This is a genomic window from Phaeodactylibacter sp., from assembly GCF_040219495.1.
Classification (GTDB): domain Bacteria; phylum Bacteroidota; class Bacteroidia; order Chitinophagales; family Saprospiraceae; genus Phaeodactylibacter.
On the sequence record NZ_JAVJSK010000127.1, the window covers coordinates 1 to 42,919 of the forward strand.

Below are 42,919 nucleotides of genomic sequence, written 5' to 3' on the forward strand. Positions count from 1 at the left end.
CCTATTGCAAATCAACGCTTTATGAACCCCGCAGAAATGCGGGGCAAGCTCTGGCTTCCTCACTAAATTTTCATTTAGCCCGCTAAACTCAAATTTAGTGACTTCGCCAGAACCATAAATCCTTGATTTTCATGACGAAACTGCTCCAAATAAGCTCTAAACACGCGGGGTGGAAGGGGCTGCCTTTTCTTCTTCCTCGTCTTCCTCCTTTTTATCATTTTCGCCCATCTGAATGAAGTAGTTGATCAGGTCGGAAATCTCGGAGTATTTGATCCGCGACTTCATGTCCATAAACACAAAGCCATCTTCGTCCCGGATCAGCAGCAACAGGTTTTTGATTTTGTCCTTGTGGTCTCTGGTCATAATGCGCACAGAGGACCCGGGGCTGTCGATCTGAATCAAATCTTCGTACCCATTACTTTTAATTTGGTCTACAAAAGCGTTGACTTCAGATTGTGGTAACGAGGCTCCTTTCTCGGAAGCCAGCAAGCGGAGTTTGCCGATTTTGCGGGCGTAGCGCAGGGCCACCTTTGTCTCTTTATCTTTGAGACTGTTGTAGGCTATGCCGCCGCCCAGCCACATCACCCAACCGGGCAGTTTGAAATTAACAACACCGGGTTGTTTTTTATGGGTCTGATAAAACTGAGCTGTGGTCTTCGGGCTACTGCATGAGGTAAATACAAATGCAGCAGCACAAAAAAGGAGGATGGACATTCTCATGGCAGTCGGATTTTTGTGTTAAGAGCGGGTGTTGGCTGGGAGAGTCCCAGCCAACACCCCTCATTTTTTACTGCTTCTGTTCTGCGGGTTCTTCGTTGTCATCAAACTCGTTGATGAGCTTGGAGATTTTCTCCATGTCGATTTTGCCTACAAAGCTCATCAGCACGAACTCTTCTCCTCCGCCAACGAGCAGCAGGAGTTCTTCCATAGTTCCGGCGGCGTCTTCCTTGACCAGGAACTCCACGTTTTGCTCATCGGCATTGCGGACGGTCATGAGGATTTCGTATTCGGTCGTATTGATTTTCTGTTTGGCTTCTTTGTAAAAGCCGGCACCATTTTCCTCTGCTACAAGAATGCGGATGCCTTTGAGGTCAGAGGCCAGGTCGATGATCGCTGCGGTTTCGTTGTCGTCCATTTCCATGGATTCCACGTCCAGCTTACCGAACATGCTCATCAGTTTGGAACTGATGTACACCACGGTAAAGCGGTCATCATCAAGGTACTGCTGAAAGTACTTATCAATGGCATTTGCGTTGGAGGTCTGCGCTGAGGCGATGCTGACGATGCCCAGCATCAAGGCGGTAAAAATCCACTTTGAGGTCTTCATGATTTAAGATTTAGGATAAACAATCGGATGAAATTATTCGAAAAACCGGCTGATTTCTTTGAGGTTGCGTTCAAAGCCCTGAGCAGCCACGTCAGTTCCTTCGTTGAGTTCAAGAGAAGCCCGCTTCAGTGCACCGCTGGTAATAGCGAATGCTTGCTGGGGGTCTTGTACTTCATATTTTGACCAGTCTACGCTGGCAACTTCCTGCTGCTGAGCAGGCTGATAGTCTTCGTACAGCCAAAAAACGCCGAGGGCCAGTATGACTGCTGCCGCTACACGGAGTACCCATGTTCTGGGTGACAGGTGCTGTACCTTAGCTTCCTGCGGTTGGATTTGCCCGAGGACTTTGGCGTCGAAATCGTCGCCCAGTACGGTAGGGGCAGACTGTTTCAGGTACCCAAAGAGCGGGCGGTAGCCCTGCAAGTCTTCAGGCAGGTCATCGCGTTGGAAAGCCCGCTTAAGCAGTGCTTCCTCTTCGAGACTGGTTTGGCCTTCGAAGTAATCGTCGAGTAGTTGCCGGGTCAATTGGTGGTCCATAAGGCGGTCAGTTTATTTCTTACGCTCTTGCGAGCGCGGAAAATGTTCGTTTTTACCTGGGCCAGGGGCATTTCGAGTGTGTCGGCGATTTCCTGGTAGGAAAAGCCATCCACATCCCGGAGTTGCATAGCCATTCTTTGATTATCAGGCAGCTCCTGCATCATTTTTTGGATTTGCAGGAAGCTATCTGAGAGTTCCGCTTGCTGATCGGGTGTATGTGCTGAACTGCTCAGTCCGTAGGCACCTTCCAGCCCTTCGTTTTGGTTGAACCGAAGGCGGCGTTTGTCAATAGACCGGTTTTTGGTCAGCTGCATGCACCAGGCTTCGATATTGCGGACGTTACCCAGTTCGTGGCGTTGTTCCCAGACTTTGATCAGGGTCTCCTGCACTACATCTTCTGCCTCCTGAGGGTTGCCCGTTATGCGCAGGGCTACCCGGAAGAGTTTATTTTTGATGGGCAGGATGTCTGATTTGAAAGTTTCTAGGTTCATTGCGCTTTTCAAGCTGCGTTCATAGGGGTGACGAAGAGGAGCAAAGAAAGTTACAACCTCTTCAGAAAAAAATTAAAGTTAATATAAAGTCAACCTTAGGTACACCTTATTGAGTTGTAAGGAGACGTTGTACCTTTGTGGAAGGCGAAACGGCTACCGTTCGGAAAACTGAGATCCGCCCGGGCTGTTTCACAATCAGGCATTCATTAGCATATATCTATGAAGATAGTTGACCGCTTACTGGTTAAGAGTTTTATCCCGCCTTTTATCGTTACGTTCATGATCGCCATGTTTGTATTGGTCATGCAGGTCCTTTGGCTGTATATCGATGATATTGCGGGCAAAGGGCTGGGGCTGTTCCTGATCCTGGAGCTGATGGGCTACAAGAGCCTTTCGCTGGTACCTATGGCACTGCCCCTCGCCGTGCTTATTTCTTCGGTCATGGTAATGGGCAACATGGCAGAGAAGTACGAGTTGTCGAGCTTCAAGTCGGCAGGGGTCTCCCTGGCGCGGATCATGCGGCCCATCATCGGGTTTGGGATGATTACCGTGCTGGCATCCTTTTTCTGCTCGAACAACCTCATTCCCGTAGCCAATCTGAAGTTTGGTTCCCGGATGTACGATATTCAAAAACAGAAACCGGCGCTGCGCCTGGAGGCTGGTATTTTCAACGATGACTTCGACGGTTTCGCTATTCATATTGGCAACAAGCCCGGAGATGGAAAGCGGATTGAAGATGTCCTGATTTATGATCATACCGATGCCAATAAGGGCAAGCTGTCGCAAATTATAGCCAGCGATGGGGAAATGTACGCCACGGAAGACGGTAACTACTTCATGATGAACCTCTATGACGGGCATCAATACATGGAGGGCGACCCCTCAGGATCGGGCAATAGCCGGTCTTACCCCTTTGTGCGTACGAATTTCAAAAGCTGGTACAAAGTTTTTGACCTTAGTGAGTTCAACCTCAACCGGACCAACGAGGAACTCTTCAAGTCTAACCGCAGTATGCTGACGAGCGGGCAGCTGGCGGATGCCATTGATTCGCTGGAGCTGAAAATCAAGCGCCGGGAGGTGGGTATTTCCAATCAGTTTAGTTCTTACTTTGACTTACTGGAGTTAGACAGTACGTTCCTGGATATTCCAGATGATGAGGACAATCTGGTTGCCGCTGAGGCGGAGCGCATCCGTGCGGAAGCGGAGAAAGAAGATAGTGCAAGTGCTGCAATTGAACCGCAGGGAGCCCCCCCCGTTTCGGCAAAACAGGAAGAAGAAAGAATAGAAGAGCGCCCCCGGGTAACAGAAGATAAAAAAACCGACCGGAAGCCTATCCAATCCTTTGAAGGGCGGCCCCTCAAGCAAGTCATTGAGGAGCCATTGGAATCCTACGAAAGTATTGTACTGCTTTTCCCCGAATCGGAACGGCTGCGGTTGATCAACAAGTCGAAGTCTTTTATCCGCAGTATTCAGGCACATGCAGAGTCTGCCACGCGGTCGATCGACCGGCTGCGGGAGAGCCGGGTGAAGCACATTTATGAGCTCCATACCAAGTACAGCATGGCACTGGTCTGCTTCATCTTTGTATTTATCGGTGCTCCCATGGGCGCGATTGTGCGCAAAGGCGGCTTTGGTTATCCCATCCTGATTTCCATCATTTTCTTCATGGTTTTTATTGTGTTGACCATCTTCTGCCGGAAAATTGCGGAGTCCTTTGTGCTGCCGGCTGCCGTAGCGGCCTGGGTGCCCTGCACGGTTTTATTTCCGGTTGGTATAATACTGACCCGCAAAGCGATGAACGATAGTAAGCTGGTTGATATCGATCAGTACGTCAATTTCTTCAAAGCTATCTTCAAACTCTTCAAAAAACGAAAAACTGCGCATGACCCCGCTGTCTGAATTTTTGCGGTCCAACCGCTCATTCTTCTCAGGTATGGTTCAATTTTTATTTTTCGGGGCCATACTGTTACTGTTAATGGAAACAGGAGCCTTTGTATGGTTCTTCAGCCGGCATCGCAGTACTTTTCTTGATTACCTGTTTATTTATGGTACGAAGCTTGGAGAACCTGTGGGCTTCATAGGGGCACTGCTCTTGCTGCTGTTTGTTAAATTCAGGTATGCAATCGCGGTCCCTTTTCTGGGCTTTAGCGTAACGGTCACCGCTTATTTCAGTAAGTCATTTTTTGCCCACGCCCGTCCGTTTGCGTACTTTGAGCAAATGGGCATCGCTACTCAGCTCAATCTGGTGGAAGGCGTAAAGGTGCATACCGGATCAACGAGTTTCCCGAGTGGGCATACAATGGCGGGGTTTGCATTATTTGCTTTTCTGGCTTTCTGCTGGCCGAACAAGAAACTCAGCGGCACCTTGTTTTTTCTTTTGGCACTGATTGTTGGGCTATCCCGGATTTACCTGGTGCAGCACTTCTTCAAGGATGTTTACCTGGGGGCCATCCTGGGCGTGCTGATTGCTATGGGGTGGTATTATCTGCAGCAGCTGCCCAGGGCGGCCTGGCTGGATGGGCGCATTAAAAGATAGACCAGGAACTTTACAGGCTGTGCAGTAGTTATCCTGAGAAATTATCCCCGGTATGTTACACCTTGACTTACCCATTCAGGAGACAGAGCGTTTGATGCTGCTTAATCTCAATCCGGCTTCTTTTAAACGGCTGGTTGCCCAGTTTGATGACGAAGACTTGTCCTGTGCCCTGCGCTGCCCAACTGCGGAAATGTACGCGGGCATCAAAGAACGCTTTCTGACCTTTGGGCTGGACAACGAGCGCCTGAGTATGCACAACTGGCTGCTGTACCGTAAGGATTCAGGCAAGCTAATCGGCGATTTTTCTTACCATATTATTTTCCGGCGGCACCGGCGTGCCGAAATTGGCTACAGTTTATACGATATCGCAGACCGCGGGCAGGGCTTCATGCAGGAGCTATTGCCGGTTACCCTAAAGTTTGGTTTTGAAACCCTGGGGCTGGAACGTATTGAGGCGCTTACGGCGACCGACAACTGGGCTTCGATGTCTTTGCTGCGGCGGTTTGGCTTCAGAAGGGAAGGGTACGCCCGGCGGCACTACCGGTATGAAGGCGTAAATACCGATTCTTTTAGCTTCTCCCTTTTGGCAGAGGACTTTCAGGCAGAGCCGCCTTTGCCGGCAATTGAGAAGCTGGTCCGGAGTTTTGAACGGCAGGCGCTGCCGGCTGAGGGATGGACCCACGAAGCGCACTTGAAAGTGGCTCTCTGGTATCTTTTTCAGGAGGGAGAGGATGCCGCACTTTCCAGGATGCGTACGGGCATCATCGCCTTCAATCAGGGGCAGGGCAACCGCAATACCCCTGATGAGGGCTACCATGAAACGCTGACGCTTTTTTGGATCAGGGTGCTGAGCCGGTTTATGAACGCTCAGCCTCAATTGAATTACGAGGATGCCTTGAGCTTACTCCTGAGCTCGCCGGAAGGGGACTCAAAGTATCCCGGGGCGTTTTACAGTAAAGGCCTACTGCAGTCCGTCCGGGCCCGGGCACGCTGGGTGGAGCCAGACTTGAAACCGTTGTAAAATCCCAGCAAGTCAAATAAAAAAGCGCTTCAGTTTTGAGACTGAAGCGCTTTTGGCTGTTACTTGGTAGTAGCGATTTCTCCGGATTTAATCCGCCTCATATAATCTCTGTAAGCCCGCATCACGTTGGGCATTAATACGTAAAGGCCGGCAACGTTAGGGAAGCACATGGCAAAGATCATCGCATCGCCAAAGTCGAATACGCTTTTGGCAGAGATGGCAGAGCCAATGACCACGAAGACGCAGAAGATCGCTTTGTAAATCAGCTCATTGGTTTTGTTCTCACCGAAGAGGTAAGTCCAGGCTTTCAGGCCGTAGTAAGACCAGCTGATCATAGTAGAAAGGGCAAAGAGAATAACTGCTACTGAGAGGATTGGCGGGAACCAGGACATCACCGCTTCAAAAGCAGAAGAGGTCAGCGTAATGCCGTCGAGGTCACCATTTTGGTCGCTCAAAAACGCTTGTTCTGCTCCGATGCCACCGTAGTTGGTGATGACAATAACGAGCGCGGTCATTGTACAAATGACTACCGTATCGATGAACGGCTCTAACAAGGCAACGATGCCCTCCGAAATAGGTTCGTCAGTACGTACTGCAGAGTGGGCGATAGAGGCAGAACCTACCCCCGCTTCGTTGGAGAACGCAGCCCGCCGGAAACCCTGTATGAGCACACCGATAAATCCACCGTACAGTGCGTCAGAATTGAATGCACCACCGATGATCTCTCCGAATGCTGCCGGAATATCGGCATAGTGATAACCGAGGACAATCAGTGCACCGAGCACATAAATGCCTACCATGAAAGGAACGATCTTGTCTGTTACCCTTGCAATAGATTTGATACCCCCGATGATGATGATCCCAACGACGACGGCCATTACAGCACCAAACATCCAGGAACTGTCAGCAATAAAGCTATCCTTGCCGCCTGTAACATCGATAAACTGTTGGGCGGCTTGGTTTACCTGCACCATATTCCCGCCTCCGAAAGAACCGCCGATACAGGCAATCGCAAACAGTACGGCCAGTACCTTGCCGATCGTGCCCATGACAGGCCCTTTTTCTTTAAAACCTTTATCGAGGTAGTACATTGGGCCACCGGATACGGAGCCATCTACATTATAGTTGCGGTACATTACCCCCAGGGAGCACTCCACGAATTTGGAGGTCATCCCGAACAGGCCCGCGACAATCATCCAGAACGTGGCGCCCGGCCCGCCAACGGAAACGGCAATAGCAACACCAGCGATATTGCCGATGCCCACGGTGCCGGAAAGGGCTGCTGTAAGCGCCTGAAAGTGAGATACTTCCCCCGCATCGTTCGGGTCGTCATATTTACCGCGAACCACGTTGATAGCGTGACCAAAAGCCCTGATATTCACAAAGCCAGTATAAAGCGTGAAAATAAGCGCGCCGGCAATCAGCCAGACCAACACAAAGGGGATGGTGAAGCCGGCCACTGTAATCGGTACAAAGACTACGCTTTCCACCGCCTGTGTCAGGGGCTCCATGACGGAGTTGATGGCGTCATCAATAGTAGATCCGCCTTCTTGTGCCCAGATTGCTAAAGGGGCAAAAAGGCTAAGCGTAAAAAAGAGAAGTTTTTTCATGGTTGTGAGTGATTCGCCCTAGCCGGAACCCCGTAACATATGCGGTAATCAGGCTGTGCTCAGGCATCTTGCTTGCAGGTTTTGAGTTTTGGTTTAAAGTCGTTATCGGTAGCTACAAGAAGGCTGCTGAATAGCTTAGTTTAGTGATGCGGACTAAGGTATTTGATTATTTTTACTTATTCAAAAGTTCAAGCTTAATATTTGGCGCGGCCCAAACGGGTAGTCGGTATATTCCGCGGAAGTATTATATTGTGGATGGAACCAGGCAGGTGCCTTTACTGCCTGCTTAGGCCATACGCTCTTAATACGATTAAAGCAACATCAAATTGCAACCGCAACGAACAGATCAGGAGTTACTGGATTTGCTTAACCAGGGGGACGAAAGAGGCATTGAGCTGATTTTCAGGCAGTACTACGCCTATATTTGCAAAGCAGTCTACAAGATTATCCCGGACAGCAACCTGGTGGAAGACCTGGCTCAGGAGGTGTTTTACGAGCTTTGGCGTAAGCGGGAACGCATCAGGGTCTCTTCATCGCTAAAGGGTTACCTTCGCCGGGCTGCTGTCAACAAAGCACTCAATTTTGTCCGTGATCAGCGCATTAAATTTACGGATGAGGAGCAGGCGCCGGTGCAAAAGAGTACCGAGGCTACAGCCCCTGAGCTGATGGCGGCAGACCAGTTGCAATCCAGCATTGACAAGGCAATTGACGCTTTGCCGGAGCGCTGCCGCATCGTGTTTGTCCTAAGCCGCTTTGAGGACATGAGCTACCGCGAAATCGCCGAGCAGCTGGAGATTTCGCCCAAGACAGTTGAGAACCAAATGGCGAAAGCCCTGAAAATACTCAGAGAAATGCTGAAGGTCAACCGCAATGATTAGCTGGTAGTGCTTTTTAATGCCTGTTTGGACGGGCAGATGACATTTTTATGATTATTCGAAAAAAGGAAAATAACAGATAGGGGAGGGTAGTTATGCCTGTGTCCTATTGACGAATGAAGCCAAAGCGAATGAAATTAACAGAATATATAACACTTTTTCACCGACAGCAGACCGGGCAATTGGGCGCTGAAGAGGCTCAGGCATTTCAGCAAGAGCATGACCCGGAGCTCCATCAGGAGTTGGACGAGCTATGGTCAGATAGCCGGTCTTACAAAGCTGGCTACGAACCGGATGTCGACAAGGGCTTCTCCCGGCTAAAGTTCCGTATGGAAGCTGATCAGCCCCGGGAAGCCAAAACGGTGCAGCTGAAAACGAAGTCCGGAAAGTGGATGAGGGCGGCAGCTGCTATTGCCCTGCTGATCGCTTTCGGCTCATACTGGTTTGCCACAGCTGATGATGCTGCGCAAGGCCTTGTCTACACTACCGCTTCGGATGAAAAAATCCAGATTACACTGCCCGATGCATCGGTGGTTTACCTCAACGAGCACTCTTATCTTAGCTATGAAGCAGGAGAAGGGAAAAGAAAAGTCTCCCTTACCGGCGAAGCTTACTTTGAAGTGGCTTCTAATCCTGAGCAGCCCTTTGTGATCTATTCCAATGATGTCCGTACGACCGTTTTGGGCACCGCTTTCAACTTGCGTGCCTATCCGGATGAGCCTACCGTGGAGGTGGAAGTCACCGAGGGCCATGTGCGCATGGAAAAAGACCAGGCTGCCCAAAAAATTGAGCTTCAGCCAAAGGAAAGAGGGATATTCAGCATGGATAAACAGCGGCTGTATAAAGAACCCTCGCCGGAGTTGAACGCACAAGGCTGGCGCAGCCAGCGGATGGTTTTCCGGGATGCCCAGCTATCAAGCGCCCTCAAAGAGATCGGGCGGTACTACAAAGTGGAATTCAAATTGAAGAATCCAGGGCTTCAGGATTGTGCACTTTCTACAGAAATAAAAGCGGACCCGTTGTCGAATTTCCTGCAAGTGCTGGAAGCCGTCTACGGGCTTGAAGTCCAAAAGTCAGGTCCTGCGACCTACGCACTATCAGGGGGGCGTTGTAACTAAAAGCTTGTTGGGATTTTACCCTTCGGGCTGTTCTTGCCAAATTTCATCCTGGCTCTTCATCGATCTTTGGTCACATAGCATCTCTAGGCAATCGGTTCAATCAACCGCAGCTGAACCCTTCGGTTGCGCATGCGTCCGGATCGCGTATCATTGGAGCTGCGCGGGTATTTTTCCCCCAGGCCTCTGGGGTTCATGCGCTTCGGTGAGATGCCTTTTCTTTTCAAGTATTCTGCTACTGCTCTTGACCGTTTTTCTGACAGCGATAAGTTGGTCGTTGCTGATCCCTCATTGTCGGTATGGCCAATAATGTCTAAGTCCATATTGGGATGTTCGTGCATAATCTTTGCCAGCTCATCCAGCTCCTGACGGGAAGCCGGCGTTAGGTTTGACCCACCGGACTCAAACTGTATATGGTCCAGCGTGATAAACTCCCCCCGCATCAGTTCACGTACTTTCTGCCCTTGCAATTCCAGTACAGGCAGTTCTTCCACCAGCTCGAAATCCAGTTTTTCGAAGCAAACGGCCTGCCGGTTGTTGTAGTTGCCCGTAGCAGAAGTGACACCCCAGTACACCTTATCCCTTCCTCTGAAAATCGTCTTGACCAAATCGCGCTGAAGGGTAATGACCAGCTTGCCGTCAATCCGTACACTTAGCGTTTTTGAATCAGCAGACCATTGAATGTTGAGGTCGTGCTCCCGGCAATCTTCGATGTTGGCAATGCGGTTGGGGCCTGCCAGATTAAACCCGTGGAAGACACTGCCGTCTCTTAGGATAGCGATGTGGTCCTGCCAGGGATCGCCCAGGTGCTCGTTTTGCCAGGTGTCAATTTCGATGCCAATTGCCGGGTCAAGTCCGGCAAAGCCCATGCCTTCACCTCTATAGCCTGTCCGCTCAGCGTAGGGGTGGAATACGAATACCATACCATCAGCTCCTTCCTGATCTTTACAACCCAGCATGACCCGCAGTTCCATCTCGAAGGAAGCATTCAGGCTGATGGCTTTTTTGTACCATATTGACCCGGAAGCCCACTGATAGTCTGGAGTAAGCGTGATACAATCTGCTCCCGATTGGCGGGCATCTCCATCCAGCCGGAAATCGGTAATGGCAGGAGGGGCCTGGGCTTGCAGAAAGGGAAGCGTAAAGAGGAAGGAGACAAGCAGGGCAAGGTGTTTCATAGCTACCGGGTTTTGTGGAATCAAGTATGCTGTCAGAACGCAAGATTGCCCTTTTTGGTTTCTTGGGACCTTGGTTTGCCCATTGATGGTTTCAGGGCAGCAAAACCCTTATTGCTACGTTGCAACGTGCCATAATAAAAAAGAAGCCTGTCTGAAGTCGATGCTTCAGACAGGCTTGGGAACGTAGTTTTTCGCAGTGGGTTAAATAATCATACCCGCGCCTACGGTTTCATTGGTGCCTTCATCCACAAAAAGGACGCTACCGGTAATACGGTTCTTGCGGTAGGCATCAAAGTGCAGCGGCTTGGTGGTACGGATTACGACCCGCGCAATATCATTCATGCCGATCTGGGTTTCTCCTTCCTGACGGTGCAGGGTTTTGATGTCCAGCTTATACCGGATATCCTTGATGATACACCGCACTTCCTGGGTGGTGTGCAGAATGGCGTATTTTCCACGGAGCTGCAGGGGGCGGTCAGAGAACCAGCAGACCATGACCTCCATATCCTGTTCAGTCTCCGGGTGGTTATTCTCCCGGACAATCATATCTCCCCGGCTCAGGTCGAGATCATCTTCCAGCAGTAGGGTTACAGACATAGGCGGGTAGGCTTCCTCCAGCTCTCCGTCAAAGGTGTCAATCTTTTTGATCTTGGTGGTAAAACCAGAAGGCAGGAGCATGACTTCATCACCTTTTTTGAAAATGCCACCAGCTATACGCCCGGCGTAGCCCCGGTAGTCGTGGTAGTCGTCGGTATTCGGGCGCACCACATACTGTACCGGGAAGCGGCAGTCGATGAAGTTGTGGTCGCTACCAATATGAACATTTTCCAGGTAGTAGAGCAGGGTCGGCCCATCGTACCACTTCGTCTTTTCAGATTTGGTGACGATATTGTCGCCCTTCAGCGCTGAGATAGGGATAAAGTGTACATCGTTAACGTCGAGCTTGTAAGAGAATTCTTCAAAATCACGCTTGATCTGCTCATAAATCTCCTCCGAATAGTCTACCAGGTCCATTTTATTGATACAGACCACCAGGTGAGGGATTTGTAGCAAAGAGGCAATAAAAGCATGACGGCGGGTTTGCTCCAGTACGCCCCGGCGGGCATCGATAAGCACCAGTGCAACATTCGCGGTGGAAGCTCCCGTCACCATATTGCGGGTATACTGAATATGGCCCGGCGTATCAGCAATGATGAATTTGCGCTTGGGTGTCGAGAAGTAGCGGTAGGCCACATCAATAGTAATGCCCTGTTCGCGCTCCGCCTTCAGGCCATCAGTCAGCAGGGCCAGGTTGACGCCTTCTTCGCCCCGCCTCTCGCTGCTTTCCCTTACCGCATCGTACTGATCTTCAAAAATTGATTTACTATCGTACAGCAATCGCCCGATAAGGGTGGATTTGCCGTCATCTACACTGCCTGCCGTTGTAAACCGGAGCAGTTCCATATTATCATAATTCTCCATTATATCTTTTGTCTTTGATAGGTCTATAAAGTTTGGAAATTCGAAGCCCTTCCTTCCCGCTTAGAAGTACCCCTGCTTTTTCCGGTCTTCCATAGCTGTTTCAGAACGCTTATCATCGGTCCGGCCACCACGCTCGGTTTTACGGGCGATAGAAACCTCCTTGATGATATCTTCAATGTTGGTTGCTTCAGATTCCCAAACGCCGGTGCAGGTCATATCGCCGATGGTACGGCAGCGGACCATGCGCGTTTCCACCGCTGCTGCTTCTTCCGGTCTTTTCTGGATGTACTCACAGTCGGCCAGCAGGGTGCCTTCCCGCTCGAAGACCGGGCGCTTATGCGCAAAGTAGAGGCTGGGCAGGTCTACGTTCTCCATAGCCAGGTACATCCATACGTCCAGCTCGGTCCAGTTGCTGATAGGGAAAATACGGAAGTGCTCTCCGTAGTTTTTTTTGCCATTGAAAAGGTTCCAAAGCTCCGGGCGCTGGTTTTTGGGGTCCCATTGCCCAAATTCGTCCCGGTGCGAGAAGAAGCGCTCCTTAGCCCGGGCCTTTTCTTCATCGCGTCGTGCGCCGCCCAGGGCAGCATCAAATTTGCCTTTTTCCAACTCCTCAAGCAGGACGTGGGTTTGCAGGAAGTTGCGGCTGGCGTTGTAGCCTTTTTCCTCCGCAATAGCACCGTTGTCGATTGCTTCCTGAACAGAACCTACGATCAGCCGGGCTCCTGTCTCTTCGACCAGTTTGTCCCGGTACTCCAGCGTCTCCGGGAAGTTGTGGCCGGTATCAACATGCAAGAGTGGGAAAGGGATATTGGCCGGATAGAACGCTTTCCGGGCCAGGTGCACCATCAGGATAGAATCTTTGCCGCCTGAGAACATCAACACGGGCCGCTCAAACTGAGCCGCTACTTCGCGCATGATGAAGATGGATTCGGATTCCAGCTCCTTGAGGTGATTGAGGTGGTAACTCATAATTTTAGGGTTATCGCAATGATTGAACAGTGGGCTACTCTTTCAGAGCCACTGTAAATTATGCTTTAGGTAATTCAATATGTGGTTTCAGGAAATGGAAAACCATCTCCACGCTTTCTTCCAATGATTGTTCGGCTGTTTTGATTTCCAGAGCCGGCTGCTGCGGCGGCTCATAAGGCGCATCAATCCCGGTAAAGCCTTTGATCTGGCCAGCCCTGGCTTTTTCGTACAGCCCTTTGACGTCGCGGGATTCGCAAACCTCAAGGGGCGCATTGACGTAGATTTCCAGAAAATCCTCCGGGCCAATAATCTGCCGGGCCATCTCCCGGATTTCAATCGTCGGGCTGATGAAAGAATTGAGCGTGATGATACCGCTGTCCAGGTAGAGCCTTGCGACCTCAGCGATCCGCCTGATATTTTCCTGCCGGTCTTCGGGACTGAAGCTGAGGTTGTTGTTGATGCCGCTACGGATATTATCGCCGTCCAGCACTTGTGCAAAGAAACCATTATTGTAGAGGTAGCGTTCCAAATGCTGGGCAATCGTGCTTTTGCCAGAGCCGGACAGGCCTGTAAGCCAGAGGACTTTGCTACACTGGCCAAGCCTTTGTTCGCGGTCTGCTCGTTGCAGGAGCCGGTCGAAAATGGGGTGGATGTGTTCCGTCAAAACAGATTTTTTTATGCCGGCTGGCCAGCGGTTAGGTGTTGTTTGGAGTTGGAAAGTGTTTGCTAACCTGTTGGCTTAATGCTGGCTGTCCCGGAAATCATTTAATAATTTGACACACAAATGAACCGCAAAGAAATAGGTTTTTTGCTACATGCCCAAACCTTTGCTTAGCTGTGTCGGCTGACTTTACTTTAGTCGGTGCAAATTTCACAAAATATTTTATTCTATAGGATTTATAGGAAATTAAAATTACTTTATGTCTTTCGATCATTTTGAGACCAACGCCATCCGCGGGCAGATGAAGCGCACCGGGCAACAGGAGCATAGTGCCCCCTTATTCTTGACTTCCAGTTTTGTCTTCCCGGGCCCGGAGCAGATGGAGCTTGCCTTTCAGGGCGGTGCTGATGACAACATCTACAGCCGGTACAGCAATCCGAACACCGATGAGCTCATCCGGAAAGTCTGCACAATGGAGGGTGCCGAGGATGGATTTGCGCTGGCTTCCGGCATGTCGGCTGTTTTTGCGAGTATGGCCGCGTTCCTGCGTTCGGGCGATCACGTGCTGGCTTCCCGGGCGGTCTTTGGTTCCACCCACCAAATTCTGACCGAATTGCTGCCGCGCTGGGGTATCACGCATACCTATGTAGACCCGCTCGATGTCACAAGCTGGGCTAAACACCTACAGCCGTCTACCAAGATGCTGGTACTCGAAACCCCTTCTAATCCGGGGCTGCAGCTCATCGACCTTCAGGCTGCCGGGCAGTTTGCCGAAGCCCATGGGCTGATCCTTAATGTGGATAATTGCTTTGCCACGCCTTACCTGCAGCAGCCTGGTAAATATGGTGCCGGGCTGATTGTACATTCGGCTACCAAATGGATGGATGGCCAGGGGCGTGTCCTCGGTGGTATTGTGGTAGGCAAGGCGCACCTGATTGAAGCACTCCGCTTTTTTTGCCGGCATACCGGTCCTGCGATGTCCCCTTTCAATGCCTGGGTGTTGTCCAAAAGCCTGGAAACCCTGAGCGTCCGCATGGAGCGGCACTGTGCCAACGCGCTGGAGATCGCAAAGTGGCTGGAAGGTCGGCCGGAGGTCAGCCGGGTACACTATCCGCATTTGGAAAGCCATCCGCAGTATGCGCTGGCCAGGCGACAAATGAAGTACGGGGGCGGGATCGTAGCTTTTGACCTGAAGGGCGGATTGGAGGCTGGCCGGCGGTTTTTGAGCCGTATCCAAATGTGCTCTTTGTCTTCCAACCTGGGCGACACCCGAACCATCGTCACCCACCCCGCAACCACCACGCATGCTAAGCTTTCGGAAGCAGAGCAGGCAGCAGTGGGCATTGGCCCGGGCATGGTCCGGGTATCCGTAGGGCTGGAGCATACCGAAGACATCCAAAAAGACCTGGAACAGGCCCTGGCTGGTTAGAGCTAATAAGCTCTTTGCCTTTCCTCACTTTTTGGCTGTTGATACAATAGACGGATGGGCAGTATCGTTAATGCCGTATTCTAAGTGACGCGGTCGTGTACTTTGCGTCAAAACCTGACACCTCTAACAAACTAACGATTTATTATGTCAATCAACAATCCAAACCCTAAGCCTTCCAGCCCAACCCCTAATCCAGGTCCCGGAAAGCAGGACGATGGGCAACAACGGCTGAAAATCGCGGCAATCGCTACTATCGCAGTACTGGCTATTGTCTGTATTGTGCTGGTGATGAGCCTGGTCAGTAAAAACAACGCCAACGAAAGCCTAAGCTATGAGTTGAATGAATCTGAACAGCTTAAAGCGGAGTTGGAAAAGCAATATTACGAGGCTTTGTCTGAAATGGAAGAGATGCGCGGTAGCAATGAAGAGCTAAACGCACTGATTGAAGCCCAGAAAGCAGAATTAAAAGATGCCAAAGGACGGATCGACGTGCTGCTGCGCGATAGCCGTAACCTGGCCGAAGCCCGCAAGCAAATCAATGGTTTAAATGCTAAAGTCGAACAGTACCTGGCAGAAATCAATCAGCTCCGGCAGGAAAATGAGGAACTTACAGAACGTACAGCAGCGCTGAGCGAAGAAAACTATGCCCTGAATTCCAACCTGGATTCTGCACGCGTACGCAATATGGAGCTGTCTTCAGCTAAGGCTGCTTTGGTCAGCGAGAAGGAAGCTGTAGAGGCGGATCGCGCGCGGTTGGCTAAAAAGGTGAACATCGCTTCTGTCGTAAAAGTGAGCAACGTCGAAGCAGAGGGTCTGAAAATCCGTAACAACGGAAAAACCACTTCTCGCCGCAGTGCAAAAAGTGTAGATCAGCTGCAGGTATGCTTTAATACGGTCGCCAATCAGGTCGCTGAAGTCGGCGTTGAAGCGTTTATGATCCGTATCATCAACCCACTGGGCGAAACACTCGCTGTAGAATCTATGGGCTCCGGTGTATTCGTGAATAGTGCGAACGGAGAACAGATACGGTACACCACCATCAAGGAGGTGGACTACGACCGCGACGAGCAGCGCCTCTGCCTGGTCTGGGCGCCCAATGAGGCTTTCCAGGAAGGCAACTACGAGATCGAAGTGTACAATAAAGGCTATCTCGCTGGTACCACTAGCTTCCAGTTGAAGTAAAATTCGCAAAAGTAGCGTAGCTGAAAAAAGAAAACTACACACAGCGCCCGGGCATATTTCGGGCGCTGTTTTTGTAGGTGCCCGGATGGATTTGAACAATCGGCTGCCCAAAACGATTTCTACTTTTGTGAACCAGCGGTTAACCTGAAAATGCTTTTATGAGCGAGAAGAAGGAAGAATTCATCAATCCCATTGATCCGGATAAAATTGCGGAAAACCCGCACAATCTACCCTATGCGCACACGGTAAGCGGAGTGGAAATTAAGCCCATAGATAAAGGCAAGGTGAAAGGGCGTGCGGTCAAAGCCATGTACAAACAGTCGGACATGCAACTGGACCAAATCCGGAAGCAGATTGAACTATTGGCAAAGCAGGCCAAAGGGATACAGGACCGCGTTTCTATATCTGAGCAAATCTATAACGCTCAAATGAATTTTGAACCGTTGATCGGCTTCACTTACCACCTCTATGAACGCGGGGACGGTAGCGATTACGTGCTCTCCATGGTCAGCCCGGAGGAATGGGGCCCCAATCCGCCTTATCGCTTTGTAGCCACGGTCGAATTGCTGGCAGACCATACTTGGGATGTCCTGCGCAAGGCTGATGAAACGTAAATTTTAGTTACTCCTTTGATCTTCCGAGCTTAAAAAAGCAGCTATGCAACTTTCGATATTTATGGCAGTCTGTTTACTCCTTTCGAGTTCTGCAGTGGAGTGGAAAGGGGAGACTTCCTATGAAATGGGCGACCTGATCCGGAACGAACCGGCTACCCATGAGTTTGTTTTCCGAAACGTTAGCGGGGAGCCTATGATCATTGATAATGTACGGACTTCCTGTGGCTGTACGGTGCCCGAATGGGATGAAGTGCCCGTAGCTCCGGATTCCACAGGCGTCATCGCTGTCACTTATGATGCCCGCGACTTGGGCTATTTTAAAAAGAAGGTCAAGGTGTATTTCAGCAATCAACGAAAAGCTGAAGTACTGTTTATTGAAGGTTGGGTGGAGGAGCTTTGACCTCCCTGAGTGGCTATTTCTGCTTCCTGTGTAATTTCCTGAGCTGATCGTACACCGCTATACCCGCTGCCATAGCCACATTCATAGAAGTATTGACCCCGTACATGGGCAGGTGCATCGCCTGCTGACAAAGGCTTAGTACTTCGGGCGGTATGCCATGGGCTTCCTGTCCGATGACCAGAACCGTGCCTTCCTGAGCTTCTACATCGGTGTAGGGAAGGCTTTTATCAGTAATTTCCAATCCCAGAAAGGTGCGCTTTTTTGCCAGTGCCCGCACCCCCTCAAGGTCTAAAGCAGTGTAGGGGACATACTCCAGGGTGGCGCGGGCCACCCGCCTGACTTTGCGGTGTTCCAGAAGCTCAGGTGCTCCGTAGAAATAAAGGTGCTCCAGGCGTGCCGCATCAGCAAGGCGGAAAAGGCTGCCGATATTCCGTACATCGGTAATGCCCGCCAGCAGTAAGCTTAGTAGGTGCCGGTTGTTGCCAATATTCCGGATGTAAGCCTGCAAGTCTTCCGGGCGGTCATCGTAAAAGGTAGATTGTTTGGGCATAGTCGGAGGATAAATCTGTCCGGAAAGATAAGGCTTCCGAAGCGAAAATAGGGTGGAGTCGATTAGAATGTCTATTGTTAAGAGCGTGTTGGGATTTTACACTTTGGGCTGCTCTTGCCAAATTTTGTCCTGCTCTTCGTTGTTCTTCGGTCACGTAGCTAAGGCTATGCTCCTTCATCACGCCTTGATCAGAATAAAATTTGGCTGCGTTCGCTCCAAAAGCAAAATCCCAACACGCTCTAAGGGCAGCACTACCCACCGGTAATTCCCGTTCTTTTTACAAGCAACACCTTTATCATGAAAGCCCCGTTATTGATTTTCCTTACGCTTTTCTGCACTTCTCTTGTTTTTGGGCAGTCTGAAATCACCGTATTGGGCACCGACCGCCCCGAAACCGGTCAGCGAATAATCTGGCACAACAACGCCTTCTACCTCCTGCTTCAGGTGCAAGCCGAGATTGGTGGGGAAAATGCCGTACTCCTAAAGCTGGATGCGAGTGGTAGTATGCTCTGGGCCAGAGCTGTAGGCACGCCCGGGCGTGACCTTGTCAACGATTTAGCGCCCCAGCAGGATGGTGTACTGGTTCTGGGACGGATGGTGGAGCCCGGTAATCCCAACGTGATTGATGATGTTTTCCTGCATTTTTTTGAAGCGGATGGCAGCATTGGCTGGAGCCGGTACCTTGGCCGTACGACCGGTGGGGATGATGAACATGCGGCTGCTGTTTTTACAACTGATGCCGGGAATATCGTTGTCGTAATGCATGAGGCCGTAGGGCAGGACCGCCCCGCTTACCTTACACTGTTGCAGGACAACGGCAGTCCTATCTGGGGGACACAGCTTCGGCATGAGGACCTGGACTGGATTATGCCGGCACACGGGCTGGAGCACGCAGGCCGGTTTTGGATTGCGGGGACTGCTTCTCTTGCGGATGGCACGGAGGAAGCTTTCTGGGCTACGCTCAACACGGCCGGTCAGCCCTTGTCCTGGTATTCTATGGCCGCTACTGATAATCAGCCCTGTAGTTTCCGGCAGATGATTGCCCTGGAGGATGGATGCCTTTTGGTGGGTACTATAGGAACAGATACCCCCGATTTGTTACTGGTGTGGGCAGACCAGAGCGGAGAACAGGTGCGGGCCAGGCGCTTCCGCGATGTTGAGGGGGCGCATTTGCTGGCTGCCACCGGAGGGTACCAACGGGCAGACGGGCGGATAGTGGTCGCAGCCAACCGCTTTGAAGCAACCGGAGGCGTAAGCAGTACTGGACTTTGGTTACTGATTGAAGAAGATGGAACGCTCGCCGAATGCCGGCGTGTTGGGCAGGGCAGGGAGGTCATTGTGCAGCTGATTCCCGGGCCTGCAGGCATGATCGCCGCCACGGGTAGTACCTTCCCTGGTAGCAGCACTGCCGGTGATGCCACCTTTTTGCAATGGCCGGAAAACTGGTGGGAAGCCCCCGAAAATTGCTTGTCAGCACCCTTGCTGCCGGAGCCCGCCGCCCTTGCCTGGAACAGCCGCACCAGTGGCGCATTTACGCAGCCCTGGCTGGCGGAAGCCAATCATCAAATGGTCGATGTACCGTATTTCCTGGATGAAAAACGCCCCCTTTGTTGCCCTGAAAAAGATACACTTTATGCTTCTATCTGCACCGGCGATGCATTTGAGGGCTTTAGCAGGGCAGGTACGCACCGTTACCAAATTGATAGTATCGGGTTATGCGGGCTGGAACGGCTTCTGGTCTTGGAGGTAAAAGATACGGCACAGTTGCAAGGTGCGGACATACAGCCATCGGATTGCGATCAGCCCAATGGAACAATCCGGGTAGAGGCGGAGGGAGATAGTTTGCAGTTTAGTTTATCGGGTGGCCCTTTTCAGGACATACCGCAGTTTGAAGCGCTTCCACCTGGTTTTTACACCTTAGTCGCCAAAAACGCCAATGGGTGCGTCTCTGCTGTAGACTCAGTTGTGGTCGCGGCTGATTGCCCGGTCTACCTACCCACCGCTTTCTCCCCCAATGGTGATGGGCGCAATGATGTACTTCAACTATACACGCCTCTGGCCGAGTCAGCAGCGGTGATTTCTTTTCAGGTGTTTGACCGTTACGGTGGGCTGCTTTACGAAGCTTCCGGCCCCTTGTCTGCAGTGCAGTGGGATGGGCGGGTGAACGGCGAGTTGGTTAATCCGGGCGTCTATACCTGTATTGGCAGGGTGCGGCTGCCGATCCGGGATGTTGAAATCTTCCAGTCGGTTACAGTAGTCCGGTAAACTGCACTTCCGGACAAAAAAATACCCGGAGCCCTGTATCCACAGCGCCCCGGGTTCACTTTTATCGTACTGAATCCTTAGCCCATATAAGGATAACGGTAATCCGAAGGCGGATTAAAGTTCTCCTTGATAGAGCGGGCAGAGACCCAGCGGTAGAGGTTGATAATAGAACCTGCTTTATCATTCGTTCCCGAACCTCTGGCACCGCCAAAGGGCTGCTGGCCGACCACCGCGCCGGTAGGCTTATCATTGATGTAGAAGTTGCCGGCGGAGTGGCGCAGGCGCTCAATGGCCTTCTGCGCAGCGTAGCGGTCATTGGAGAATATCGCACCAGTCAGGGCATAAGGAGAGGTGCTGTCCACGAGGTCAAGCGTCGCCTCAAAGTCTGTATCTTCATAGACATAGATGGTCAGTACCGGGCCAAAGATTTCTTCCTCCATGGTGGTGAAGTGGGGGTTGCCCGTTACGATGACCGTAGGTTCGATGAAGTAGCCTTCCGACTTATCGTAGCCACCGCCTACGATGATTTCGGCTTCATTGCTCTTTTTAGCGATCTCGATATAGTTGGCGATTTTATCAAAAGCACGCTCATCGATCACAGCGCCCATGAAGTTGCTAAAGTCCTCCACGGTGCCCATTTTCACGGTTTTAATGTCCCTGATCAGGGCTTCCTTCAGCGCTGGCCATTTGCTTTTGGGCAGGTAGGCGCGGGAAGCAGCGGAGCACTTCTGCCCCTGGTATTCATAAGCGCCACGGATGAGCGCTGTTGCCACCTGCTGGGTGTCCGAAGAAGGGTGCATAACCAGGAAGTCCTTGCCTCCCGTTTCTCCAACGATGCGCGGGTAGCTGCGGTATTGCGTCAGGTTTTTGCCAATAGTCTGCCATAGGGTCTGGAACACTTTGGTGCTACCGGTAAAGTGCAGCCCGGCGAAGTGCTCGTGTTCAAAGATGATATCTCCGGCAACGGGGCCGTCTACCAGCACCAGATTGATGACACCATCGGGCAGGCCAGCTGCTTCTAAGACCTCCATCAGCAGTCCGGCGGCATAGACTTGTGTTTCCGCCGGCTTCCAGACTACGGTATTGCCCAGCAAGGCAGGTGCCCCGGGGAGGTTGCCCGAGATCGCTGTGAAGTTGAACGGCGTGATCGCGAAAACAAAGCCTTCCAGCGGCCGGTACTCCACCCGGTTCCAGACAGCAGCGTCCGGCTCGCTGAGTGGCTGATCTTCGTACATTTCGGTCATGTACTGCACATTGAAGCGGAAGAAGTCCGCCAGTTCGGCCACTGCTTCAATTTCCGACTGATGTGGGGTTTTGGACTGTCCCAGCATCGTCGCGGCGTTCATCTTGTAGCGATAAGGGCCGGAGATCAGGTCCGCAGCACGCAGGAAGATCGCTGCCCGATCCTGCCAGGGCAGTGCTTCCCAGGCCGGCTTAGCCTCCAATGCGGCATCAATCGCCATTTTGACATGTTCAGCTCCACCTTTATAATAATGGCCCAGGGTATGTTTCAGCTCATGCGGCGGGTGCATGGCCACTTTGTGGTCTGTAGTAATCTTTTTTCCGCCAATAGTCATCGGGACATCGCGCTGTTCGGCTTTCATGGCTTTGAGGGTGGCCTTGAGGGCTTCCCGTTCCGGAGTGCCCGGGGCGTAGCTCAGCGAGGGTTCGTTGACCGCAGGTGGCGGCGTAAAATATGCATTAGCCATATCGTTGGTTTTATCGGTTATGAAAAAGTTGGCGCGAAGTTAGGGGTTTCCCTTTGCTATTAAAAATGGATCAGTAGCTGGTTTGGTTGAGGTAAGTACGGATGAATAATATCGTATCGTATTCGCCAACGTAGACTTTGGTATTGCCGTCCACCGGTTGTTTGAGATCGGCTTTGTAGGCTTTGTAAATCTTTTGCACCGCCTTGTAGTTGATTTGAGAGCGGCCCTCATCGAGGTAAAGCTTCGCCTCCTCCTGTACCAGGCCCATATCCCCGAATATCTCAATCAGCAACTGGTAAACGCGGTTTTTCTCTTCGGCCCGCCAGGCCAGGTTGATAAAGCCGCCGTACTGACTGATGTAGTTTCGCAAGCGCGTGATTTTAGTGTAAAACTGCTGCCCCAGTTGCTGAAGCTCGGTTTCAAGTTCTTTGATCTCGGCTTTTTGGACAGCCAATATAGAGTCCTGCTCTTTCAGTTGAGTCGTTAGCTGCTGTACGCTGCCGTTGGACTGATCAAGCAGGGGGAGCCGTTTGAGTTGCTCTACCAAAAAATCAGAAGGGTCTGCTGCATCGCTTACCTTAGCTGCGAGCCCGGCACGGGTGATGACTTCCTCCAGGCAGGGCCCCTCCTCGGTATTCGGCGACAGGAAGTTGGTGCTTTGGAAAAGCAGTACTACGGCTGCCACCACCTCCAGAATAAGAGCCGTAAAAAGCGCATTGAGGTAGTGTTCCTTAATGGTTTTGATCACACCGGTAATGCCCAGTAAGGTGATGATGGCCGTCAGGGAGAAAATGGCGATGAATATCCAGAACAGTGCTTCTTTCATAAAGGGGCAGTAGTTTTTATCGAAACTACGGAAAAAAATACGAGTTTTGCCAGATATGTATTATTCAAAGACCACATTTTTCCTTTATGGATAACCTTGTAGCCCTGCTTCAGCAACGTGCGGAAGCTCAGCCTGATTTTACCCCCTTTATCTTTTTGAAAGATGGGGAAGCTGAGGAACAGCCGCTGAGCCACCGGGAATTTAATGAAAAAGCAATGAGGGTAGCCGCACAACTTCAGCGGCTTAATCTAAAGGGCGCGCGCTTGCTGTTGCTGTTTCCTCAGGGCAATGAGTATCTGATTGCGCTGTTTGGTTGTTTTTATGCCGGCGCCATTGCCGTACCTGCTTACCCGCCCCGGAATAACCGCAATTTACTCCGGTTGGAGGCTATCATGGAGGATTGTGGTGCAGTGCATATTCTGGCCGATCAGAAAACAGTGGAACAAATGCAGGGCATGGACGGGCATTTTTCCAACTATACCTACCTGGTTTTTGAGGAGCTGGTGAACGAAAAGCAGGTATGGTCGCCCCATCCGGTTAAGGCACAGGATATTGCCTACCTGCAATATACGTCAGGCTCTACGGGAAATCCAAAGGGGGTCATCATCCGCCACGAAAATGTGATGGCCAACGTGAAGGGCTGTATGGAACTCTATATTCCGGGGTTACGGCGTGTGGTTTCCTGGATTCCGCTCTATCACGATATGGGCTTAATCATGATGATCGCTTATCTCGTTTCCGGGGGTGTTCAGTGCTATTTTATGGCTCCGGTACATTTTGTGCAAAAGCCATACCGGTGGTTGGCTGCACTTTCCCGCTACCGGGCTGAATACACCGTTGCACCTAATTTTGCTTTTGACCTGTGTTGTGAAAAAATCACTCAAGAGCAACTTGGAAAGCTTGATCTGAGTAGCCTGAAAAGTATTGCCTGCGGGTCGGAACCGGTAAGATGGAGAACCCTTCAGCGGTTTTTTGAAAAATTTCGGGCAGCAGGTCTTTCACCGGTGGGTTTTCTGCCTTCCTTTGGAATGGCCGAAGCTACGCTGGCGATTACCACTTGTCCGCTCGACCGGGAGGTTTTGGTCACCAACCGGGAAAGGCGCAAGGCGCTTCTGAAATGGGATGATCCCGGAATTGCAGAATCTGCGCCTGAAAACTGGGTGGTCAGTAACGGCCGCCCTGTAGATAAATGCCTGGTCCGTATTGTGGACCCGAAGACGCTTCAGCAGCAGGCGGAGGGGGACGAAGGCGAAATTTTAGTCCAATACCCGGGCTCCGTAGCCAGCGGGTACTGGGGGCGCCCTGAATCTTCCGTTGCTACTTTTGGCAACACGCTGGAGAGTACTGCCGGGCAATGGTTGCGCACCGGAGATCTGGGCTTCCTGCTGAAGGGAGAGCTTTTTATTACCGGCCGGATCAAAGACATGATTATCGTGCGGGGCGAGAATTACTATCCCACGGATATTGAGCAAGTAGTGGAGCGTGCTCATCCTGCGCTTCAGGCTAATGGATGTGCGGCTTTCGCAGTAGACAACCCCGCCGGGGAACGTCTGGTCATCGTGCAGGAGGTCCGCCGTTCGGAATGGCGTAGTGCAGATGAGGAAGCGGTTGTGGGGGCTATCCGGCAGGTCATTGGAGCAACCTTCGAAATTCAGCCCTATGCGATCGTGCTGATCCGCCCAATGAGCCTGCCAAAGACTTCGAGCGGGAAAATTCAGCGGTACGCTGCCCGTGAAGCATACCTCAGTGAGCAGTTGCGGGTTATGCATCATTGGCAACAGCCGGTGGATGCCGAAACGCCTACTCAGACTATTGCAGAGCCCGGCAGCGAGGGCTTTGGCCAGGCTGATATCGTACGTTGCCTGCAGCAGCAGATCGCCGAAAAAGTTAAAATGCCCATAGATCAGATTGAGGCCGGGCAGCCGGTCAAAGCGTACCCGCTGGAATCGGTAGACGCCGTGTTCATTTCTGATGCGCTTTCCGACTGGCTGAAAATCCGTCTGGCCCCTGATACGTTCTGGGCTTTCGATTCGATTCAGGAACTGGCTGAGCATCTGTTGCAGCGTTACCAGAATAAACATTCGTAACTCCGGTTTATGTTATTTACGTCCCTGGATTATTACATCTTTTTGCCGGTAGTTGTGCTGGTGTTTTTCCTGGCACCGGTACGCTGGCGTTGGGCATGGCTGCTGATTGCCAGTTACTATTTTTACATGGACTGGAACCCCTGGTACATTTGGCTGATCGTGGGGTCTACGCTGATTGATTATACTGCCGCCCTGCAGATTGACCGGCAGAAGGAACAGCGGCGCAAAAAGCCCTGGTTATGGATGAGTATAGCTGCCAATCTGGGGCTGCTTTTCACTTTCAAGTATTTTAATTTCCTGAGTATAGAGGTGGCCAAAGTGGCCCGATGGTTTGAGCCGGGGTTTGAAGCCGCACAGCTGGACGTCCTCCTGCCGGTGGGTATTTCTTTTTATACCTTTCAGACGATGGCTTATACCATTGATGTTTACCGGGGCTTTGCTAAAGCGGAGCGCCACCTGGGCCGCTATGCACTCTATGTCAGTTTTTTCCCGCAACTGGTGGCCGGGCCCATAGAGCGGTCCCGTGATCTGCTCTCGCAGTTCCACTTTGATTATCAATTTGACTATAAGCGGGTGGTAGGTGGGCTGCAGCTCATCCTCTGGGGCCTGTTCAAAAAGCTGGTCATTGCCGATCGCCTGGCGCTGTTTGTGGATGAGGTATACCGGTTTCCGGGACAGTACGAAGGCTTCACCGTATGGCTGGCATCGGTCTTTTTTCTTTTTCAGATTTTCTGTGATTTCTCGGCCTATACCGATATTGCAATCGGCAGTGCCCGGATACTGGGCATCAGGCTTTCTCAAAACTTTGAGAACCGGGTCTACGCTATTACCTCTTTCAATAGGTTTTGGCGGGGCTGGCACATGACTCTGACCAACTGGTTCAGGGACTACGTATTCTTTCAGCTTACACCATTGGGGCGGGGCATGGCCTGGATTATGCTGGCAACGTTAATCTCTTTTACGCTCAATGGGATCTGGCACGGAGCAGAGTGGACTTTTCTGATCTGGGGTGGGCTCAATGGCTTGTTTGTAGCGTTGGAGACGCTGCTGTCAAAGCCAGCCGACCGCTGGCTGAGCCGTATAGGCTTGGCGAAGGGGAAGCCGTTGCGCTGGCTGGCCGATTTTGCGTTGTTTTTCAATCTGGCAGTGGTGAGTATTATTTTCTTCCGGGCGGTGGATACCTCGTCGGCCCTGACGCTCCTGGGGCAACTGCGTTTTTGGGCACCCATTCAGCTTCACCTTAGTATTGCAGATGTCATTGATATTCAGGAGTTTATCGTAGGGGTGGGGGCTTTGCTGTTTATGGACGGTTTTCACCGTTTGCTGAAAGGGCAGTCTGTTGATGTTTTCCTGGCGCAGCAGTCGTGGTGGGTACGCTGGGCGTTCTACCTTATTCTTATTCATGCAATTCTTTACCTGGGGATGCCACCCGACCGGGAGTTTATTTATTTTGACTTTTGATAAACGCGCTCTAAACCAACGAATAGGCTTATGAAGCGAGAAATAGGGTACAGCTTAGGGCAGCTAGTCTGGAAAGGCACTTTACTGACGGTGCTCTGTTTTATACCATATTTGATGCTACGGCACAATAATATGCTGAAGCATGATGTCGATTACAGCAAATTCACCCATAAAGCAGAGCATTTGATCCTTGGGGTTTCAAGGGCGAAGGTTGGACTGGTCCCGGAGATCCTGAAAGAAACACTCGATCTGGAAGGGCAGGTGCTCAATTTCGCTTTTACAGGGTTGGTTTCTCCTTACGAGGAGCACTATGCTGCCTTGGTCAGGCGGAAAGTACGCCGCAATGTTCAGGGGCGTCCCGCGCTGTTTATTTTGTCGGTCAATACCGGTAACCTGGGTTGGTCCGGAAACTTCTTTCAGAAACCCCCTCCGATTTATGATCTCTTGCTGGTCAACACCTCTCCAAATCCGGATTACATCCTGAGGAACATAAATTCCAGGACATCTTTTTTGTTTAGTTGGCTGCAGGAGCCCGATAAACAGCCGATGTTTGTAGCCCACAGAGACGGCTGGGTAGAGCGAACGCGTGAATCTGAGGTTCCTGATGAAAAGATTTACGGCCAGTATGCAGAAAAATTCAGGAGCTTGGAATTATCATCTGAATGCCTGCAGGTATTGTCGGCACTTACCACCTACCTGGAGCAGTACGGCGAGGTCGTGTTGGTCCGTTTGCCGGTTGACGAAACTATGGCAGCTATGGAGGAGAAGGCAATACCTGGTTTTGACGAGCAACTTACTGCTTTTGCTGCTGCTCACGATGCGATCTACCTCAACTATCTCCGGTCAGGAGCCGATTATGTTTTTAGTGACCCGCATCATTTGCTCAATACGGGAGCCCGTGCTTTTACCAGGCAATTAGCTGATGACCTCCATGCTATGGGCATTCCCAGAATTAAGACAGAGTGAGTTAACATACAGGCCAGGCATGAGCAAAGGCTCAATCCGGTAGCTGAAAGAATCCGCTAAGAGCGTGTTGGGACTTTTGTCTTTTAGTCGAAACTAAATTTTTTTGGTTAGACGAGGTACGAAAACCGAAGTTTAGCCTGAGTTAAATAGCCCGTACCGCAGTTTGCGGGAAGGATTTTTGGGATGAAGTATAAGCAAACCTGCCTGCGTGTCGAACACTTCGGTCTCCGGTGGCCAAAGCCCACAGGCGACGAGACACAGGCAGGAAAGTGTCCCGGTGCACGAGGACAGGCCGGTTACTAAAGTCCCAACACGCTCTAAACAAAATAAAATGAGCAAGTTAAGTCGTTGGCATTCGGTTTTTATGCTTCTGGTCAAAGGGGTGATCATTGGTGGGTTGGTTTTGTGGCCTTACGTAACGATCTCGCTAAAGCAGATAAAGGCAGTAGACTGTTTCTACCCCAAGTTGACGCATCGGGCGGAGCACCTCATTTTGGGCGTCTCCAGAGCAGCCGTGGGTATTGCTCCGGAGGTGTTAAAGTCAGAATTGGGTTTGAAGGAACGGGTCCTGAACTTTGCATTCATTGGAGCAGTAACACCCTACGGGCCCGACTACAGCCGGCTGGTCCATCGTAAAATTGCTAAGGGGGAAGAACCACCGGTTTTTATCCTCTCTGTCCATCCTGATAATTTGTCAAAAATAAAAAACCGGGATCTTTGGAGAGAAAGAAGCCACCCAGTTTATGATCTGTTTTTTGTAAACCTCAACCCCAACGTGGAGTACATCCTTCGTAATATCAGGCGCAAAAAGGCTACCCTGATCAATTTTAAACCGACTGCTCTTTCAGCGTCTTTCCGTTTCTTTGAGGGAGGATGGATGGGATTAGAGGGAAGAAGAGCGGCGGAGTTCCTCGAAGAAGAGGCAGAAACAATCATAAGGCTCACGAATAAGAAAATCCCTGCTCCTGAGCGGTTGAAAGCCCTTTCAGATTTGGTGGCGTCTTTAAACGCTTTGGGATCCGTAATACTGGTACGCATGCCCGTTTCTCCGGACGTTCGCGAAAAGGAGGATGCTATTTTTCCAGATTTCGATGAAAAACTGAAGGGCCTTGCGGCCCGGGCGGACGTTCCATACCTGGACTTTTCAGAACAAAGCAGCGACTTTACTTTCTTTGATGCTCATCATTTGAATGTGGAGGGCAGCAGGGTTTTTACCCGGGTTCTGGCAAAAGCCATAAAGGATGTCCGTGAAATTTAGAGCCTGTTGGGACTTTGGTCTTCTAATCGAAAACGGACCATTTTTGGGTTAGACGACCTGCCTGCCAAACGGATTTGCCAGGCAGGAGAGTGTCCCGGTGCACCGGAACATGCTCTAAAGTCCCAACACGCTCTCTTAAGGCAATGAACGTCACGTCTTCCATCTCCACCCCCAACGCGTCAGCCCCACCGTAGCCGCCAGTGATAGACCGGTGATGAGCATACCTCGAAGCAATCCCATCAAAGCATTGCTATTCATACCCTCCACCAAACTGGCAAGCCCGGAAATTTTCAAGATCGGCCACACCAGCAGCCAGGGCGCTACGTAGGCAATCATGGGGTTGCGCCCGGTGTCGGTCAGCCACTGCCAGCCCCGTGCCCGGTGGTGGTCGAGCAAGAGGAAGAAGGCCATGAATAGAAAAGTGGACAGCCCGGCGGTCACATAGTAATAGCTCATCGTTGCGTGATCTTTACGGATGCCACCCTCGTAGGGCTCAAAAACCATACCTATGATCAGAAAAGCACTGCCCCAGGCCAGCAATTGATGCAGGAAGCGGGCGGTGGGAGAGCCGTCTTTTCGCAGGAGCAGGGCTGTAAGCGCCAAAATGCCTAATTGCAGCAGGAACAGCGGAAACCCCCAGCGCCCAAACAAGCCGGTTAGGGACAGGGCAACCATGGCAACCATCAGCCATCCGGTAGCAGTCAGGGAGGAAGAACCACTGTCAGCCCCCCTTTGGATGGCGTAAGCTTGTGCCAAATCGCCTATGATAGATCCGGCAATCACGATATGCAGGTATTGCAGGAAACTGAAATTGAAGAACCAGGGCAAGGGCGAGCCATTCCAAAGCACTGCGGTCCAGTTGTCGCCGGCAGATTGGCTGAGGCGAAGGGCGAACAGTACCGCCAGAAGGGCCAGACGGGGCAGCACGTTGTTGCGCGTCAACAACCAGGCCACCGAACCAAAGAAGGCAACGTTGGACAGGATCAGGATGATAATGTCGGTCCGCTCCAGCGATAAGTAGCGGCTGTCCCCGGGTTTGGGCTCCCCGGGTAGCAATAGCAGGTACACGATGGCCAGGATGAGCCCAAGGGCATTAAAGTGCTCGTGGTATTTCCACTGCCGTATGCGCGGGTGGGTGCCGTAGATGGCGAAGAGCAGCACGAAACCACCCAGTGCCAGCAGTTGTTCTGTTGCGCCCGGGCTACTCGTCATATACTGCGGGATCAGGTGCTGGTAAAATAAAGCAAAAAAGAACAGCCACCCCCATCGCTTAAAGGCCTGGAGAACGACCTTCCATTCAGGCAGGCCTTGCTCCAGCTTTCGGCGCATAGAAAAAGGGAAAGCCATGCCCATCGCGAAGAGAAATATCGGGAAGACCAAATCCACCCAGGTAATACCGGGTATGCCCGGATCGAACTGATGATTGGGGGGCGGGACTTGTGCATGGTGCATCCATGCGGGCAGCACACCACCGTGGGCAATATGCCCGGACAGGATCATACCAATAATGGCCATGCCGCGGAGGGCATCGAGGGCGGTTGCTCGGACAGGAGTAGAGGCAGGGCTCAATTTTTTATCCAATGATAAGAAAAATCGGGGATTTAACTCACTTGATATCAGGGGGCATTGGTGGAGGAACGGCTTTGTTTTTAAAATATGGAGTGCTGCAAAAGCTTGGTAATCAGTATAAAAGGTGCAAAGTGCTGGGTATTTAAAGACCGGCATCGGAGAGGGCTTAAGCTTGAAAATACAACCAACTAATTTGGCCTGGCCACATTAGTCGCACCAGGTTGTTCCAAATGACCTGAAGAAAATATCAGAGGATCGAAATACTTGCTACAGCCTGGATATAATTGTAACTATCTTGGGAAGGCGGTCTTCGGGCTGCCTTTTTTGTTCTTGCTTATCCCAGGGCTCGCCCGGGAACGTCCATTGTCCCCCGGGTGTTGAATGGTTAGCAATTTCTATTTTTGCTTGCTCAATACCCTGGATTATGACCCTGCAGGACCTCCAAAACAGCCCTCATCTCCTCTACGACTGCATCACTGGCAGCCGCGCCTACGGTACCGATTTGCCCACTTCCGACACAGATATCCGTGGTGTTTTTATTCTCCCGCAACCGGAGTTGTACAGCCTGAGCTACATTCCACAGGTTGCGGACGACACCAACGATACGGTTTACTTTGAGCTCGGCCGTTTTGTAGAACTGCTGGCCAAGGGCAACCCCAATATGCTGGAGCTGCTCGCTACACCACCGGAGTGCATCCGCTACCGTCACCCCATCATGGACCACCTGAGCCCCGAGCTGTTCCTCTCCAAAAAGTGCAAAGACACCTTTGGCGGCTACGCCTACGCACAGATCAAAAAAGCCCGGGGGCTGAATAAGAAGATCGTCAACCCCATGCCCCGGGAGCGGCAGACGCCTCTGGACTTCTGCTACGTGCTCAAGGGCAACGGCTCCGTACCTCTCCGGCATTGGCTGGATGAAAAAGGGCTTGAGCAATCCCATTGTGGCCTCTCTGCCATCCCGCACTTCCGGGAGGTCTACGCCATTCATCATGATCCTACAGGCGAGCTGGGCTACGCCGGTATCCTCCGTAAGCCCACCTCCAACGACCTCTCGCTCAGCAGCATTCCCAAAGGCGGTGAAATACTCGGCTACCTTCACTTCAACAAGGACGGCTACGCCACCTACTGCAAGGACTACAAAGCCTACTGGAACTGGGTGGAAGAGCGCAACGAGGTCCGCTACCAAACCAACCTGGCCCACGGCGCGCAGTACGATTCCAAAAACATGATGCACACCTTCCGCCTGCTGGAAATGGGCATTGAAATCCTGCGCGAGGGTGTCATTCGGGTGCGGCGGCCAAACCGGGCCGAGCTGCTGGATATCCGCCGGGGGAAGTACGATTACGATACCCTGCTCGGCATGGCAGAAGATAAAATGGCGGAACTGGAGGCCGCTTACGCCCAAAGCACCCTGCCGGCGGCGGTGGATATGGCGCGGGTGAATGGGGTTTTGGTGGGGATGCGGGGGGCGTGGTATGCAGAAAGTTCTTAGGGTAGGATGAGAAACCAAAATCAAAGATCTTAGCTTTGAATAGTCTTGAATTGGGACTCTTTATAAACGCTGGTCTGGTAGGCTGCTTCAAACCTGTATACCCCTATGAAAACCATTTTTACTTCTGTTTTATGTTTTTTATCAGTCTTCAGCCTGTCTGCCCAAGGCGAGGTGGTGATGCAGCATTTCATTAAACATTAGCCCCCAAACCCAAACAACCCCACCATCAACCGTCCCAAATCATTCATCTCCTTCATGGGATGAAGCGGGAAGACCTCGCGTGCAGCCGCCAAAACCGGCTGCACGTACTTTTTGAGGGAGGCGGGCTTGATGTCTAGCTCTTTGGCAACTGACTTATGATGGGTGTGCTCCGGCCCTTCCTCGGCATATACCTTACACCAGGCGAGCAAAATGCGGCGGTGGTTTTGGGTGAGCGGTGGGTGTTCTTCCAGGTGTTGGGCGAATATCAAATCCAGTATCGACTCCGCCGAGAGCTGCTGTAATTCCGATTGTACCTTGCTGCCCACCTCCGCCTCAAAAATCACCAGCGGCCGCGACAGCAACATAGCATCCTGAAATTCGCATACCAAACGGTAGGAGTTGATGTGGTGGGTAATGTGGCGCTGCTCATCAAACCCGCTGGGTACTGAGACCTGGTTAAACCACAGGTAGTGCCCCTCTTCATGGCGCAGAGGGACCATGATGTTGTAGGAGACTTTTTGCTCCTGTAGCAGATCTTTGTACTTGATGGATAAGCGGTAAGCTGCCACGCCGAAGTGGAAGTACAAATCGTGGTAATCCGGGTGGACACGCTTGATATATTCCTCGTAAGTAACGTTTTTGCATCCAAGTAAGGCCCCGGTATTACAGCTCCACGGGATTTGAGTGGGAGGGCCCATCTTTAATTCCAGATGAAAAGAATCGACCTGTATATTTTCGCAAAGCTGTTTTTTGTAAGCTGCGGCAGAAGCCAAAGAAGCCTTCGTCGGTTGCCGGGCTTGTCCGAAAAGGTCTTTCAGTATTTTCGGAAAACGGTTGAGGTTGTTGTCCAGGACCATAGTGTAAGGGCTGTTAGGTTAACTACATATGTGAGCTAATATATACGAAGTGTAAAAGCTTGTGGCTCTATCCCCATGACAATGAGCCAGTAGACCTCCTCGATGAGCTAACAGCCATTTTGGATTCATTCTATCTGAGCCAGTATTGTAGCTTTATGCTGCCGTGATACGTTCAGCAGAGTGCCGTCCTGCAATATCACCTGACCGGTATGGCCTGCGTGACGAAACTCTTGTATTGCCGACAGCCGGACGGCATGAGAACGGTGAATACGCATAAAACCATAACTCGATAGTTCCTTTAAGGTGTCTTTCAGCGTACGGGAAACCACCTTTTGCCTGCCATTTTCAAGGTGCAGAACGCACATATTGCTGGCTGCCTGGCAATAGAGGATGTCATCCACAGGCACCGTTTCGAATCCACTGCGGTTGGGGATTTTGAAAATCGCTTTTTGAGCCGGTGGCAGTGGTGCTGCTGCAGGGGTTGCCGACTGCCTGGCCAGGATGGATTCCAACGACTCGCTTTTCTGTTTGTACAGCCGGTTAAGGTGGCTAAGGCCCATGTAAAAGCATAGAATTTCAAGCAAAACGCCCATGCGGGAGGTATGCATGGGAATAGACCATTGGCCGCTCTGAATGACTTTGTAGTAGGGCGTTGCCAAAACTTCCCCGTCTTTAGGAAGTATCCCGAGATGGTTAAGCAGTACCAGGGTAAAGGGCAGCATCATGAGTAGGGAGCCGGTGAAGATGTACCGGAATAGCGGTTTCCGAAATTGGGTCAACAGGTAGAGGACTACGGCATAAAAAAGCCCAAACAACAGGACACGGGTGTAGGTAAACAGGGTGAAGCTCCAGGCGTACCCAGGGTACAGCCGTAACAGCAGGTCTGTCAGAATAAGTCCGGCGCATACCCCTATTGAATAACCGAGCCAGCGGTGGGCAACCGGGGCTTCAGTACGAAGACTCAGGAACTGCCGGATAAAAACGACGTAAGCAATCGCCATCAGATAGGTAAGTATGGATTCTCCATAAACCACGATATATCGGTACTCGCTTAGTAAACTGTAGGGTGCTTGTCCGAACAGCCAACGTATTTGCTTGGCGTTGAGCCCAATACAGGCTAGTAAGTAAAATGCATAGTATAAAAAAGCCCGGTTCCGGTTGATGAGGTACTGGGTGCCGGAAAGTACAGTGAAAAAAGTGAGCAGCCCGAAAAACAGGTAGTAGAATTGCCGGTTGTTGGCTTTTTGAATCCGGATTTCCTGGTCTGATTGTAAGGCAGTTGGGCTTACCAGATATAAATCCGAAAGTCGTTGGTTCTCCAGGAATTCTTCTATGCGCAAAAGGTACACCTGCTTTTCCCGGGGCGGTAATTTCAACTCCAGGTAATGATAGGAGAAAGGATAGCTCAACTGGTCATAGCTACAGATGCTTCCGGCTTGCCCAACCTTTCTGGCAGCACCCCGCTCAATCAGGAATAAATCAGCGGAGGAGGCCTCTGTGGTCCAAAGTAATGAACGGATGCTATCTGTCGTAAGATTCTGCACAGAAAACTTAAACCAGTAGTTTCTGCCGGGCTTGACATACAATTTGCCCCGGTCGGGGAAAGACTCGAAGGGGTATTCTAAAACCGTATTTTCGTTGAGCTTTAAAGTGGGGTCGGTGTAGACCCTGAGGGAAGTAGTGATCGGCAGGGTATCTGGCAGGGGTAAGGTAAGTTTTACAGTAGCGGAATCTACGCGCTGAGCTAATCCTTGACCGGGTAGAAAACATAAGAGGAGCAAGATTTGATTTAACCTCACCAGAGCACATTTTATCGGGTGGTGCTGCAACTGCAACTTTCTCTTTCGTACGATCATTCTGAGGTTCATGTCTTATATCTTGGTCTGACCAAACGTATCGTTAAGTTACACTTTAAAGTTTTTATGTGAAAACCGCCCGTGATATATTCTTTGAAGCAGGCTGCAAAAGCGTATGATTCTCAAACCCTTAGCTACTTTTCTTACAGGAGTCCAGAAGTCCTTTTGAAATTAGTTTCCGTTAAAACTTAACCCCCAATTAACCCCAAACCCCGTACTTTAGCCTCAAAAACAACATGTACCGCCAATTTTACCTGCTCATCATTGCTGTTTTGGGCGTCATAACCGCCAACAGCCAAAACTGCACCTCCGACACCCTGCGCATTGATACCACCGCCGGGCCCCACCCCTTCACCAGCCTGGAGCTGAATAATGACGACTGCCAGTTCCAGTTTGCTATCGTCACCGACCGGACCGGCGGGCACCGCCCGGGCGTTTTCATGGACGGGGTGCGCAAGCTGAATTTGCTGCAGCCGGAGTTTGTGATGTCGGTGGGGGACCTGATCGAGGGGTACACGAAGGATACGGTGGAACTGGAGCGGCAGTGGGAAGAATTTACCGGCTTTACGGCCCAGCTGCAGATGCCGTTTTTCTATGTGCCGGGCAATCATGACATCACCAACGAAGTCATGGAGCGGGTATATCTGCAGCGGTTCGGGCAGACCTACTACCACTTTATCTATAAGGATGTGCTGTTCCTGTGCCTCAACTCCGAAGACCAGTACCGGGGCTCCAACCGGGGGACGATCTCGGATGCGCAGTACGAATACATCGAGCAGGTACTGGCGGAAAATAAAGAAGTGCGCTGGACCTTCCTGTTCATGCACCAACCGTTGTGGATCCTCAAAGACACCGAGCGCTGGGTGGATGTGGAGAAGCTGCTGGCCAACCGCAAGCATACGGTTTTTGTGGGGCACCACCACCATTATGTCAAGTACGAGCGCAATAACGGGCGCTACTTTATGTTGGCCACCACCGGAGGCGGGAGTGCCCTGCGTGGCCCGCAGCTGGGCGAGTTTGACCATGTGGTGTGGGTGACGATGACGGAGGAAGGGCCGGTGCTGGCGAACCTGCTCCTCGATGGGATTTGGGATGAGAATGTCGTCACTTCTGCATCCAGCGATTTTGTGAAAACCATCACCGCCCAGCGCCCCATCCGTGTGGAGCCGCTGCTGATGGACGGCGCTGCTTTTGAGGAGGCACAAATGGTGGTCAAAGTCTTCAACGATCAAAACGTGCCTATGCAGGTGAAGTGGGATGAGCAGTTCAGCTGGGGGCTGACCGGTGTGCTGAGCGCGCCCGAAATGACGGTAGCGCCTAACTCGGTGGACACCCTGCTAATCGACCTGAAGGCACGCAAAGGCGAAACTGCACTTTCCAACCTGGAAGCCCTGCCCCTGAAAGCAGAGGTAAGCTTTGATACCGAAGACTTCCCGGACCTGTCCATCCCTTTCTCTTTCAATCTCCGCCCGGCACAGAAGTATCAGCTGGAGCAGGCACCAAAGCGTGTCAAGGTAGACGGAAAGCTGAAGGAATGGGAGAACCTGCCTTATACCCTGCAGGACCTGCCCGGCGAAAGCCTGAATGCCCGCTTCAACCTGGGGTACGATGACGACTACCTCTACATCGCCGCCCGGGTGGAGGACGATCAGATCATGGTCGATACCGCTGAGGTCTCCTGGCAGCAGGACTTCATCGGGTTTGTGGTGAATGCCGAGCCTGCCGCCGTCAGTGCCAGCCGGACGGGGCAGGGGTGGTACGAAAATTCCATCCTGTTCACGGTAGCACCGGAAACGGAGGAGCTGCCGGCCTCCATTTTCTATGAGGATAAGTTGCCGGAAGGTGCTGAATATCGCTGCCAGGTGGAAGCCGAAGGCGTGTACGTGTTGGAAGCCGCTATCCCTCTGTCCTACCTCACAGAGCGGCAGGGCGAGAACTGGCGCTCTATCCGTTTCAATATGGTGGTGCAGGACCGCGATGTTGAAAAATCCGAAAATGGATGGCCCCGTTATCAGTTCATGCCTGACTGGCGGGGCGGGGAGAATTTCATGGGCTCGGGGCTGTTCTTTAGATAAAATCCAGCACCTGTTCGGGCGTGATGCATTGGTAACGGGCTTCAGGGTAGGCATTCTGCCATGGAGCGTAGCTGTTACGGTACTTTTTGGGATTCCACTTGAACTCGAAGCCGTTCAGGTGGCCGCCCATTTCCTCCACGTAGTCAATTTCTGCGCCAGTGTGGGTATTCCAGAAGTAAGTATTTGTAAATTGGAGGTTATAGCTTAGGTGCTTTTTGCGTTCAGCGATCAGAAAGTTTTCCCAAAGGCTTCCCTTGTCCTTCCGCAGGTGAATGGGGCTGAAGTCATTGATAACTGCATTGCGTACGCCTAGGTCATAAAAATAAATCTTGTTCATTTTTGTCATTTCTTTGCGAAGGTTTCGGCTGAAGCCCCCGAGCCGGAAAAGGACAAACCCCTTTTCTAAAAGGTCAATGTAGTTGTTGATCGTGTCTCGGTTGACCTTAAGGCTTTTAGCGAGTTCCTGAATGGATACGAACTGCCCCATCTGGTAAGCCAGCAATTGGACTAACTGATTGAGCTTTTCCGGATAGCGAATGTTGCCCAGTGCAAGTACATCTTTGTAGAGGTAGGCCTGTTTTAACTCGTTCAGGTATTGTATTTTTCGTTGCGTCCCTTCCAAGGTAATAGCTTCAGGGTAGGAACCAAAAAGCATCAAGCCTTCAAGCTTTGCGATGTTGAGCCCGGAAGAAATCTGGTTATACTCCAACCATTCCCGAAAGGAAATGGGGAATAGCGTATAGGTCCAGGTACGCCCGGTCAGCGGTTCTGAGATCCGATTGGCCAGGTCCAGGGACGATGAACCGGTAACGATGACACGCTTTTCGGGCATGGTGTCATGTATGATTTTCAGGTTAATGCCGATATCGGTGATGCGTTGTGCTTCATCAATAAAGAGCAAATCCGCTTCACCAATGAACCGTTTAAGCGCTTCAGGAGACCGGCTGGACAATACGGATAGATCCTCCCCACTATCGGCATTGACTTTGAGCGTTTTATAGTTTAATTTTTGAATGAGGTCATTAATTAGCGTCGTTTTGCCAACCTGACGGCTGCCGTACAGAATGATGATTTTATTGGAGTGCTGTAGCTCTTCTAAAAGGGTCGGTGCAAGGGCTCGCGCTATCATTTTTATTACAAAGATAAAAAAACAGCACAAATCGCGTGATTTCCAATGGTCAGCCATCGCAAATCGCGCGATTTGCGATGGTTTTGAGGATGTGCCTTTGCGTCCTCCTCTACGCGCTCTTTGCGTGAACCCCAAAAAACCTCCCCAAAATTCCGTGTTTTCACCCCGAACCAACCACACTAAAACAGCATGCACTGCGAACAAGTCAAGGAACGCCTCACCAATGGCAAAACCCGTGAGGCGATCGACATGCTTCGGCAGCCTCTGGAAAACACCCCGCTCTACGAAGAATGGATGATGGTCCGCGCCCGTTACGAAACCCTGCACGAGCGGGAGATGAAAGGCCTGCTATCGACTGCTGAGGCCCAACTGGAGCACAACCGGATCAAAGTAGGAGCGCTGTTTTAACCCTGTAATGATCCCCGACGCATCAAGCTGTTGAGCGGCAAAGGTATAAAAGTACTATCTTTATTGCCTACTCACACCTCACTAAGCATGACTCCCAATACACTTGCTGTTCTACCCTTCGTCAATCGCAGCCCGGACCCGGACAATGAATACTTCTGTGATGGCATCACAGAGGAGATCATCAATGCCCTGGCCCGTATTGAACAGCTAAAAGTGACCTCCCGGACTTCTTCCTTTCAGTTTAAAGGGCAGGCGCTGTCCTTGCGTGAAATAGCGGAGCAGCTAGGCGTGGCTGTTATATTGGAGGGCAGCATCCGCCTCTCCGGGCGTAAAGTCCGCATTATGGCTCAGCTGGTGCAGGCTGAGGAGGACTTCCACTTTTGGTCGGAGACCTGGGACCGGCAGCTGGACGATATCTTCGCCATTCAGGATGAGATTAGCCTTCTGATTGCCGAAAAACTCCGCGAACAGTTCGGGCACTTTGAAATCGAAGACCACCTCGTGGAGCCTCAAACCGATAGCCTTGATGCCTATGCCTATGCCCTGAAAGCCCGGTACTACCACAATCAATGGAACCCGTCTGATGTCAAAAAGGCCATTGAGCTCTTTGAGAAAGCCATTGTTTTGGATCCCCGCCATACGGAATCCTATGTTGGCCTTGCAGATGCCTATGGTTTTCTCGCGACCACCCAGTTTATGGACCCGGCTGAGGGCTGGCAGAAAGCAGCGGCCTACACGCAGCAAGCCTTCGAGCTCAACCCTAAAAACGCCGGGGTACATTATCAACTGTCCAACCTGGCTTTTTTCACGGAGTGTGATTTTGCGAAAGCTTTTGAGCACGCTCTGGAATCCATCCGCTTGAAACCCAACTATCCGGAAGCGCAGCAGTTTGTCGCTTTTCTCTATACCCTGGAAGGGAGTATGAAAGAAGCCGAAAAACACCTGGGGCTGGCACTCCTCATCGACCCGCTATCACAGGAAACCCTGTTTTTCAAAGCTTTCTTCGATTACCGCAACGGGGATTACCAAAGTGCGCTCCGCGAGCTTGATGCCTGCCTGCAAGCCAACCCCAATAATATTCCGGCTTACGTACAGCGCTCTTACTGCCTTCTAATGGAAGGCCGTTATCAGGAGACCCTGGACTTTATCAATCAAATTCCGCAGGATATTACGGTGGAAGGGGACAAGCAGGGTATCATTTGCCTGGCGCATATCCTGGCTGGCCATCAAAAGGAAGCGGCCGCCACGCTGGGATTACTCCGGGCTGAAGCGGCAAAACCGGATGCTTTTCAGGCGCATTCCTACTTGTTTATGGCTTATGCCTGCCTTGAGGAGGCGGATGCTGCCTTCGAATGGCTGGAAGAAGCTCTTCAGCTAAACTCCTCCGTGCTGCTGCTGAGCTACAGCGGACAATTGTCCAAAAAGCTGAGCAGTGATCCCCGCTACCGGGTTTTCCATGAGCGGCTATATGGAAGAAGTGGCAGGGAAGAAGAGATAGAACAAAAAACAGCTTTGCTGGATGAGGCTACCACGGAGGAATACCGTCAGCAGCTTCTGCAATTCATGGAAGCCGAAGAACCGTACCTGAATCCGGGTTTATCCCTGCGCAGCCTGGCGGAACAGATCGAAGTCCATCCCAATAAGTTATCCTGGCTGCTCAACGAAAGCCTGGGCAAAAACTATAACACATTCATCAACCAATACCGCGTGGCGCATTTCAAAAAGCTCGCCCTCAACCCGGCCAATGCACACATCTCCCTGCTCGGGCTGGCTTATGAGAGCGGGTTCAACTCCAAGACCGTCTTCAATACCTATTTCAAAAAGGAAACCGGTATGACGCCCCGGGCTTTCCTGAAAAGTGCGGATTCCGGTTCGGGAATATAAATCCGAACGTCTACCTGCTTTTTCAGAACGCAGCGCCCTGCTAAAGGGGCTTTCTTTGCATCATGAATCAGAAAAACACCACTATCATGACTGCATTGAAAATGAAAGCCGTTGTAATGACGGGCTACGGTTCCCCCGACGTTTTGACCTTTCAGGAGGTGGACAAGCCTGCTCCCCAACCCCGCGAAGTCCTCATCCGGGTACACGCTTCCTCGGCCACCACTGCCGATGGCATGATGCGGACCGGCACGCCCTACTTTGGGCGGTTGATGCTGGGGCTTACCAAACCTAAGCATCCGATTCCGGGCACAGGCTTTGCTGGTCAGGTGGAGGCGGTAGGGGCGGAGGTGACACAGTTTCAGCCCGGCGACCGTGTGTTTGGCGAAACCACCCTGGGCTTTAGCACCAACGCGGAATATGTTACCGTACCTGAATCCGGGGTTATCAGTTTGATGCCCGATCAGTTGAGCTACGCTGAGGCTGCTCCCTTTTGCGACGGAGCCGTTACTTCCTGGAATTACCTTCGCCACCTGGCTAATTTGCAACCGGGGCAACATATCCTGATCAACGGCGCTTCGGGCAGCCTGGGCACCGCAGCTGTCCAACTGGCAAAGTACCTGGGCGCAAAAGTAACCGCCGTTTGCAGTACCCGCAACCTTGGCCTGGTGCGCTCCCTGGGAGCCGATGAGGTGATTGACTACACCCGCAGGGATTTTACGAAAGGCACAGAAACCTATGATTTTATCTACGATACCGTGGGCAAAAGCTCCTTTAAGGCTTGTAAGTCAGTGCTCAAGGAAAATGGGCAATACCTCTGCCCTGTACTGGGCCTGCCATTACTGGTGCAAATGTTAAAAACTAATATCTTGGGTAAAAAGAAGGCGGTTTTTGCGGCCACCGGCCTGCGGTCGGACGAGGAGCTGCGGGACATGCTGGCCGAGCTCATTGAAATTTATGAAGCCGGAAAGCTCAAAATGGTGATTGACCGGCAGTATCCTCTGGAGAAAGTTGCAGAAGCCCATACCTATATTGCCGCAGGGCGTAAGAAAGGCAATGTGGTCATCACCTCCGCCGAATAAATCCAACCCTTCAAACCTTTAAGAATGAACCCCGATTATAATTATGCTGCCATCGCAGGCGGTACTATCATTGCCATGGCCCTTGCTGCCGGATTTTCCTACGGTTACGTTTGGACAACGCTGGTTGACTTTTCAGCCCCGGTGCAAACGATCACCAATCTCAAAAATGCCCTGCCTGTCTTCCGGGCAGGTGTCGCCGGCTGGCTGTTCATCGCCTTGTGTGACGTTGTAGCTGCCTGGGCGCTGTACCTGCTGTTTAAAAGTACTCATCCCGGGCTAGCCCTTTTGGTCGCCCTGTTGCGGCTGGCTTATACTGGTTTTTTGGAAATGGCCATTGGCGACCTGCTCTCTGCTACTGCTTTACTGGATAGCGGTGCAGGCCTTTCACCGGACCTGCTGAATCAGCAAGTATTGCTTCAACTGGAATCCTTTGAGGATACCTGGTCGCTCGGGCTGATACTGTTTGGGCTACACCTGGCAGCGTTGGGTTTGTTCGTCCGGCAAACAAAGGCTGGGCATTGGATTTGGGGAATTTTGCTCCTGATTGCAGGATGTAGCTACACTTTACTTCATTTGCAAAACCTTCTTGGCATTGCCCCCGATATGCCTTGGGGCACCATTGAAAATATATTAGCGGTCCCAATGACAATTAGTGAGCTGGGATTCGCCATGTGGTTGTTGGTAAAACGGCCGCAGTTCAACTCAAAATAAATGATAATGACCTCATTCTTTAAATCTGAAGCAGGCCGGGCAGTAGTTTTGTCCCTGTACGATCAAAAACTGCAAGCCCTGGGTATGGATCATCAGGCCCAAACTATCCGAACTCAATTTGGCCATACTAACGTGCTGATAACGGGCCCCGTTGACGGCCCGCCACTTATGCTCTTGCATGGGTCCAACGGCTGCGCCCCAATCGCTCTGGAGACGTATCCCAATCTGGCTGAAAAATACAGGGTTTATGCGGTGGATGTCCTGGCGCAACCCAACAAAAGCGAAGGAGAGCGCCTGAGCATGTCCGACTTGTCCTATGGGCAGTGGGTAAACGAACTCCTTATTCAGCTCGGGCTGGAAAGTGTCACCCTCGCTGGCTTTTCCTTCGGCGGGCTGATCATACTAAAGACGCTCGCTTTTGACGAATCCCTTGTCAAAGCCGCCTACCTCGCTGCTCCCGCTTATATCGTCAACGGCAATCCCCTGAAGTTGCTTTGGAAGATGTTTATTCCCATGAAGCGGTACATGAAAACAGCGAAGCCGAAGCATATCCGCCGGTTTTTGAGTGAAATCTTCACCGATGATGACCCATTCGCACTGGCATTCCTTGCTCAGGTATTCCTGCATTTTGAGATGGATTTCACCCCGGTTCCGGTCATGTCAAAGACGGAGGCCGGGCGCATCCGGACGCCCATCACCCTTTTTGCTGCCCAACAGGATATAGTATTCCCTGGAGAAAAAATGATTAAACGGGCCCGGAAGCTTTTCCCCAATCTCAGACAGACCGTTTTATTTGAAGACTCCAAACATGTGCAGGGCCGGACCCATAATGACCAAATTGAAAAGCTCATCCTGGAGGCCTGAGCCGGCGGATAAAGGAGGAAAATCAAAGCGTCTTTAGGAATTGTACCGAATAGGATGCCCGCAAAGCCCGTAAAGGGTCAGGCAGAGCCCACGAAGCATTACGCCAAGGTTGCAGTTTGCCCAAAATCTAAGAGCGTGTTGGGACTTTTGTCTTCTAGTCGAAAACTAACAATTTTTTGGTTAGACGAGGCACGAAAACCGGAGTTTAGCCTTAGCTAAATGAGGATTTTCGGGACGAAGTATAAGCAAAAAAGTGTAGTTTGCAG

At 51.4% G+C, this 42,919-nt stretch carries 37 protein-coding genes; 21 read left to right on the forward strand and 16 right to left on the reverse strand.

Annotated features, from left to right (window positions below; all coding sequences use genetic code 11):
* Positions 1-156: 156 nt before the first annotated feature.
* The 4 genes from RIC19_RS20275 to RIC19_RS20290 form a co-directional block, all read right to left on the reverse strand.
* Positions 157-720 carry a DUF4252 domain-containing protein gene (locus RIC19_RS20275; protein WP_350180192.1) on the reverse strand — a complete coding sequence of 188 codons (564 nt, stop codon included), beginning with the start codon at positions 718-720 and terminating at the stop codon, positions 157-159.
* A 67-nt stretch (positions 721-787) separates the two neighbouring features.
* Positions 788-1,327: a DUF4252 domain-containing protein gene (locus tag RIC19_RS20280; RefSeq protein WP_350180193.1), complete on the reverse strand. Its 540-nt coding sequence runs from the start codon at positions 1,325-1,327 to the stop codon at positions 788-790.
* A gap of 33 nt (positions 1,328-1,360) precedes the next feature.
* A complete protein-coding gene (locus RIC19_RS20285; protein ID WP_350180194.1) occupies positions 1,361-1,864 on the reverse strand; it encodes a PG0215 family putative anti-sigma factor in 504 nt (167 codons plus the stop codon).
* Entirely contained in the window at positions 1,849-2,355 is a 507-nt protein-coding gene (locus RIC19_RS20290; protein WP_350180195.1) for a GFO_1088 family ECF-type sigma factor, read from the reverse strand. Before RIC19_RS20290 ends, RIC19_RS20285 begins: the two co-directional genes overlap by 16 nt.
* A 219-nt stretch (positions 2,356-2,574) precedes the next feature.
* Between RIC19_RS20290 and RIC19_RS20295 the strand changes: the two genes are divergently transcribed.
* The 3 genes from RIC19_RS20295 (at position 2,575) to RIC19_RS20305 (ending at position 5,912) form a co-directional block, all read left to right on the forward strand.
* The gene (locus tag RIC19_RS20295; RefSeq protein WP_350180196.1) at positions 2,575-4,254 is read left to right on the forward strand and encodes an LptF/LptG family permease; all 1,680 of its coding nucleotides are present in this window, start codon (positions 2,575-2,577) and stop codon (positions 4,252-4,254) included.
* A gap of 76 nt (positions 4,255-4,330) precedes the next feature.
* Positions 4,331-4,891 carry a phosphatase PAP2 family protein gene (locus RIC19_RS20300; protein ID WP_350180197.1) on the forward strand — a complete coding sequence of 187 codons (561 nt, stop codon included), beginning with the start codon at positions 4,331-4,333 and terminating at the stop codon, positions 4,889-4,891.
* A gap of 52 nt (positions 4,892-4,943) precedes the next feature.
* Complete coding sequence (locus RIC19_RS20305; protein WP_350180198.1) at positions 4,944-5,912, forward strand: GNAT family N-acetyltransferase; 969 nt, start codon at positions 4,944-4,946, stop codon at positions 5,910-5,912.
* 59 nt (positions 5,913-5,971) lie between these two features.
* Here RIC19_RS20305 and RIC19_RS20310 read toward each other — a convergent pair whose 3' ends face one another.
* Positions 5,972-7,522: an alanine/glycine:cation symporter family protein gene (locus RIC19_RS20310; RefSeq protein WP_350180199.1), complete on the reverse strand. Its 1,551-nt coding sequence runs from the start codon at positions 7,520-7,522 to the stop codon at positions 5,972-5,974.
* A 326-nt stretch (positions 7,523-7,848) separates the two neighbouring features.
* Between RIC19_RS20310 and RIC19_RS20315 the strand changes: the two genes are divergently transcribed.
* Both RIC19_RS20315 and RIC19_RS20320 read left to right on the forward strand, forming a co-directional pair.
* Complete coding sequence (locus RIC19_RS20315; protein ID WP_350180200.1) at positions 7,849-8,400, forward strand: RNA polymerase sigma-70 factor; 552 nt, start codon at positions 7,849-7,851, stop codon at positions 8,398-8,400.
* 128 nt (positions 8,401-8,528) lie between these two features.
* A complete protein-coding gene (locus RIC19_RS20320) occupies positions 8,529-9,515 on the forward strand; it encodes a FecR family protein (protein ID WP_350180201.1) in 987 nt (328 codons plus the stop codon).
* 83 nt (positions 9,516-9,598) lie between these two features.
* Here RIC19_RS20320 and RIC19_RS20325 read toward each other — a convergent pair whose 3' ends face one another.
* From RIC19_RS20325 to cysC, 4 genes are all read right to left on the reverse strand, one after another.
* Entirely contained in the window at positions 9,599-10,690 is a 1,092-nt protein-coding gene (locus RIC19_RS20325) for a lectin-like domain-containing protein (RefSeq protein WP_350180202.1), read from the reverse strand.
* Positions 10,691-10,891: 201 nt separating this feature from the next.
* On the reverse strand, positions 10,892-12,178 hold the full coding sequence (cysN, locus tag RIC19_RS20330) for a sulfate adenylyltransferase subunit CysN (protein ID WP_350180227.1): 1,287 nt from the start codon (positions 12,176-12,178) through the stop codon (positions 10,892-10,894).
* A 33-nt stretch (positions 12,179-12,211) separates the two neighbouring features.
* Positions 12,212-13,120, reverse strand: coding sequence for a sulfate adenylyltransferase subunit CysD (gene cysD / locus RIC19_RS20335; RefSeq protein WP_502930851.1), 909 nt, complete (start codon positions 13,118-13,120; stop codon positions 12,212-12,214).
* A 58-nt stretch (positions 13,121-13,178) separates the two neighbouring features.
* Positions 13,179-13,784: an adenylyl-sulfate kinase gene (cysC, locus tag RIC19_RS20340; protein ID WP_350180203.1), complete on the reverse strand. Its 606-nt coding sequence runs from the start codon at positions 13,782-13,784 to the stop codon at positions 13,179-13,181.
* A 256-nt stretch (positions 13,785-14,040) separates the two neighbouring features.
* Between cysC and RIC19_RS20345 the strand changes: the two genes are divergently transcribed.
* From RIC19_RS20345 to RIC19_RS20360, 4 genes are all read left to right on the forward strand, one after another.
* Complete coding sequence (locus tag RIC19_RS20345; protein ID WP_350180204.1) at positions 14,041-15,210, forward strand: trans-sulfuration enzyme family protein; 1,170 nt, start codon at positions 14,041-14,043, stop codon at positions 15,208-15,210.
* Positions 15,211-15,354: 144 nt separating this feature from the next.
* Positions 15,355-16,392: a DUF8428 domain-containing protein gene (locus tag RIC19_RS20350; RefSeq protein ID WP_350180205.1), complete on the forward strand. Its 1,038-nt coding sequence runs from the start codon at positions 15,355-15,357 to the stop codon at positions 16,390-16,392.
* A gap of 158 nt (positions 16,393-16,550) precedes the next feature.
* Positions 16,551-17,006, forward strand: coding sequence for a DUF2452 domain-containing protein (locus RIC19_RS20355; protein WP_350180206.1), 456 nt, complete (start codon positions 16,551-16,553; stop codon positions 17,004-17,006).
* Positions 17,007-17,049: 43 nt separating this feature from the next.
* On the forward strand, positions 17,050-17,406 hold the full coding sequence (locus tag RIC19_RS20360; RefSeq protein ID WP_350180207.1) for a DUF1573 domain-containing protein: 357 nt from the start codon (positions 17,050-17,052) through the stop codon (positions 17,404-17,406).
* Between the two features lie 13 nt (positions 17,407-17,419).
* Here RIC19_RS20360 and RIC19_RS20365 read toward each other — a convergent pair whose 3' ends face one another.
* On the reverse strand, positions 17,420-17,956 hold the full coding sequence (locus tag RIC19_RS20365; RefSeq protein WP_350180208.1) for a TrmH family RNA methyltransferase: 537 nt from the start codon (positions 17,954-17,956) through the stop codon (positions 17,420-17,422).
* A gap of 297 nt (positions 17,957-18,253) precedes the next feature.
* Between RIC19_RS20365 and RIC19_RS20370 the strand changes: the two genes are divergently transcribed.
* Positions 18,254-20,221 carry a T9SS type B sorting domain-containing protein gene (locus RIC19_RS20370; protein WP_350180209.1) on the forward strand — a complete coding sequence of 656 codons (1,968 nt, stop codon included), beginning with the start codon at positions 18,254-18,256 and terminating at the stop codon, positions 20,219-20,221.
* 77 nt (positions 20,222-20,298) lie between these two features.
* Here the strand turns inward: RIC19_RS20370 and pruA are convergent, their stop codons facing one another.
* The gene (gene pruA, locus RIC19_RS20375) at positions 20,299-21,930 is read right to left on the reverse strand and encodes an L-glutamate gamma-semialdehyde dehydrogenase (RefSeq protein WP_350180210.1); all 1,632 of its coding nucleotides are present in this window, start codon (positions 21,928-21,930) and stop codon (positions 20,299-20,301) included.
* Positions 21,931-22,000: 70 nt separating this feature from the next.
* On the reverse strand, positions 22,001-22,756 hold the full coding sequence (locus RIC19_RS20380) for a hypothetical protein (RefSeq protein WP_350180211.1): 756 nt from the start codon (positions 22,754-22,756) through the stop codon (positions 22,001-22,003).
* Positions 22,757-22,842: 86 nt separating this feature from the next.
* On the opposite strand from RIC19_RS20380, the gene RIC19_RS20385 reads away from it, so the two are divergent.
* The 4 genes from RIC19_RS20385 (at position 22,843) to RIC19_RS20400 (ending at position 28,528) form a co-directional block, all read left to right on the forward strand.
* Complete coding sequence (locus RIC19_RS20385) at positions 22,843-24,843, forward strand: AMP-binding protein (RefSeq protein WP_350180212.1); 2,001 nt, start codon at positions 22,843-22,845, stop codon at positions 24,841-24,843.
* A 9-nt stretch (positions 24,844-24,852) separates the two neighbouring features.
* Positions 24,853-26,304, forward strand: a complete 1,452-nt coding sequence (locus RIC19_RS20390) for an MBOAT family O-acyltransferase (protein WP_350180213.1) — start codon at positions 24,853-24,855, stop codon at positions 26,302-26,304.
* Between the two features lie 30 nt (positions 26,305-26,334).
* Positions 26,335-27,270, forward strand: a complete 936-nt coding sequence (locus tag RIC19_RS20395; protein ID WP_350180214.1) for a hypothetical protein — start codon at positions 26,335-26,337, stop codon at positions 27,268-27,270.
* Positions 27,271-27,601: 331 nt separating this feature from the next.
* The gene (locus RIC19_RS20400) at positions 27,602-28,528 is read left to right on the forward strand and encodes an SGNH/GDSL hydrolase family protein (RefSeq protein ID WP_350180215.1); all 927 of its coding nucleotides are present in this window, start codon (positions 27,602-27,604) and stop codon (positions 28,526-28,528) included.
* Between the two features lie 150 nt (positions 28,529-28,678).
* Here RIC19_RS20400 and RIC19_RS20405 read toward each other — a convergent pair whose 3' ends face one another.
* On the reverse strand, positions 28,679-30,097 hold the full coding sequence (locus RIC19_RS20405; RefSeq protein ID WP_350180216.1) for a DUF5009 domain-containing protein: 1,419 nt from the start codon (positions 30,095-30,097) through the stop codon (positions 28,679-28,681).
* Between the two features lie 424 nt (positions 30,098-30,521).
* On the opposite strand from RIC19_RS20405, the gene RIC19_RS20410 reads away from it, so the two are divergent.
* A complete protein-coding gene (locus RIC19_RS20410) occupies positions 30,522-31,589 on the forward strand; it encodes a nucleotidyltransferase domain-containing protein (RefSeq protein WP_350180217.1) in 1,068 nt (355 codons plus the stop codon).
* A gap of 197 nt (positions 31,590-31,786) precedes the next feature.
* Here RIC19_RS20410 and RIC19_RS20415 read toward each other — a convergent pair whose 3' ends face one another.
* Entirely contained in the window at positions 31,787-32,647 is an 861-nt protein-coding gene (locus RIC19_RS20415; protein WP_350180218.1) for a hypothetical protein, read from the reverse strand.
* Between the two features lie 125 nt (positions 32,648-32,772).
* The gene (locus RIC19_RS20420; protein ID WP_350180219.1) at positions 32,773-34,428 is read right to left on the reverse strand and encodes a LytTR family transcriptional regulator DNA-binding domain-containing protein; all 1,656 of its coding nucleotides are present in this window, start codon (positions 34,426-34,428) and stop codon (positions 32,773-32,775) included.
* A gap of 311 nt (positions 34,429-34,739) precedes the next feature.
* Here RIC19_RS20420 and RIC19_RS20425 point away from each other — a divergent pair, with 311 nt between their 5' ends.
* Positions 34,740-36,578 (forward strand): metallophosphoesterase, encoded by a 1,839-nt coding sequence (locus RIC19_RS20425; protein WP_350180220.1) that lies wholly within the window; start codon positions 34,740-34,742, stop codon positions 36,576-36,578.
* Here the strand turns inward: RIC19_RS20425 and RIC19_RS20430 are convergent.
* A complete protein-coding gene (locus tag RIC19_RS20430; protein ID WP_350180221.1) occupies positions 36,571-37,707 on the reverse strand; it encodes an ATP-binding protein in 1,137 nt (378 codons plus the stop codon). The genes RIC19_RS20425 and RIC19_RS20430 overlap by 8 nt on opposite strands.
* 189 nt (positions 37,708-37,896) lie before the next feature.
* Here RIC19_RS20430 and RIC19_RS20435 point away from each other — a divergent pair, with 189 nt between their 5' ends.
* The 5 genes from RIC19_RS20435 (at position 37,897) to RIC19_RS20455 (ending at position 42,653) form a co-directional block, all read left to right on the forward strand.
* Positions 37,897-38,115, forward strand: coding sequence for a hypothetical protein (locus RIC19_RS20435; RefSeq protein WP_350180222.1), 219 nt, complete (start codon positions 37,897-37,899; stop codon positions 38,113-38,115).
* Positions 38,116-38,202: 87 nt separating this feature from the next.
* On the forward strand, positions 38,203-39,999 hold the full coding sequence (locus tag RIC19_RS20440) for a tetratricopeptide repeat protein (protein ID WP_350180223.1): 1,797 nt from the start codon (positions 38,203-38,205) through the stop codon (positions 39,997-39,999).
* Between the two features lie 86 nt (positions 40,000-40,085).
* Positions 40,086-41,078 carry an NAD(P)-dependent alcohol dehydrogenase gene (locus tag RIC19_RS20445; RefSeq protein ID WP_350180224.1) on the forward strand — a complete coding sequence of 331 codons (993 nt, stop codon included), beginning with the start codon at positions 40,086-40,088 and terminating at the stop codon, positions 41,076-41,078.
* A gap of 24 nt (positions 41,079-41,102) precedes the next feature.
* Positions 41,103-41,789: a DUF4386 domain-containing protein gene (locus tag RIC19_RS20450; RefSeq protein WP_350180225.1), complete on the forward strand. Its 687-nt coding sequence runs from the start codon at positions 41,103-41,105 to the stop codon at positions 41,787-41,789.
* 6 nt (positions 41,790-41,795) lie between these two features.
* Positions 41,796-42,653, forward strand: coding sequence for an alpha/beta fold hydrolase (locus RIC19_RS20455; protein WP_350180226.1), 858 nt, complete (start codon positions 41,796-41,798; stop codon positions 42,651-42,653).
* The last annotated feature ends 266 nt before the right edge of the window (positions 42,654-42,919 follow it).

Coding starts and splice junctions, on each gene's coding strand:
- RIC19_RS20275 (WP_350180192.1), bottom strand. CDS start 720: ATGAGAATGTCCATCCTCCTTTTTTGTGCTGCTGCATTTGTATTTACC.
- RIC19_RS20280 (WP_350180193.1), bottom strand. CDS start 1,327: ATGAAGACCTCAAAGTGGATTTTTACCGCCTTGATGCTGGGCATCGTC.
- RIC19_RS20285 (WP_350180194.1), bottom strand. CDS start 1,864: ATGGACCACCAATTGACCCGGCAACTACTCGACGATTACTTCGAAGGC.
- RIC19_RS20290 (WP_350180195.1), bottom strand. CDS start 2,355: ATGAACCTAGAAACTTTCAAATCAGACATCCTGCCCATCAAAAATAAA.
- RIC19_RS20295 (WP_350180196.1), top strand. CDS start 2,575: ATGAAGATAGTTGACCGCTTACTGGTTAAGAGTTTTATCCCGCCTTTT.
- RIC19_RS20300 (WP_350180197.1), top strand. CDS start 4,331: ATGGAAACAGGAGCCTTTGTATGGTTCTTCAGCCGGCATCGCAGTACT.
- RIC19_RS20305 (WP_350180198.1), top strand. CDS start 4,944: ATGTTACACCTTGACTTACCCATTCAGGAGACAGAGCGTTTGATGCTG.
- RIC19_RS20310 (WP_350180199.1), bottom strand. CDS start 7,522: ATGAAAAAACTTCTCTTTTTTACGCTTAGCCTTTTTGCCCCTTTAGCA.
- RIC19_RS20320 (WP_350180201.1), top strand. CDS start 8,529: ATGAAATTAACAGAATATATAACACTTTTTCACCGACAGCAGACCGGG.
- RIC19_RS20325 (WP_350180202.1), bottom strand. CDS start 10,690: ATGAAACACCTTGCCCTGCTTGTCTCCTTCCTCTTTACGCTTCCCTTT.
- cysD (WP_502930851.1), bottom strand. CDS start 13,120: ATGAGTTACCACCTCAATCACCTCAAGGAGCTGGAATCCGAATCCATC.
- RIC19_RS20345 (WP_350180204.1), top strand. CDS start 14,041: ATGTCTTTCGATCATTTTGAGACCAACGCCATCCGCGGGCAGATGAAG.
- RIC19_RS20350 (WP_350180205.1), top strand. CDS start 15,355: ATGTCAATCAACAATCCAAACCCTAAGCCTTCCAGCCCAACCCCTAAT.
- RIC19_RS20355 (WP_350180206.1), top strand. CDS start 16,551: ATGAGCGAGAAGAAGGAAGAATTCATCAATCCCATTGATCCGGATAAA.
- RIC19_RS20360 (WP_350180207.1), top strand. CDS start 17,050: ATGCAACTTTCGATATTTATGGCAGTCTGTTTACTCCTTTCGAGTTCT.
- RIC19_RS20365 (WP_350180208.1), bottom strand. CDS start 17,956: ATGCCCAAACAATCTACCTTTTACGATGACCGCCCGGAAGACTTGCAG.
- RIC19_RS20370 (WP_350180209.1), top strand. CDS start 18,254: ATGAAAGCCCCGTTATTGATTTTCCTTACGCTTTTCTGCACTTCTCTT.
- pruA (WP_350180210.1), bottom strand. CDS start 21,930: ATGGCTAATGCATATTTTACGCCGCCACCTGCGGTCAACGAACCCTCG.
- RIC19_RS20380 (WP_350180211.1), bottom strand. CDS start 22,756: ATGAAAGAAGCACTGTTCTGGATATTCATCGCCATTTTCTCCCTGACG.
- RIC19_RS20385 (WP_350180212.1), top strand. CDS start 22,843: ATGGATAACCTTGTAGCCCTGCTTCAGCAACGTGCGGAAGCTCAGCCT.
- RIC19_RS20390 (WP_350180213.1), top strand. CDS start 24,853: ATGTTATTTACGTCCCTGGATTATTACATCTTTTTGCCGGTAGTTGTG.
- RIC19_RS20395 (WP_350180214.1), top strand. CDS start 26,335: ATGAAGCGAGAAATAGGGTACAGCTTAGGGCAGCTAGTCTGGAAAGGC.
- RIC19_RS20400 (WP_350180215.1), top strand. CDS start 27,602: ATGAGCAAGTTAAGTCGTTGGCATTCGGTTTTTATGCTTCTGGTCAAA.
- RIC19_RS20410 (WP_350180217.1), top strand. CDS start 30,522: ATGACCCTGCAGGACCTCCAAAACAGCCCTCATCTCCTCTACGACTGC.
- RIC19_RS20415 (WP_350180218.1), bottom strand. CDS start 32,647: ATGGTCCTGGACAACAACCTCAACCGTTTTCCGAAAATACTGAAAGAC.
- RIC19_RS20425 (WP_350180220.1), top strand. CDS start 34,740: ATGTACCGCCAATTTTACCTGCTCATCATTGCTGTTTTGGGCGTCATA.
- RIC19_RS20430 (WP_350180221.1), bottom strand. CDS start 37,707: ATGATAGCGCGAGCCCTTGCACCGACCCTTTTAGAAGAGCTACAGCAC.
- RIC19_RS20435 (WP_350180222.1), top strand. CDS start 37,897: ATGCACTGCGAACAAGTCAAGGAACGCCTCACCAATGGCAAAACCCGT.
- RIC19_RS20440 (WP_350180223.1), top strand. CDS start 38,203: ATGACTCCCAATACACTTGCTGTTCTACCCTTCGTCAATCGCAGCCCG.
- RIC19_RS20445 (WP_350180224.1), top strand. CDS start 40,086: ATGACTGCATTGAAAATGAAAGCCGTTGTAATGACGGGCTACGGTTCC.
- RIC19_RS20450 (WP_350180225.1), top strand. CDS start 41,103: ATGAACCCCGATTATAATTATGCTGCCATCGCAGGCGGTACTATCATT.
- RIC19_RS20455 (WP_350180226.1), top strand. CDS start 41,796: ATGACCTCATTCTTTAAATCTGAAGCAGGCCGGGCAGTAGTTTTGTCC.